The organism is Enterococcus sp. AZ120 (assembly GCF_050546165.1).
Classification (GTDB): domain Bacteria; phylum Bacillota; class Bacilli; order Lactobacillales; family Enterococcaceae; genus Enterococcus; species Enterococcus faecalis.
Genome location: NZ_CP172950.1, coordinates 947,843 through 1,005,513 on the forward strand (window position 1 = coordinate 947,843; position 57,671 = coordinate 1,005,513).

The 57,671-nt window shown below is 36.7% G+C and carries 58 protein-coding genes (1 of these 58 cut by a window edge); 50 read left to right on the forward strand and 8 right to left on the reverse strand.

What is annotated here, in order from left to right; all coding sequences use genetic code 11:
- Positions 1-97 precede the first annotated feature (97 nt).
- The 11 genes from IGJ46_RS04630 to IGJ46_RS04680 all read left to right on the forward strand — a co-directional run bounded on the left by IGJ46_RS04630 (position 98) and on the right by IGJ46_RS04680 (position 9,123).
- A complete protein-coding gene (locus tag IGJ46_RS04630) occupies positions 98-1,390 on the forward strand; it encodes a UDP-N-acetylglucosamine 1-carboxyvinyltransferase (protein ID WP_002357969.1) in 1,293 nt (430 codons plus the stop codon).
- The gene (gene rho, locus IGJ46_RS04635) at positions 1,387-2,679 is read left to right on the forward strand and encodes a transcription termination factor Rho (RefSeq protein WP_002357968.1); all 1,293 of its coding nucleotides are present in this window, start codon (positions 1,387-1,389) and stop codon (positions 2,677-2,679) included. Before IGJ46_RS04630 ends, rho begins: the two co-directional genes overlap by 4 nt.
- Before the next feature lie 99 nt (positions 2,680-2,778).
- The gene (locus IGJ46_RS04640; protein ID WP_002357967.1) at positions 2,779-3,048 is read left to right on the forward strand and encodes a type B 50S ribosomal protein L31; all 270 of its coding nucleotides are present in this window, start codon (positions 2,779-2,781) and stop codon (positions 3,046-3,048) included.
- Between the two features lie 316 nt (positions 3,049-3,364).
- Positions 3,365-4,477, forward strand: a complete 1,113-nt coding sequence (gene tagB / locus IGJ46_RS04645; RefSeq protein ID WP_023894544.1) for a teichoic acid biosynthesis protein TagB — start codon at positions 3,365-3,367, stop codon at positions 4,475-4,477.
- Entirely contained in the window at positions 4,467-5,213 is a 747-nt protein-coding gene (locus tag IGJ46_RS04650) for a WecB/TagA/CpsF family glycosyltransferase (RefSeq protein ID WP_002360559.1), read from the forward strand. The genes tagB and IGJ46_RS04650 overlap by 11 nt, the downstream gene beginning before the upstream one ends.
- Positions 5,214-5,807, forward strand: a complete 594-nt coding sequence (locus IGJ46_RS04655) for a hypothetical protein (protein ID WP_002363732.1) — start codon at positions 5,214-5,216, stop codon at positions 5,805-5,807.
- Positions 5,808-5,860: 53 nt separating this feature from the next.
- Positions 5,861-6,271, forward strand: a complete 411-nt coding sequence (tagD, locus tag IGJ46_RS04660; RefSeq protein WP_002384695.1) for a glycerol-3-phosphate cytidylyltransferase — start codon at positions 5,861-5,863, stop codon at positions 6,269-6,271.
- A gap of 138 nt (positions 6,272-6,409) precedes the next feature.
- Positions 6,410-7,474: a DUF916 and DUF3324 domain-containing protein gene (locus IGJ46_RS04665; RefSeq protein WP_218391499.1), complete on the forward strand. Its 1,065-nt coding sequence runs from the start codon at positions 6,410-6,412 to the stop codon at positions 7,472-7,474.
- Positions 7,467-7,679 (forward strand): hypothetical protein, encoded by a 213-nt coding sequence (locus tag IGJ46_RS04670; protein ID WP_002357965.1) that lies wholly within the window; start codon positions 7,467-7,469, stop codon positions 7,677-7,679. The genes IGJ46_RS04665 and IGJ46_RS04670 overlap by 8 nt, the downstream gene beginning before the upstream one ends.
- A gap of 226 nt (positions 7,680-7,905) precedes the next feature.
- Complete coding sequence (gene scrK, locus IGJ46_RS04675; RefSeq protein ID WP_002361643.1) at positions 7,906-8,784, forward strand: fructokinase ScrK; 879 nt, start codon at positions 7,906-7,908, stop codon at positions 8,782-8,784.
- A 90-nt stretch (positions 8,785-8,874) separates the two neighbouring features.
- Positions 8,875-9,123, forward strand: coding sequence for a YtxH domain-containing protein (locus IGJ46_RS04680; RefSeq protein ID WP_002357962.1), 249 nt, complete (start codon positions 8,875-8,877; stop codon positions 9,121-9,123).
- Positions 9,124-9,180: 57 nt separating this feature from the next.
- Here IGJ46_RS04680 and nfsA read toward each other — a convergent pair whose 3' ends face one another.
- Positions 9,181-9,915 carry an oxygen-insensitive NADPH nitroreductase gene (gene nfsA, locus IGJ46_RS04685; protein WP_002360554.1) on the reverse strand — a complete coding sequence of 245 codons (735 nt, stop codon included), beginning with the start codon at positions 9,913-9,915 and terminating at the stop codon, positions 9,181-9,183.
- An 83-nt stretch (positions 9,916-9,998) separates the two neighbouring features.
- Complete coding sequence (locus tag IGJ46_RS04690; RefSeq protein ID WP_002357960.1) at positions 9,999-10,457, reverse strand: S-ribosylhomocysteine lyase; 459 nt, start codon at positions 10,455-10,457, stop codon at positions 9,999-10,001.
- Positions 10,458-10,663: 206 nt separating this feature from the next.
- Between IGJ46_RS04690 and IGJ46_RS04695 the strand changes: the two genes are divergently transcribed.
- The 17 genes from IGJ46_RS04695 (at position 10,664) to IGJ46_RS04775 (ending at position 28,066) form a co-directional block, all read left to right on the forward strand.
- Entirely contained in the window at positions 10,664-11,731 is a 1,068-nt protein-coding gene (locus IGJ46_RS04695) for an aspartate-semialdehyde dehydrogenase (RefSeq protein ID WP_002381968.1), read from the forward strand.
- A 33-nt stretch (positions 11,732-11,764) separates the two neighbouring features.
- Positions 11,765-12,637, forward strand: coding sequence for a 4-hydroxy-tetrahydrodipicolinate synthase (gene dapA / locus IGJ46_RS04700; protein WP_002361644.1), 873 nt, complete (start codon positions 11,765-11,767; stop codon positions 12,635-12,637).
- Between the two features lie 30 nt (positions 12,638-12,667).
- On the forward strand, positions 12,668-14,356 hold the full coding sequence (locus tag IGJ46_RS04705; protein WP_002357956.1) for a ribonuclease J: 1,689 nt from the start codon (positions 12,668-12,670) through the stop codon (positions 14,354-14,356).
- Positions 14,357-14,480: 124 nt separating this feature from the next.
- Positions 14,481-15,863, forward strand: a complete 1,383-nt coding sequence (locus tag IGJ46_RS04710) for a bifunctional metallophosphatase/5'-nucleotidase (RefSeq protein WP_033918049.1) — start codon at positions 14,481-14,483, stop codon at positions 15,861-15,863.
- Between the two features lie 34 nt (positions 15,864-15,897).
- Positions 15,898-16,533: a YutD family protein gene (locus IGJ46_RS04715; RefSeq protein WP_002394356.1), complete on the forward strand. Its 636-nt coding sequence runs from the start codon at positions 15,898-15,900 to the stop codon at positions 16,531-16,533.
- 5 nt (positions 16,534-16,538) lie between these two features.
- Positions 16,539-17,309 carry a TIGR01457 family HAD-type hydrolase gene (locus IGJ46_RS04720; protein ID WP_002357953.1) on the forward strand — a complete coding sequence of 257 codons (771 nt, stop codon included), beginning with the start codon at positions 16,539-16,541 and terminating at the stop codon, positions 17,307-17,309.
- Positions 17,297-17,950 carry a TIGR01906 family membrane protein gene (locus IGJ46_RS04725; protein WP_002381967.1) on the forward strand — a complete coding sequence of 218 codons (654 nt, stop codon included), beginning with the start codon at positions 17,297-17,299 and terminating at the stop codon, positions 17,948-17,950. Before IGJ46_RS04720 ends, IGJ46_RS04725 begins: the two co-directional genes overlap by 13 nt.
- 126 nt (positions 17,951-18,076) lie before the next feature.
- Positions 18,077-18,646, forward strand: coding sequence for a DUF1836 domain-containing protein (locus tag IGJ46_RS04730; RefSeq protein WP_002357951.1), 570 nt, complete (start codon positions 18,077-18,079; stop codon positions 18,644-18,646).
- A complete protein-coding gene (locus IGJ46_RS04735; protein WP_002357950.1) occupies positions 18,639-19,499 on the forward strand; it encodes a DegV family protein in 861 nt (286 codons plus the stop codon). Before IGJ46_RS04730 ends, IGJ46_RS04735 begins: the two co-directional genes overlap by 8 nt.
- A 117-nt stretch (positions 19,500-19,616) precedes the next feature.
- Positions 19,617-20,318: an MIP/aquaporin family protein gene (locus IGJ46_RS04740; RefSeq protein ID WP_002409404.1), complete on the forward strand. Its 702-nt coding sequence runs from the start codon at positions 19,617-19,619 to the stop codon at positions 20,316-20,318.
- A gap of 173 nt (positions 20,319-20,491) precedes the next feature.
- Positions 20,492-21,196 carry a response regulator YycF gene (gene yycF, locus IGJ46_RS04745; protein ID WP_002357947.1) on the forward strand — a complete coding sequence of 235 codons (705 nt, stop codon included), beginning with the start codon at positions 20,492-20,494 and terminating at the stop codon, positions 21,194-21,196.
- A 6-nt stretch (positions 21,197-21,202) separates the two neighbouring features.
- Positions 21,203-23,032, forward strand: coding sequence for a cell wall metabolism sensor histidine kinase WalK (gene walK, locus IGJ46_RS04750; protein WP_002357946.1), 1,830 nt, complete (start codon positions 21,203-21,205; stop codon positions 23,030-23,032).
- Positions 23,029-24,339 carry a YycH family regulatory protein gene (locus IGJ46_RS04755; protein ID WP_002385989.1) on the forward strand — a complete coding sequence of 437 codons (1,311 nt, stop codon included), beginning with the start codon at positions 23,029-23,031 and terminating at the stop codon, positions 24,337-24,339. The genes walK and IGJ46_RS04755 overlap by 4 nt, the downstream gene beginning before the upstream one ends.
- Positions 24,339-25,193, forward strand: coding sequence for a two-component system regulatory protein YycI (locus IGJ46_RS04760; RefSeq protein WP_010819928.1), 855 nt, complete (start codon positions 24,339-24,341; stop codon positions 25,191-25,193). The genes IGJ46_RS04755 and IGJ46_RS04760 overlap by 1 nt, the downstream gene beginning before the upstream one ends.
- Positions 25,194-25,249: 56 nt before the next feature.
- The gene (locus IGJ46_RS04765) at positions 25,250-26,056 is read left to right on the forward strand and encodes an MBL fold metallo-hydrolase (protein ID WP_002357943.1); all 807 of its coding nucleotides are present in this window, start codon (positions 25,250-25,252) and stop codon (positions 26,054-26,056) included.
- A gap of 210 nt (positions 26,057-26,266) precedes the next feature.
- Complete coding sequence (locus IGJ46_RS04770) at positions 26,267-27,181, forward strand: permease (protein ID WP_002357942.1); 915 nt, start codon at positions 26,267-26,269, stop codon at positions 27,179-27,181.
- A gap of 18 nt (positions 27,182-27,199) precedes the next feature.
- Positions 27,200-28,066 carry a TIGR03943 family putative permease subunit gene (locus tag IGJ46_RS04775; RefSeq protein WP_002357940.1) on the forward strand — a complete coding sequence of 289 codons (867 nt, stop codon included), beginning with the start codon at positions 27,200-27,202 and terminating at the stop codon, positions 28,064-28,066.
- Positions 28,067-28,117: 51 nt separating this feature from the next.
- Here the strand turns inward: IGJ46_RS04775 and IGJ46_RS04780 are convergent, their stop codons facing one another.
- Together IGJ46_RS04780 and IGJ46_RS04785 are read right to left on the reverse strand one after the other, a co-directional pair.
- A complete protein-coding gene (locus tag IGJ46_RS04780; protein WP_218391500.1) occupies positions 28,118-28,618 on the reverse strand; it encodes a threonine/serine exporter family protein in 501 nt (166 codons plus the stop codon).
- A gap of 5 nt (positions 28,619-28,623) precedes the next feature.
- Positions 28,624-29,376, reverse strand: coding sequence for a threonine/serine exporter family protein (locus tag IGJ46_RS04785; protein ID WP_002357938.1), 753 nt, complete (start codon positions 29,374-29,376; stop codon positions 28,624-28,626).
- Between the two features lie 435 nt (positions 29,377-29,811).
- On the opposite strand from IGJ46_RS04785, the gene ireB reads away from it, so the two are divergent.
- From ireB to IGJ46_RS04805, 4 genes are all read left to right on the forward strand, one after another.
- Positions 29,812-30,081, forward strand: coding sequence for a regulatory phosphoprotein IreB (gene ireB, locus IGJ46_RS04790; protein WP_002357937.1), 270 nt, complete (start codon positions 29,812-29,814; stop codon positions 30,079-30,081).
- Entirely contained in the window at positions 30,078-30,500 is a 423-nt protein-coding gene (ruvX, locus tag IGJ46_RS04795; protein WP_002357936.1) for a Holliday junction resolvase RuvX, read from the forward strand. The genes ireB and ruvX overlap by 4 nt, the downstream gene beginning before the upstream one ends.
- 37 nt (positions 30,501-30,537) lie before the next feature.
- Complete coding sequence (locus IGJ46_RS04800; protein WP_002357933.1) at positions 30,538-30,843, forward strand: DUF1292 domain-containing protein; 306 nt, start codon at positions 30,538-30,540, stop codon at positions 30,841-30,843.
- A 499-nt stretch (positions 30,844-31,342) separates the two neighbouring features.
- Positions 31,343-32,191: a helix-turn-helix domain-containing protein gene (locus tag IGJ46_RS04805; protein ID WP_002385984.1), complete on the forward strand. Its 849-nt coding sequence runs from the start codon at positions 31,343-31,345 to the stop codon at positions 32,189-32,191.
- Between the two features lie 71 nt (positions 32,192-32,262).
- On the opposite strand, the gene IGJ46_RS04810 is transcribed toward IGJ46_RS04805, so the two are convergent.
- Both IGJ46_RS04810 and IGJ46_RS04815 read right to left on the reverse strand, forming a co-directional pair.
- Positions 32,263-33,432, reverse strand: coding sequence for an NAD(P)-dependent malic enzyme (locus IGJ46_RS04810; RefSeq protein WP_131729480.1), 1,170 nt, complete (start codon positions 33,430-33,432; stop codon positions 32,263-32,265).
- A 31-nt stretch (positions 33,433-33,463) separates the two neighbouring features.
- The gene (locus tag IGJ46_RS04815) at positions 33,464-34,789 is read right to left on the reverse strand and encodes a 2-hydroxycarboxylate transporter family protein (RefSeq protein ID WP_002357930.1); all 1,326 of its coding nucleotides are present in this window, start codon (positions 34,787-34,789) and stop codon (positions 33,464-33,466) included.
- Between the two features lie 147 nt (positions 34,790-34,936).
- On the opposite strand from IGJ46_RS04815, the gene IGJ46_RS04820 reads away from it, so the two are divergent.
- From IGJ46_RS04820 to IGJ46_RS04830, 3 genes are all read left to right on the forward strand, one after another.
- Complete coding sequence (locus IGJ46_RS04820; RefSeq protein ID WP_002379345.1) at positions 34,937-36,487, forward strand: Spo0B domain-containing protein; 1,551 nt, start codon at positions 34,937-34,939, stop codon at positions 36,485-36,487.
- A complete protein-coding gene (locus IGJ46_RS04825) occupies positions 36,468-37,160 on the forward strand; it encodes a response regulator (protein ID WP_218391502.1) in 693 nt (230 codons plus the stop codon). Before IGJ46_RS04820 ends, IGJ46_RS04825 begins: the two co-directional genes overlap by 20 nt.
- Positions 37,161-37,345: 185 nt before the next feature.
- The gene (locus IGJ46_RS04830; RefSeq protein ID WP_002357926.1) at positions 37,346-38,689 is read left to right on the forward strand and encodes an NADH peroxidase; all 1,344 of its coding nucleotides are present in this window, start codon (positions 37,346-37,348) and stop codon (positions 38,687-38,689) included.
- A 52-nt stretch (positions 38,690-38,741) separates the two neighbouring features.
- On the opposite strand, the gene IGJ46_RS04835 is transcribed toward IGJ46_RS04830, so the two are convergent.
- Positions 38,742-39,653 carry an LCP family protein gene (locus IGJ46_RS04835; RefSeq protein WP_002404487.1) on the reverse strand — a complete coding sequence of 304 codons (912 nt, stop codon included), beginning with the start codon at positions 39,651-39,653 and terminating at the stop codon, positions 38,742-38,744.
- Between the two features lie 277 nt (positions 39,654-39,930).
- Between IGJ46_RS04835 and alsS the strand changes: the two genes are divergently transcribed.
- The 3 genes from alsS to IGJ46_RS04850 all read left to right on the forward strand — a co-directional run bounded on the left by alsS (position 39,931) and on the right by IGJ46_RS04850 (position 43,539).
- Positions 39,931-41,583 carry an acetolactate synthase AlsS gene (gene alsS / locus IGJ46_RS04840; RefSeq protein ID WP_218391504.1) on the forward strand — a complete coding sequence of 551 codons (1,653 nt, stop codon included), beginning with the start codon at positions 39,931-39,933 and terminating at the stop codon, positions 41,581-41,583.
- 11 nt (positions 41,584-41,594) lie between these two features.
- Positions 41,595-42,299, forward strand: a complete 705-nt coding sequence (gene budA / locus IGJ46_RS04845) for an acetolactate decarboxylase (RefSeq protein WP_002357922.1) — start codon at positions 41,595-41,597, stop codon at positions 42,297-42,299.
- A gap of 157 nt (positions 42,300-42,456) precedes the next feature.
- Entirely contained in the window at positions 42,457-43,539 is a 1,083-nt protein-coding gene (locus IGJ46_RS04850) for a PA2928 family protein (RefSeq protein ID WP_002357921.1), read from the forward strand.
- Positions 43,540-43,652: 113 nt separating this feature from the next.
- Here the strand turns inward: IGJ46_RS04850 and IGJ46_RS04855 are convergent, their stop codons facing one another.
- Entirely contained in the window at positions 43,653-44,414 is a 762-nt protein-coding gene (locus tag IGJ46_RS04855) for a WxL domain-containing protein (RefSeq protein ID WP_016615732.1), read from the reverse strand.
- Positions 44,415-44,644: 230 nt separating this feature from the next.
- Between IGJ46_RS04855 and IGJ46_RS04860 the strand changes: the two genes are divergently transcribed.
- The 12 genes from IGJ46_RS04860 to IGJ46_RS04915 all read left to right on the forward strand — a co-directional run.
- On the forward strand, positions 44,645-45,025 hold the full coding sequence (locus tag IGJ46_RS04860; protein ID WP_002392180.1) for a hypothetical protein: 381 nt from the start codon (positions 44,645-44,647) through the stop codon (positions 45,023-45,025).
- Positions 45,026-45,232: 207 nt separating this feature from the next.
- A complete protein-coding gene (locus IGJ46_RS04865) occupies positions 45,233-46,069 on the forward strand; it encodes an ABC transporter permease (protein ID WP_002382189.1) in 837 nt (278 codons plus the stop codon).
- On the forward strand, positions 46,062-46,841 hold the full coding sequence (locus IGJ46_RS04870; RefSeq protein WP_002357916.1) for an ABC transporter permease: 780 nt from the start codon (positions 46,062-46,064) through the stop codon (positions 46,839-46,841). Before IGJ46_RS04865 ends, IGJ46_RS04870 begins: the two co-directional genes overlap by 8 nt.
- A gap of 38 nt (positions 46,842-46,879) precedes the next feature.
- Complete coding sequence (locus IGJ46_RS04875; protein ID WP_002384674.1) at positions 46,880-47,920, forward strand: ABC transporter ATP-binding protein; 1,041 nt, start codon at positions 46,880-46,882, stop codon at positions 47,918-47,920.
- Between the two features lie 26 nt (positions 47,921-47,946).
- Positions 47,947-49,011 carry an ABC transporter substrate-binding protein gene (locus tag IGJ46_RS04880; protein WP_002357914.1) on the forward strand — a complete coding sequence of 355 codons (1,065 nt, stop codon included), beginning with the start codon at positions 47,947-47,949 and terminating at the stop codon, positions 49,009-49,011.
- Positions 48,987-50,771, forward strand: a complete 1,785-nt coding sequence (locus tag IGJ46_RS04885) for an adenine deaminase (protein WP_218391505.1) — start codon at positions 48,987-48,989, stop codon at positions 50,769-50,771. Before IGJ46_RS04880 ends, IGJ46_RS04885 begins: the two co-directional genes overlap by 25 nt.
- Complete coding sequence (locus tag IGJ46_RS04890; RefSeq protein ID WP_002403222.1) at positions 50,755-52,083, forward strand: amidohydrolase; 1,329 nt, start codon at positions 50,755-50,757, stop codon at positions 52,081-52,083. Before IGJ46_RS04885 ends, IGJ46_RS04890 begins: the two co-directional genes overlap by 17 nt.
- 184 nt (positions 52,084-52,267) lie before the next feature.
- Entirely contained in the window at positions 52,268-53,158 is an 891-nt protein-coding gene (locus IGJ46_RS04895) for a helix-turn-helix domain-containing protein (RefSeq protein WP_002399965.1), read from the forward strand.
- 219 nt (positions 53,159-53,377) lie between these two features.
- Entirely contained in the window at positions 53,378-54,313 is a 936-nt protein-coding gene (locus IGJ46_RS04900; protein ID WP_305733588.1) for an FAD:protein FMN transferase, read from the forward strand.
- A 26-nt stretch (positions 54,314-54,339) separates the two neighbouring features.
- Positions 54,340-54,948, forward strand: coding sequence for an NADPH-dependent FMN reductase (locus IGJ46_RS04905; RefSeq protein ID WP_002357907.1), 609 nt, complete (start codon positions 54,340-54,342; stop codon positions 54,946-54,948).
- An 18-nt stretch (positions 54,949-54,966) separates the two neighbouring features.
- Positions 54,967-56,223: an NADPH-dependent oxidoreductase gene (locus IGJ46_RS04910; protein WP_002360528.1), complete on the forward strand. Its 1,257-nt coding sequence runs from the start codon at positions 54,967-54,969 to the stop codon at positions 56,221-56,223.
- 411 nt (positions 56,224-56,634) lie between these two features.
- Positions 56,635-57,671: the 5' portion of a helix-turn-helix domain-containing protein gene (locus IGJ46_RS04915; protein WP_010707664.1), read on the forward strand. Its footprint extends 454 nt past the window's final position; the window shows 1,037 of its 1,491 coding nt (coding positions 1-1,037); its start codon is at positions 56,635-56,637; its stop codon lies beyond the right edge, outside the window.

Sequence of the window (57,671 nt, forward strand, 5' to 3'; positions counted from 1 at the left end):
ATACCTGAGAAGTTTTCTTTTTTCTTAAGCTTGATTATGATAGAATGATTGGGTAGTTTATTTAGAAAACGTATATTATAGATAGGTGAGAATATAAATGAAAAAAATCGTAATCAATGGGAATCGTCCATTAAAGGGCGAAGTAACCATTAGCGGCGCCAAAAATAGTGTGGTCGCTTTAATTCCAGCTGCTATTTTAGCAGATTCGCCCGTGACTTTAGATGGCGTTCCTGACATTCAGGATGTTCACTCATTAATTGAAATTTTAGAAATTATGGGTGCTAAAATTACTTTTGAAAATAATACATTAATTATTGACCCAACAGAAGTTGTTTCTGTGCCTATGCCAAAAGGAAAAATCAATAGCTTACGTGCGTCCTATTATTTTATGGGCTCACTTCTTGGTCGATTTGGGGAAGGCGTTGTCGGCTTACCTGGCGGTTGTTACTTAGGACCTCGTCCAATTGATTTACATATCAAAGGATTTGAAGCATTAGGCGCTCATGTAACCAACGAACATGGGGCGATGTACTTGAGAACAGACGAAGCTGGCTTACAAGGAACACGAATTTTTATGGATATGGTATCTATTGGCGCTACAATCAATGTCATGTTAGCCGCAGTTAAAGCCAAAGGCAAAACGATTATTGAAAATGCTGCGCGTGAGCCAGAAATTATTGATATTGCTACATTATTAAATAACATGGGTGCAAAAGTCCGAGGAGCTGGAACGGACGTTATTCGGATTGAAGGTGTCGAAGAATTACATGGTTGTCGTCACTCGATTATTCCAGATCGAATTGAAGCTGGGACTTATTTAGCTATGGCAGCAGCTATGGGTGAAGGAATCAAAGTTCGAAATGTTATTTATGAGCATTTAGAAAGCTTCATTGCGAAATTGCAAGAAATGGGCGTTAAGATGACAATTGAAGAAGACATGATTGAAGTTCATCCGTCACATGATCTGAAAATGACGACGGTGAAAACCTATCCGTATCCTGGTTTTGCCACAGACTTGCAACAACCGTTAACGCCATTACTTTTAAAAGCGCAAGGAACTGGTGAAATTATTGATACGATTTATGCTCAACGAAATAAGCATATCCCTGAGTTGGTGCGGATGGGGGCTGATGCTTCGGTTGAAGGCAATATGATTATCTTAAATGGCCCAAATCAATTGCACGGTGCAGAAGTAGTCGCCTCTGATTTACGGGCAGGCGCTTGCCTAGTCACTGCCGGCTTGATGGCTGAAGGTACGACCACGATTTATAATGTAGAATATATTTTACGTGGGTACGACCACATTATCGAAAAGTTAACTGCTTTGGGTGCTGATATTCAAATGCTAGAAACCGAAGAACAAGAAGGTCCGTTTGAGGTGGATCAATGAGCGACTATTTAACAATGGCTGAATTGGAAAACAGTACGTTAAAAGATATTTATGCGTACGCGAAAGAGTTTAAAATTCCTTATTATAGCCAAATGAACAAAAAAGAATTGTCTTTAGCTGTGATTCGTGCACAAGCTGAGAAGCAAGGGTTTTTCTTCATGGAAGGAATTTTAGATATTGTTTCTCAGGATGGTTATGGTTTTTTGCGACCAATTAATTATGGACCAAGTGCAGAAGACATTTATATTTCTTCTTCTCAAATTCGTCGTTTCGGATTGAGAAATGGGGACAAAGTAGCTGGCAAGGCGCGTCCGCCAAAGGAATCAGAACGTTACTATGGACTCATGCATGTTGAAAGTGTCAATGGGAAAGATCCTGAAGAAGCGAAAGAGCGGCCACATTTTCCAGCGCTAACACCGTTGTATCCTGAAAAACAATTAACGTTAGAAACAACGGCTGGCAGATTATCAACACGAATGATTGATGTATTTGCCCCAATTGGTTTTGGGCAACGTGGTTTAATTGTAGCGCCGCCAAAAGCGGGGAAAACAAGTGTTTTAAAGGAAATTGCTAATGGGATTACAGAAAATCATCCTGATGTGGAATTGATTCTGTTGTTAATTGACGAGCGTCCTGAAGAAGTGACTGATTTAGAGCGAAGTGTTAAAGGCGATGTGGTTTCTTCAACTTTTGATCAACAACCACAAAATCATACGCGAGTTGCTGAATTGGTTCTGGATCGAGCAATGCGCTTAGTTGAAGACAAACGGGACGTAGTTATTTTAATGGACAGCATCACTCGTTTAGCAAGGGCCTATAATTTAGTGGTCCCGCCTAGTGGTCGAACCTTAAGTGGTGGAATAGATCCAGCTGCGTTTTTCAAACCTAAACGATTTTTTGGTGCTGCCAGAAATATCGAAGAAGGGGGCAGTCTGACTATTTTAGCCACGGCATTGGTGGATACAGGTAGCCGAATGGATGATGTCATCTATGAAGAATTCAAAGGCACAGGCAACATGGAGCTCCATTTATCTCGTGAATTAGCAGAGCGCCGTATTTTCCCAGCAATTGATATTAAAAAATCAAGTACGCGAAAAGAAGAGTTGCTAATGACACCAGAACAACTAGAAGAAACGTGGAAATTGAGAAATAATATGTCAGGAGACTCGCTGGAATATACGGATCAATTCATAAAAATGTTGAAACGGACCCAAAATAATCAACAATTATTTGAAGTTTTCCATGATGTTTCGTTTGGCAAACAAATTAAAAGAAATCCAAAAAGATAATTGCATACCAACTGAAAACATGGTAAGATAGCATTGTTGTATACCGACAAAATAACTCTGATACAGCAAATGGATCAGGGCAAAGGAGCGAAAAAACGTATGAAACAAGATATCCATCCAAATTACCAACCAGTAGTATTCATGGATTCAACAACAGGTTTCAAATTCCTTTCAGGTTCAACTAAAGGATCTTCAGAAACTGTTGAATGGGAAGATGGCAACACTTATCCATTATTACGTGTTGAGGTTACTTCAGACTCACACCCATTCTACACTGGTCGTCAAAAATTCACACAAGCCGACGGACGTGTGGACCGTTTCAACAAAAAATACGGTCTCAAAGACGAAAACGCAAATCCAGACGCATAGTCTTTCAAAACATTGTTATGACAAGGTTTATAGAGGTTTTCCACTGTGGTGGGAAACCTCTATTTTTGTTGGATAGGCAGTTTTAAATTCAGAGAAATTATTTAAATATTATTTTATTTAACTGAAAGTATAGCTAGTCCGTATACCGTATAATTTAAATTATTTGGATAGTATACATATTGTAAAGTGCAATTGTCTTTTTAGAATCTTTAAGGTATAATTTGTTTTAATGAGTTTATATGTAAGCTTTTTCTTTTTAAAGACTTTGATCATATCTTTTTTATAAGAAAACTATTGTTTGTGAAAGGATATAAAAGTGCTAAAACAATTGTACTTAACAGTATTAAGATGGAGACCGTACAAGCATAAAAAAGTAAAAATTGTGTACATAATGAGTTTCCCAAGAAATGATGGACATTTAATTGAACAATTAGAACAACAATATCACGGAATGATAATAGTACTTTATACAAAAAATTGTCAATCATACGCAGCATCCTTAAATCAAAAAGGCATAAAGACGATACTTTTTGATAAGAAAACTTTGTTGATTACAACGGCGATTTCATACTTGAAGTCAGCGCCGTTAATTTTTGTAGATAATTATTTTCCAGAATTGGCAATTTTAAAAAAAAAGCAAGTAGTTATCCAATTATGGCATGCTAATGGGGCTTTAAAACAGTTTGGCTGGGGTGCTTATCACACGAAACATAGAAGTAGCAAGGATCAAATCAGGTTTCAAAAAGTTTACGATAAAATGAATTATTTTATCGTTAATTCACTAAAAATGGAAGCAATTTTTAGAAACAGTTATCGTCTCGAGAATGCTCAATTTTGTCATTTTGGTTCGCCGCGTCTTGCTTATCTTGAAAAATTAGAGGTAGGAGAAACAAATCAGAATAATAAAGTTTTATATGCACCAACTTACCGAGAGGGAATGAATGAAATGATGCTTGTGATAAATCAAGCAATGAAGGCTTTTTCTGCTATGCCAAATTTTCATTTTTATATGAAATTACATCCATCAATCCAGTTAGATGCCATTGAACTACCGAGAAATGTTTCTATTTGGGAAAAGCATATTTTTGAAAGCTTTAGTGAAATAGGCTACTTGATTACTGATTATTCGAGTGTGGTCTTTGAATACATGCATGTTAAAGAGCAACCGAACATTTTATTTTTTTGTCCAGATTTAGAAAAATACGCATTAAATCCTGGAATTGAGCCTGATTTTTTTGAATATTTACCAGGACCGTTAGTTGAAAATGAAAAACAGTTGATTGTGGCATTGTCAAATTTTTCAATAAATAGTTATAAAGATAATATTACTAGAATTAACGAAGAATGGAATCAATATCAGTCAAAAGAGACCATTAATAAAATAGTAGAGTTGGTAGAGAGAATCTTGGGGGGATTTTGTGAAAAGTAAGGTACGCACTGAATATATTGGGGGATTACCAGTTGACGTATTAACACATCAAGAAATTATGGATGACTTAGAAAGTTATCTCAAAGCTAAAGAGAAAATGATTGTAACTAGCGTTAATCCGCAGATTTCATTGTTAGCATTTGAACATCCAGAAGTTAAGTTATATTTGAAAAGAGCAACTCATCGGATTGCAGATGGGATAGGTGTGGTCAAGGCATCGAAGCTAATGGGTGGGTCTATTCGTGAAAGAGTTACAGGAATTGATGTCATGGATAATTTTTTAGAGTATGCAAATCAACATAAGGAACGAATCTTCTTGTATGGTGCAAAGCAAGAAGTAGTTGAAGCAGCAGCTAAAAATATTCAACGACAATATCCAGGGATTGTTATTAGCGGTATTTTACATGGCTATACAAAGAAAAAACAGCAAGAAATTGTGGAACAAATTAACAAAGCTGAACCAAGGTTTGTCTTTGTAGCATTAGGTTCACCGAAACAAGAGATTTTTTTGGAACAAACAATTGATCACCTGACAGCTAATGTATTTTTAGACGTAGGCGGTACTTTTGACGTATTAGCTGGATCAGTAAAAAGAGCGCCAGAATTTTATATAAATCACAATTTGGAATGGTTATATCGTTGTTTGACAATGAAGAGATACGATCGGTTAATGCAAATTCCTAAATATATTTATTTGACTATTAAGTATCGGAACAACAAGTCTAGGGGGCAGTAAATGATTATTTTGTTTATTTGGGAAAATGACTTAGACACAACTTTTTATATCGTGAAAATAGAGAAAGATGAGAAGTTCATTTTACGAGTACCACCTATTCACAAACTAAGTAAATTTGTTCAAAATAATCAATGGAATAGTTTGATAGAAGAATTAAGAAAATTGTCTTCATATGAAGTAACTGAGTACATAATTATAAAAAAAGCAATGCTTTTTTCGTATCTTTTTGAAGACGATAAAGAAATTGTTATTTCAAATCAAAGTGAGCGGCATCTAATAGATCAAAATGGCAAAGAATGGTTTTTACCAAAAGGAAAAGTTGCTGTAAATCAAGAGGTGCTTTCAGAATATCTTCGTTTTAGTCATTCAGATGCTGAACGTTCATTTGAGCATCAGGAACACATTTTTCGTTTAACGAAAATTAAATTATTAAAAGATAAAAATCCGTTAAAATTGCAAAAGCAGTTAAAGCAATTAAAAAAAGCTACAACAACGTCTTTCTCTATAAAATCTCTGAGTAAGTTATTACTAATTTATACTGCTACAGAAAATAAAAAATTTGATCGAAAAACCATCAAAGTCAATCAAGAGTAGCCTTTTTTCTATTCATAAAAATTGATAATTAACGAAGAAATATCAAAGTACAAATGGAGGTTTTTATGAAAAAAATACTTACTTACGGCACATTTGACCTCCTACACTATGGTCATATTAATTTGTTGAAAAAAGCGAAACAACAAGGGGACTACCTGATTGTTGGACTTTCAACAGATGCTTTTAATTTAGAAAAAAAGAAACAAAGTTATTTTTCATATGAAAAACGTAAACAATTATTAGAGGCAATTCGTTATGTTGATTTAGTTATTCCTGAAACTAGTTGGAAACAAAAAGTTTCCGATATTGCTGAATTTAAAATTGATACTTTAGTCATGGGCGACGATTGGCAAGGGGCTTTTGATTTTCTAGAAGTTGAAACAACCGCAAAGGTTCTTTATTTGCCACGAACGCCAGAAGTATCAACCACACAGATAAAAAAAGAATTATATTATAGTGAATAATAAAAAGTCTCCTTGGTATTTTTCAAGGAGACTTTTTTCAAGATTATCCTTCCCAAAAGTCAAAGATTGATCAGCATTGTTTCGCTGATTTGTTAGACTAGTAGGTACATTCAGCTTTATAAAGGAGATCTTGAAGAAATGAGTAGAAAAAAAGTCGGTGTTTTCTGTCTATTTCTGTTTTTCACATTTTTTATTATTGTTCCAAAAGTAGAAGCTACAGAAGAAATGAAGACTAAATTTACAGTAACGCCTGTTTTATCAGAAAATCAAGTGTCAGGAACATCTAGTTATTATGATTTAATTCTGGCACCAAAGCAATCTTCCACTATTGTCTTAGATATAAAAAATAAGACAGACGAAAAATTGTCCATCGTATTGACTCTAGCAAATGCATCAACAAATGATAATGGGTTGATTGTGTACAATGATTTTGATAAACCACTTGATTCATCGTTAAAGGTTCCGCTGACAGACTTGGTTACTTTAGAAAATGAGGAAGTGAGTGTGCCGCCTCATCAAACAGTATCAGCAAAGATGAAGGTGAAGGGACTTGATCAGCCTATCAAAGGAGTTGTTTTAGGCGGGGTTTATGCGCATCTCAAAGATGAAAAAACAGAGGAAGAGAACCAAACAACGGGATTAACCAGTCGCTACGGGTTTAATGTTGCGATTGCCATGAGGAGTGCTGAGAATGCTCCTTTAACAGAGGTGAACCAACTGAAATTAGCGAAAGTAACACCTACAATTGCTTTAGGGGCCAAATCACTAAAGGCGGTCATTCAAAATCCATATGCTGCTATTTTTCCAGAAGTTCGTTTAGAAGGTCAAGTGATAAAAAAAGGATCCTCTAAAAAAATTGCACAACGGACACTAAAAAATGTTCGCTTTGCCCCAAATAGTTCCATGAATTTTCATCTTGATTTGGGTAAACAACCGCTAGATGCTGGGACTTATATATTTACAGGACGTGCTATTTTACAACAAGATGAACAACAGTCTTGGCCTTTTCAACAAGAATTTACGATTAACACTCGTGAAGCAAAAAAATTGAATCAAGAAGCTACGGTCAAATGGGTCCTACCCACATGGTGGTTACCGACTTTCTACACGTTGTTAGTAATCACAATTGGGGCAATTTATAGTGTCATTTGGCGCAATAATTATCAAAAAACAAGCGAAAAGGAGAGTGAGAATAATGGCTAGTTGGTTTTGGTTGTCTGGCGGTTTAGCGGTCATTTGTTTTATGTTTTTCCTCTTTTCTTTGCTGACTAGTATGAGTTTTATTCAGCATGCAAAAGAACCCAGAAGTATTCTAAAAGAAACGCTTTTAAGTTGGTTAATGCTTTTACTTAGTGGTGGGTGGATTACAATCGGACTATTGTTATATTTTTCGCTAAAGAATCAATAAACAAAAAACGAGCATTCATTGTTAGATAACCGTGAATGCTCGTTTTTTTGTTTTAGAAAAATGCTCTTTAGCAACTTGCCAGATTTCATTGGGCAACCTGACTGAAATTGTTAAATTGTTCTGTCGAAACGACAAAAAAGTGGTAAACTAAACGTGTATGTTAGTTATTTAATCAAAAGTAATGTATCCGCTTACTTATAAAATGGAAACGAAGGAGCATATTGCAATGACAGAAAAACTTTTAGGAAGTATCGAAGCCGGTGGCACAAAATTTGTATGTGGCGTTGGGACAGATGATTTGACCATCGTAGAACGTGTCAGTTTTCCCACAACAACCCCAGAAGAAACAATGAAAAAAGTAATAGAATTTTTCCAACAATATCCTTTAAAAGCGATTGGGATTGGTTCGTTTGGTCCGATTGATATTCACGTTGATTCTCCTACGTATGGTTATATCACTTCTACACCAAAATTAGCTTGGCGTAACTTTGACTTGTTAGGAACTATGAAACAACATTTTGATGTGCCAATGGCTTGGACAACGGATGTGAATGCTGCGGCATATGGTGAGTATGTTGCTGGAAATGGGCAACATACATCTAGTTGTGTATATTATACAATTGGAACTGGTGTTGGCGCTGGAGCGATTCAAAACGGTGAGTTTATTGAAGGCTTTAGCCACCCAGAAATGGGGCATGCGTTAGTTCGTCGTCATCCTGAAGATACGTATGCAGGAAATTGTCCTTATCATGGAGATTGTTTAGAAGGGATTGCAGCAGGACCAGCAGTTGAAGGTCGTTCTGGTAAAAAAGGTCATTTATTGGAAGAGGATCATAAAACTTGGGAACTAGAAGCTTATTATTTAGCGCAAGCAGCGTACAATACAACTTTATTATTAGCGCCAGAAGTGATCATCTTAGGTGGCGGCGTCATGAAACAACGTCATTTGATGCCGAAAGTTCGTGAAAAATTTGCTGAATTAGTCAATGGATATGTGGAAACACCGCCTTTAGAAAAATACTTGGTGACACCTCTTTTAGAAGATAATCCAGGAACAATTGGTTGCTTTGCCTTGGCAAAAAAAGCTTTAATGGCTCAAAAATAACCATTTATTCGTAGTTCATGCATTATATTTGAAGGAAATGGCTAAGAATGATACTCTTATTATGTAATTAATTATTTAGGAGGGATTAGCATGGCAGATTTAAAAGGACGTTTTGACGATGCAAAAGATAAAGTAGAAGGTACTGCAAAAGAAGCACAAGGCAAAGTTACGGATGATAAAGGCAAAGAACTTGAAGGAAAAGCTCAATCAACCTTTGCTGACGTAAAAGACAAAGCACGTGATGCCGGCGACGACCTTAAAGAAGGCGCTGAAAAATTAACTGATAAAGTTAAAGAAGGCTTTGAAGACTTAAAAGACAAATTTAGTAAAGATAAATAAAAATTAACAAAAGAGCGTGGGCTTACGTTATTTCAACGTAAGCCCACGCTCTTTTGTTTAGACATCAAATCCTTGTTTTTGCAAGAAAATTTTTACTTCTGGGCGACGATTATAAGAAAAATAGGACAAAGACTTCTGTGACCAATCCGCTGTTTGGGCGTTACTTGAGCGGCTGGCATAATAATCTTTTAATAATTCATCATATGTGTGCATATCTGTCAATTTGTCTGATTGGTAGTGATTTTCGCTTAAAATATTTTCAAAAGGCATCCGTGGTTTTACACCATTTAACGTTTCTGGTACACCGATTGTTAATCCGAAAAGTGGTACAGTTAATTCAGGCAAAGATAAGCGTTTGGCTACTGTGTCTAAGTCATTTCGAATGCCGCCAATATAACAAATCCCTAAATCCATAGATTCAGCCGCAATGGCCATGTTTTGCGCAGCAATCGTTGTATCAACGGCAGCTACTAATAATGATTCTGGTGTCTTTAAGGGTTCCAATGATTGCCCCTCTTTTGACAAAATCGTTGCATGACGATACAAATCAGCAACAAAAACATAGAACACACCAGTGTTAACGACATAGTCTTCACAATTCGCTAAACGTCCCAATTCTCTGCGTAGCTCAGGATCTTTGATTTCTATAATTGTATAAGCTTGTAAAAAATTGGAGCTTGATCCTGCTTGAGCTGCAGTAATTAACTGTTGTTTCTGCTTGTCCGTTAACGCTTGCTTTTTAAAATGACGAACGGAACGGTGACTTAGTAATTGTTCGATTGTTTGATTCATAAAAAACCTCCGTTTAAATTAAGAAAGAGAACAGAAAAACCCACAGCTTAATAGTGGGTTTCTCTGTCGTTAATTGCTAAAGATTACAGAATACGTTCAAATGGATCTAAACTAATTCCTTGGTCTAAGACGATTTTTGCGTATTCTTTCGCTGCAAATAAAGAATGATCTTTGTAGTTTCCGCACTCTTTTGCAGAGACTGCTGGAACAACTTCTGTATTGATTACTTTGTTTAAAACGTTGACTAATGCATCACGGATTTCTTGTGGTGAATGTTGATCCCACATAATCATATAAAAACCAGTGCGGCAACCCATTGGCGAAATGTCAATGATTCCTTTTAATTCATCACGCATGTTAACTGCTAATAAATGTTCCAACGTGTGTAATGCGCCTGTTGGTAGGGCATCTTTGTTTGGTTGTAAGAAACGTAAGTCATATTTTTCGACTAACGCATCACCATTTTGTTCTGTGCCAGCAAGGCGAACATATGGTGCTTTTACTGTGTTGTGATCTAATTCAAAACTTTCTACGCGTGCCATGAAATTTCGCTCCCTTTATAATTAAATTCGTTTTAACTATAACAAATTTAAGTCAAAAGTCAATGGATAGTCCTTTGATGGGTAATAGTTTTAAAATATCATGGGAAAATAAAAAAATCATTTTTTTGACTATGTAGGTTTTTTCAATACTATGGTAAAATAGGACAAGTAGCTTTTACAAGAAGGTAAGAGGGGAGTATGAAAATATGGGAAAAGAATATCATGTTGCCGTGGTAGGAGCAACAGGTGCTGTCGGGACAAGAATGATTGAATTGTTAGCAGAAACAAGTTTGCCAATTGCCAGTGTGAGGTTATTGGCGTCTAAGCGTTCTGCTGGACAAGAGATTCAGTTTAAAGGACAACCTCTTATCGTGGAAGAATTAGTCCCGGAATCATTTGAAGGAATCGATTTAGCATTATTTAGTGCTGGTGGGAGTATTTCCGAAAAGTTTGCGCCAGAAGCAGTTAAGCGCGGAGCTGTTGTTGTTGACAACACTAGCCATTTTAGAATGGCAAAAGATGTTCCTTTAGTTGTTCCAGAAGTGAACCCGGAAGCCTTGAAAAATCATCAGGGAATCATCGCAAATCCCAATTGTTCTACGATTCAAATGATGGTGGCCTTGGAACCAATTCGGCAAGCGTTTGGCTTAGAACGAATCATCGTTTCAACGTATCAAGCTGTGAGTGGCGCAGGTATCCGTGCAATTAATGAGCTAAAAGAACAAGCCGAAGATTTTTTAGAGGGAAAACCTGTCAGTGAATGGTCAGCTGAAATTTTACCAGCTGGCAGTGACGAAAAACATTATCCAATTGCTTTTAATGCGTTGCCTCAAATTGATGTTTTTTCAGAAGCAGGGTATACCTACGAAGAATGGAAAATGATGAATGAAACAAAAAAAATCATGGGAGACAACAAGCTAAAAGTTGTTGCCACCTGTGTCCGTATTCCGGTAATTTCAGGACATTCTGAATCTGTTTATATAGAAGTGAAACAAGCAGATGCATCGGTCTCAGCCATCCAAGAATTAATGGCGCAAGCTCCAGGTGTAATTTTGCAAGATGAGCCAAGTGAACAACTATATCCACAAGCGCTAAATAGCGTCAACCAGAAAGAAACATTTGTCGGCCGTATTCGTCAAGACGTTGACGTGAAGAACGGTTTCCATTTATGGATTGTATCAGACAACCTATTAAAAGGAGCTGCTTGGAACTCGGTCCAAATTGCTGAAACGCTACACGAAATGAATTTGCTTCGTGTACCTGAAAACGACTAGAAGGTTTGTATTGTATACTCGGGAGGGAATAGGATGGATTTAACGAATGCAACAATTATTACGGCAATGGTTACGCCGTTTCAAGAATCGGGAGAAATAGATTTTGATAAACTACCGCAATTGGTAGACTATTTATTGGCCAATCATACAGAAGGCGTTATTTTAGCAGGAACAACTGGTGAATCACCCACGTTAACTCATGAAGAAGAATTACAATTATTCCAGCGAATTATTGAACTGATCGATGGACGTATTCCGATTATTTGTGGTGTAGGTACGAATGATACACGTGACTCAGTCGCTTTTGTGAAAGAGTTAGCGACAATCGCTGGTATCGATGCTGTTTTGGCGGTTGTTCCTTATTATAATAAACCAAATCAAGAAGGTATGTATCAACATTTTAAAACCATCGCAGAAGCAAGTGAACTGCCAATTATTTTGTACAATGTTCCTGGTAGAACGGCTGCATGTCTAGAAGTGGAAACTACTTTGCGCTTAGCACAATTGGAAAAAATTGTGGCAATTAAAGAATGTGCAGGGTTAGATGCAATTACTGAGTTGATTGAAAGAGCGCCAAAAGACTTTCTAGTGTATACTGGAGAAGACGGGTTGGCTTTTGCCACCAAGGCACTTGGCGGACAAGGGGTTATTTCGGTAGCCAGTCATGTCTTCGGTTCGTCAATGTATGAGATGTATCAAGCGCTGGAGCAGGGGAACTTGCCGGAAGCGGCTAAAATTCAACGACAGTTATTACCAAAAATGAACGCATTGTTTTCAGTGCCTTCGCCGGCACCCGTGAAAGCGGCCTTAAATCATTTAGGTATTCCTGTTGGAAATTTACGTTTACCTCTAGTTGCTTGTACACCAGAAGAAGAGCAAAGAATTATTCGCACGTTAGAGATTTAAAGAACGTGTAATCATAGAGAGGTGAAAAGAGTGAGTACAATAAAAATCGTTCCATTAGGCGGCGTTCGTGAAAATGGAAAAAATATGTACGTTGCTGAAGTGGAAGATGAAATTTTTGTACTGGATTGTGGATTACAATATCCAGAGAACGAACTTTTAGGAATTGACGTCGTCATTCCGGATTTTACGTATTTAGAAGAAAATAGTGAACGAATTGCAGGGGTCTTTTTAACACATGGCCATGCAGATGCAATTGGGGCCTTACCGTATTTGCTTTCAAAAATTCAAGTGCCTGTTTTTGGGACAGAATTAACGATTGAACTAGCAAAACTAAGTGTCAACAGTCATGCGGAAACGAAGAAATTTAAAGATTTCCATGTGATTGACCCGCATACAGAAATTGATTTTGGTCAAGCAACGGTGAGCTTCTTTAAAACAACGCACACCATTCCAGATTCGATTGGTGTTAGCATCAAAACAAAAGAAGGTAACATTGTTTATACTGGTGATTTTAAATTTGATCAAAGTGCGATTGAGATGTATCAAACCGATTATGGCCGCTTGGCTGAAATTGGGAAAGAAGGCGTCTTGGCGCTACTTAGTGATTCATCAAATGCTGAAAACCCAGCCCAAGTTGCTTCCGAAGCCCAAATCGCTGATGAAGTGTTCGACACGATTCGCTATTGGGAAGGACGAATCATCGTGGCATGTGTGGCAAGTAATTTGCAACGGGTTCAACAAGTATTGAATGCAGCGGATCGTTCTGGTCGTAAAGTCGTTTTGACAGGCCAAGATTTTGAACGGATTATTCGGACGGCGATGAAATTGGAAAAATTACAATTGCCAAGCGAAGATCTATTAGTGAAACCAAAAGAAATGAAAAAATATGCACCCGAACAGTTATTAATTTTAGAAACAGGCCGGATGGGAGAACCTATTAAGTCACTTCAAAAAATGGCTAATAATACACATGGTGTCGTTCGAATTGAAGAAGGCGATTTAGTTTATATTACGACAACGCCGACAACGGCCATGGAAACAACGGTTGCCAAAACAGAGGATATTGTCTATCGGGCCGGTGCTACGGTGAAGCAAATTTCCGACAATTTACGTGTGTCTGGTCACGCTAATCCGAATGACTTGCAATTGATGCTGAACTTAATGAAACCAAAATATTTCATTCCTGTCCAAGGTGAATACCGCCAGTTAGCTGCGCATGCGGACTTAGCACACGAAATTGGCATGCCTTATAAAGATATCTTTATTACAGGTCGTGGGGACATTCTAGAGTATACAAAAGGTAGAATGTCGGTAGCTGGCAGCACAACGGCCGAAAATATTATGATTGACGGGATTGGTGTCGGCGATATTGGTAATATCGTTTTACGAGATCGTCGTATTCTTTCCGAAGATGGTATTTTTGTGGCTGTTGTGACAATTAATCGCCGAGAAAAACGAATTGTTTCACCAGCTAAAATTACTTCTAGAGGTTTTGTTTACGTTAAAACAAGTAAAGACCTAATGAAAGAAAGTAGCAATATTGTCACAGAAATTGTTGAAAAGCATTTAGAAAGTGACGATTTTGAATGGAGCAAACTGAAACAAGAAATCCGCGAAAACTTAAGCCGTTATTTATTTGAACAAACCAAACGTCGTCCTGTGATCTTACCAGTTATCATGGAAGCGACGCAACGCAAGCGTCCCAAAAATAACGCATAGTTCGTCCCGATAAAAGCAGGTGATTTTAGGAGAAATTCTTCTAAAGTCATCTGTTCTTTTTTGTAACTTTCTTCTATAAATATGGTACTATTAATCAGAGCGCTGAATAAAGGAGGCGATTTTAGTGGAAGAGATTGTGTTGTTCCATACCAATGATCTTCATTCTCACTTTGAAAATTGGCCCAAAATACGGCGTCTGGTTAAAGCCAAACGTTCGCTGTACCAAAAAGAGGGCAAAACAGTCGTAACCATTGATTTAGGTGACTTTTCAGATCGGTGTCATCCTTTGACCGAAGCAACAGATGGTCGAGCAAATGTAGCTATAATGAATACATTAGCGTATGATCTGGTTACAATTGGAAATAATGAAGGAATCGGCAATTCAAAGAAACAATTAGAGCATTTATATGATCAGGCAACATTTGAAGTGGTCTTAGCTAATTTAGAAGATCCAAAAACCCAAACGTTACCAGATTTTTGTCAAGCATATAAAATTGTGACAACTAAAGAAGGCACGAAGTTAGGGTTTATTGGCTTAACCGCACCATTTCCTTTAACGTATAATCCCAATGGCTGGACAATCAAACAAGTGGAAGCAGTCCTTCCTCAACTGATTACAGAAGTTGCGCCTCAATGTGATGTTCTCATTTTGCTTAGTCACTTGGGGATAGATACTGATTTTATGATTGCGGCGAATTATCCTGAAATTCAAGTGATTTTAGGTTCCCATACACATCATTTATTTAAAGATGGTGAAAAAATTAATCATGTGCAACTAGCAGCTGCTGGCAAATATGGACAGTATATTGGTGAAGTGCATCTGTTTGTGGATGCCGACACGAAGCAAGTCACAAGTTATGCGAAAACCATTGAAACAGCAAGTTTAGAAGAGCAAGCAACTGATGCCAAGGAAATTGCGGGTTACTTAACGGAAGGTCATCGACTATTGCAAGCGCAGCAAATTGCACAAATCCCTGAAACCTTGTCAACGGACTTACGGCAACCGCATGCCTTTATAACTGTTGCCTTGAAGGCGTTAAAAGAAGCGGGGCAGACCGAAGCGGCTGTGTTGAACAACGGGTTATTTTTAGCAGATTTACCAGAAGGAATAATCAATGCAGACCAATTACATGAGGCCTTGCCTCATCCAATGCATTTAATCAAGGTTACCTTGAAAGGGTCAGACATGAGCCGTTTGATTCGTGAAATGGAAAAAAGTCGTCAATTTCTGCGGAAATTTCCGATTCGCGGGATGGGCTTCCGCGGGAAAATTTTTGGCGAATTATGTTATGATGGGATTCGTTTTGAGCGAAATAGCCAGACCGTTTTTTGGCAAGGGAAACCTATTCAGCCAGAGCAGAAATATACGCTGACAACAGTGGATCACTTTCAATTTGTTCCGTTTTTCCCAACGATTGAGTTAGTTGGAGAAGTCGAATTTTTATTTCCAGACGTTTTAAGAACTGTCGTGGCGAACTATCTGCATGCCCACTATCCAATCAAATAAAAACAAGGTATAATAAAAACTAGGTGGTGAAAAAATGACAGACAAAAAGACAACCGAAAAAAAAGAAAAAGAAACAGAAACTGCTGCAACCTTTACAGAAGAACTAACAGCAGTTCTTGAAGAAATAAAAGAAGAACCTGTAAAAGAAAAGAAAAAAGGGGAAATTGTCACCATTGTGAATGAAACAGATATTCAAATTGGTGAAAGAGAGTACCGAATTGTTAAAAATCATCGTGATGCCTTTGATCCTGAACGCTTAGGTGAACGGTTTAGTGAAGTATTAGCGCGTTATGATTATATCGTAGGAGACTGGGGCTATGAACAGTTACGCTTGCGTGGCTTTTTTGATACTTCTAATCGTCGGGCAGCGCCGGATCAACGCATTGATACACTAGAAGACTATTTGTATGAATATTGTAATTTTGGCTGTGCCTATTTTGTAATTGAACGAACAGGGGAACGTAAAGAAAAAACAACGCATCGTCGTCGTCGCCATAAAAAGAATAATCGTTCTAACGCGTTTGTCGAGGAAAAGAGTGCGCCCGCTAATAAAAATAGCAAGCCAGTGATTCGTACGCGAAAAGAAGAAAATAAAAAAACGACTACACCCAAACAGCCTAGTCCCAAAAAATCTGGCAAAGGCTTTACGATTCGTCAACGTGAGGAGTAAACAGAGTGAAAAAAGACTATCAAGGATATTTAATTGATTTAGATGGAACGATTTATTTAGGAAAAGAACCAATTCCAGCCGGAAAACGTTTTGTCGAGCAGTTACAGGAAAAAGATTTGCCTTTTTTATTTGTAACGAATAATACCACTAAATCTCCTGAAACAGTGGCACAACGTTTAGCAAATGAATTTGATATTCATGTCCCAGCATCCCTTGTTTATACAGCGACTTTAGCGACGATTGATTACATGAAAGAAACCAATCGAGGCAAGAAAGTCTTTGTCATCGGCGAGGCTGGTTTAATTGACTTAATTTTAGAAGCAGGTTTTGAATGGGATGAAACAAACCCTGATTATGTTGTCGTGGGACTTGATACAGAATTATCTTATGAAAAAGTGGTTTTAGCTACCTTAGCCATTCAAAAAGGGGCGTTGTTTATTGGGACCAATCCAGATAAGAACATTCCGACAGAAAGAGGCTTATTACCTGGTGCAGGTTCAGTTGTGACGTTTGTGGAGACAGCTACTCAAACAAAACCAGTTTATATTGGCAAACCAAAAGCGATTATCATGGAACGAGCGATTGCGCATTTAGGCGTGGAAAAAGAGCAAGTAATTATGGTTGGAGATAATTATGAAACCGATATTCAATCAGGGATTCAAAATGGTATTGATAGCTTGTTAGTTACATCAGGTTTTACCCCTAAGTCAGCTGTTCCAACTTTGCCAACGCCACCAACCTATGTTGTTGATTCCTTAGATGAATGGACTTTTTGAGTATGATGAGGTCGAAATTGCGTTTAAGGGAAACACTTGGACTCATTTGTTTGTTTTTAACGATTGTGGCTTTAAGTATCACGATCACGATTAATTTTCGTCCATTGTATCTTTTTGATATCCAACACTTAAATATTTTAAAAGACGTAGAGGTTGATCGTGTGACCTTGATTAAAAATTACGATCATTTAATGATGTACTTAAACAATCCTTTTGAAAAAACATTAGTATTTCCTGATTTTCCAATGTCTGATAGCGCGGCTTTTCATTTTTATGAAGTGAAAAAATTATTTTTATTGTGCTATGGCGTATTACTAGTTACGTTGATGCCTAGTGTCCTTTATTTAAAATATTTGGTAAAAAATCAGCGTTTATGGACATTGATACGGCCATTTCAGTGGGGAATGTTTTTGCCTGTGCTTTTTGGCTTTTTCATGCTGATTGGCTTTGATCAATTTTTTATTGCGTTTCATGGATTATTTTTTAACAACGATGCTTGGTTATTTAATCCGCTGACTGATCCGATTATCAATGCCTTACCTGAAGCCTACTTTATGCATTGTTTTATCTTGTTTTTTGTTTTATTAGAAGGCCTGTTTTTGATAGGTGTTTTAATCGGAAAACGTTCTTTAAAAAAATAAAGAGAGAAAAGTGAACAATTCCAAAATTGCTCGCTTTTCTTTTTTATTCAATCTAGTTTTAAAAACTAGATTGAATAATTGTCAAAAGTATGATATTCTTTTTTAGAAATGGTTAGGAGGGTTTTTATGGACGAGATAGAAAAATCACTACAAAATTGGGGCCAACAATTGGAAAATGTTCATTTGCCAAGATGGCATGAGTTACCAGACATTGAATTATATATGGATCAAGTGATTACTCTGATAGAAAAATACTTATCCCCATTGATTACACTGGAAAAACATACTTTGTTAACGTCCTCAATGGTTAATAATTATGTCAAACACGGGTTAATCCCGGCCCCAGTGAAAAAGCGCTACAATCAAAAGCATTTAGCGTTTTTAATTGCGATTACGTTGTTGAAACAAGTGTTAACATTGCCAGAAATTAAGCAAGGCATTTTATTCCAAGGAGCCACGGTTGGTATTCGTGAAGCGTACAATTTATTTTGTCAAGAACAGGAACGAGCGATTTATGTGATTGCTGCTCAAGCGCAAGAAAAAGAAGTTCAGGCCAAATCACAAGAACCTATGGGGATTGAATATTTGGCTGTAAAAGCAGCGACAATGTCTTTTGCTACTAAAATGTTTAGTGAAAAAGTGATTGAATTGGAACAAGAATACTTAAAAGAAATGGATGAGATGACACATGAATAAAGAAAAGATCGCACTACTGGTTGATTCTGGGACAGATGTTCCAGAGGCATTAGTCAAACAATACGGCATGTATGTCTTGCCTTTACAGATTATTTATCCTGAAAAAACCTATACAGATAAGGTAGATATTACACCAGAAGAAGTGTATCAACGTTTAGAGAAAGAAATCCCTAGTACTTCATTACCTGATGGTGCAACAATCCAAGCTATTTTTGACAAAATTAAAGAAGCGGGTTACGAAAAAGTCTTAGCGGTGACCATTTCTAGTGGTTTAAGTGGAACGTATAATGTGGTTCGCTTGCTTGGAGAACAAACTGAAGGACTAGATGTATTTGTTTTAGATACAAAGAACATTGGTATCGGGGCTGGCATTCAGGCGATACGAGCAGCAGAATTAATTGAAACAGGATTAGGCTGGCAAGAATTACAACAAAAATTAACAGAAGAAGTAGCCAACGCAAAAGTATTTTTTAATGTAGCCACTTTAGAATATTTACAAAAAGGTGGACGAATTGGTTTAGTCACTTCTATTTTAGGGAATGCGCTAAAATTAAACCCCATTATTTCTTGTAATGAAGAAGGCATTTACTATACGGTGGCTAAGTCTCGCGGCCGTAAAAAAAGTCTTGATAAAACGTTTGAGTTGGTGACGAACTTTATAGGTGAGGCACCCCGTTTTCGTTTGGCAGTCGCTCACGGTGCGGCAGAGGAAGAAGCAAAAGCAATGATGGAACGCTTGAAAGCAGCTTTTCCACAAGCAGAAGAAATTTACTTTGGAACGATTAGTCCGGCATTAGTTGTTCATACAGGACCAGGACTTTTAGGTGTTGGTATACAGTTATTAAATGATTAATTAAATGAAAAATCCCCTCAAATTTTTTTGAGGGGATTTTTCATTTAAGATTTCTCTTTTTCATAGAAATATCATTTTGCTGAAAAAACAACGAAAATTATATTGAAAATTTCACGAATGTGTTACAATTCATCTACAAAGGGGGAATTTTTTGTGAAAAAAGCAATAGCAGAATGTTTAGGAACATTTATTCTTGTCTTTTTTGGGACAGGAACAGCCGTTCTAGGAAATGGTATGGAAGGGATTGGAACAACGGGGATTGCCTTAGCATTTGGCTTAACAATCGTTGCTGCTGCCTATAGTATTGGCACAATTTCAGGTGCACATCTAAATCCAGCTGTTTCTATAGGAATGTGGCTTAATAAACGAATAACAACAATGGAACTAATCTACTATGTAGTGGGACAAATTGTTGGCGGCTTGATTGCCTCATTTGCATTATTAAGCATTCTAAAAGGTGCTGGTAAAAGTATTGAGAACTTAGGTCAAAATGGCGTAGGGGAATTAAGTGTTGCTGGTGCATTGACAGTCGAAATTATTTTAACATTTATTTTTGTTTTAGTTGTCATGACAGTTACAAGTGCTAAGAAAGGCAATGCTTCATTAGCAGGAATCGTAATTGGGTTAACACTAACAATGATTCACTTAGTCGGCATTCCTTTGACAGGAACTTCTGTCAACCCAGCTCGTAGCATCGCGCCAGCCGTTTTTGCGGGTGGTTCAGCGTTATCTGAGTTGTGGATTTTTATCGTTGCGCCATTAATTGGTGGATTATTAGCCGCTCTTGTAGCAAAATTCGTCTTAGATACGGAAGAATAGATTAGCGAAAGAAGAATCTTTGATAACAAGCGTCAATTGTTGTCAGAGATTCTTTTTTTGTTATACTAGGAGAACCTAAAGGCGCATTTTTAACCAAAGATGAAAACATCATCAAAATAAGGTATAATAGGAAAGTATCAAATAAGATTAGAAGGAAAAAGAGGTGTCTCTTTGTGAAGAAAATTTTAGTAGTTGATGACGAGAAGCCAATTTCAGAGATCGTTAAATATAATTTGGTTAAAGAAGGATATGAAGTATTTACTGCTTACGATGGAGAAGAAGCACTTGAAAAAGTGGAAGAAGTGGAACCAGACTTAATTATTTTAGACTTAATGCTCCCTAAAATGGATGGCTTAGAAGTCGCGCGAGAAGTGCGCAAAACACATGATATGCCAATCATTATGGTGACTGCCAAAGATTCTGAAATTGATAAGGTTTTAGGATTGGAATTAGGAGCCGATGACTATGTAACGAAACCATTTTCAAATCGTGAATTAGTTGCTCGTGTAAAAGCCAATTTACGGCGAGGTGCAACCAATGCGAAAGAAGCCGAGGTGACAACGCAATCTGAATTAACGATTGGTGATTTAACCATTCATCCTGATGCATACATGGTCTCAAAACGGGGTGAAAAAATTGAATTAACCCACCGTGAATTTGAGTTACTTTATTACTTAGCAAAACATATCGGACAAGTGATGACTCGTGAACATTTATTACAAACCGTTTGGGGTTATGATTATTTTGGGGATGTGCGGACAGTGGACGTAACCGTACGTCGTTTAAGAGAAAAAATTGAAGATAGTCCAAGTCATCCAACGTATTTAGTTACTCGTCGTGGGGTTGGTTATTATCTAAGAAATCCTGAACAGGAGTAATCAGGTATGAAGAAAAAAGTTCACTTTTTTCAATCTGTTAATTTTAAGATTGCGTTATCATTTATTCTGCTGTTACTAATCGCGATTCAAATCATTGGTGGCTATTTCATTCGTGAATTGGAAGCCACTACAATTTCCGATTTTAAGAAAAATATGGATTCTCAGGTTGTCCAATTGTCAAATACGTTAAGTACGCAGATGAGCAACAAAGATCTCGAACGTAGTGACGTTGATGCAAATTTAAAAAAAGCGTTATCTGATTTTTCAAATGCAGACATTTCTGAAGCGAGAATTGTCGATGATAAAGGGATTATTCGGGCAACCAATGATTTAAATCAACAAAATATTATTGGGAAAAAGAATGATTATCGTGATTTAAATGACTTTACGAGTAAAAAATATCAAGCTTTAGATAATGATAAACGCGTGTATGTGAATGTTCAGCCGATTCAATCGCCTACTGGAGAAACAGTGATTGGTGTCCTTTATGTGAAAAGTAATTTAGAAAATAAATACCAAGAAATTACCAACACAGCAAGTATCTTTTTCACTGCTTCTATTATTGCCGCAGCAATCTCGATTATTGTGACCTTACTAATTGCACGATCAATCACGAAGCCGATTGGGGAAATGCGCGAGCAAGCCATTCGAATCGCTCGTGGTGATTACGCTGGAAAAGTAGAAGTCCATGGAAAAGATGAATTAGGCCAATTAGCAGAAACATTTAATCAATTATCAGAACGGATTGAAGAAGCACAAGAAACAATGGAAGCAGAAAGAAATCGTTTAGATAGTGTCTTAACGCATATGACAGATGGTGTCATTGCGACGGATCGCCGCGGAAAGGTGATTACGATTAATGAGATGGCCCTTTCATTATTAAATGTAAAAAATGAAAATGTGATTGGGACCTCGTTATTAGAGTTGTTAGATATTGAAGAAGATTACACATTGCGGAAGCTGTTAGAAGAGCCAGATGAACTGCTGATTGATCGCTCAACGTCTGATCGTGAAGAAGACCAAATGATTATCCGGGTAGACTTTACAATGATTCGTCGGGAATCAGGATTTATTACTGGCTTAGTTTGCGTACTTCATGACGTCACAGAACAGGAAAAAAACGAACGGGAAAGACGGGAATTTGTTTCCAATGTTTCTCATGAGTTGCGAACGCCTTTGACAAGTATGCGTAGTTATATAGAGGCTTTGAGTGAAGGAGCTTGGGAAAACCCTGAGATTGCGCCGAATTTCTTAAAAGTCACGTTAGAAGAAACCGACCGAATGATTCGTATGATTAATGATTTGTTGAATCTATCTCGGATGGACTCTGGGAATACACATCTTCAATTAGAGTATGTGAATTTTAACGAATTGATTAATTTTGTCTTGGATCGCTTTGATATGATGATTGAAAATGAGCAAAAAAATTACAAAATTCGCCGTGAATTTACTAAACGCGATTTATGGGTAGAGTTAGATACAGACAAAGTAATTCAGGTTTTAGACAACATTTTGAACAATGCGATTAAGTATTCGCCAGATGGCGGCGTCATTACCTGCCGACTAGTTGAAACACATAATAATGTCGTCTTTAGTATCTCGGACCAAGGTTTGGGCATCCCTAAAAAAGATCTCGGGAAAGTCTTCGAGCGTTTTTATCGTGTGGATAAAGCACGTGCGCGAGCACAAGGTGGGACTGGTTTAGGTTTAGCAATTTCTAAAGAAGTAATTCGGGCCCATAACGGGAGTATTTGGGTGGAAAGTACAGAAGGTGAAGGATCGACTTTCTATATTTCACTACCATATGAACCTTATGAAGAGGATTGGTGGGAATGATGAAATTATCAGAATGGATTACAAGAATTGGCTTGATTTTGATGGTCATTTTAAGTATATATTTTTCAGTCAATATCTGGCTGAATTCTGCCAAAAAAATACCAGAAATGAAGTCGGGAAGCCAAGTCACAACAGCTGTCAATGAAAAAGCCATTGGCGATGTCTATTTACCTTTGCAATTGATTCGAATAACTGATGGAAAAGCGATGCAAAGTAATCGTGAAACATTAATTAGTAATGTTCAAAATGATATTAAAATGGCTACGTTTGGTAAATTGACACAAGTTGTGACAAAAAATGCAGAGCAACTTAAGCGCTACAACCAAATGGAACAAGGCATTGAACTTCTTTATCAAGGTCCCTTTTTAATCTCGGACTATGCTTCGATTTATAATCTATCCATTAATTTTACTAACTTTAATGAGTTGACGGACCAGTATTTTACGAAAATTCAATTGGATTTTAACGAAAATAAGATACGTTTTTTAGATTATGATCAAGCCAACGTCTATGAAGCGCCCATGACTGTCAATAAGGCGCGCTTAATGGGAATTATCAATAAAGAGGGATTACAATATCAAGACGTTTCCGAAAATACGCTAACCAAACAAGGGCAATGTTATTTAACCAATGATATGAAGTTGAAAAAGTACAGTTATATCTTAGCTTCGCAACCAGTTACTCGTTTTAGGAATGCTTTTTTCAATGAAACGGAAGATATCCAAACTAATGAAGACAGTCAAGACTTAACCTACACGAGTAAAGAAGAACGATTGTTTGCAGAAGAAAAACTGGGAAAAATTGATTTTAAAGGGACCTTGCCAGAAGAGAATAAACGGGATTCAATCTATAATCAAAGCTTTTCTTATGTAAAACGTTTAGGAACCAATATGGGGAATTTACGTTACTTTGATCGAACGAAAGATAGTGTCAATTATCGGACTTTTGTGGAAGGTTTCCCAGTGTTCAGTAATGATTTAAAAGGCCAAGTGGATATTCGCATCACGAACAACGATGGTGCTGCGCCAAGCGTAACCATTAACACAAGTGTGAATACGATCCAAGTGCCGATTCCTTCAGAAGAAGAAGTGACGCTGGAAAGCACGGAAAAATTGATTAAGCGTTTAGAAACGGCTGGTGCTAAAAAGGAAAAAATCCAATCGGCTGTTATTGGTTATACGTGGCAGACAATTGAAGAAGTCAAACAAGTCGTTGATTTAAGTCCGGAATGGTATGTCCTTTATAACAACAATTGGTACACTGCAACGGACTTGGTAAAACAATTACCAAGCTTGGAGGTGGGCTAATGGATTTTAAACGAATTGAGTGGATTTTCTTCTTAGCATTTTTAGGATTAAATATCTTTTTATTTGGAATTTATCGGGAAGGTCAACAAGAGGAGAGCAACGTCTCTTCTTCCAGCCAAACAGAATCGATTGAAAGTCGGTTGGAAAAAGATAACATCTCGTATAAAGGGACACTTTCTTCAGAACGATTGGAAGGCTATTATTTAAGTGGCGAACAAACCAATTTTTCTGCTGCTTTAAAAATCCAACGTGAAAAGAATAAAAACTTTTTGAGAAATGGGCTGCAAATTGCGGATAATACTTTAACGAGTGTGCCTAGTAAAAACTATTTTATTGATCCTAAGAAAATTGATAAAGATTTAAGTACCTTTTTAAATGAAAAAAATGCTTTATTATTCGGAGACGAATATCAATACTTACCAGAATTTTCTCATTTAAAAGAGCCGACGGCAGAAATTGTGGCTGCACAATTGTATAAAGGAATTCCCTTTAGAGATGACACGGCAAAATTAAGTATTTTAGCAGATACGTCAGGTGAATTATGGAAAATTAGTAAATATTCGCAAACGCACATTGAAAATATTGAAGAGTTACGAGACAAAACGGATTTATATTCCAATCGTGATGCGATAGACACGCTCTATATGAATAACCGGATTCCTAGTAATTCCAAAATAACATTCATTAAATTGGCCTATTCAAGAATTTATAAAATTCGTGAGAAAAATGTATACGTTCCAGTCTGGTTTGTAGGAATTTCTACTGGTGAAGATTCAGTTGAAATTGAACAGGTGAATGCCGTAAGTAATACCATCATCACAAATAATACTGTGCCAAAGGTGGAAAAACATTAAGGTCCGTTGTATAATGAAACACGTTAATGTTGTAATGTAGAAGGGAAGAGTTTTAAATGGATTCAGAGTTTGCTTTTAATATCAGTGTTCTTGCCAGTGGCAGTACAGGCAATTCCCTTTTTATTGAAACCAACCAAAAGAAAGTATTAGTAGATGCGGGTTTAAGTGGCAAAAAAATCACTTCACTGTTAGCAGAAGTCAATCGCAAACCAGAAGATTTAGATGCGATTTTAGTTACACATGAACATCGGGATCACATTCACGGCGTTGGCGTGTTAGCGCGAAAATATAAGTTAGATGTCTATGCCAATGAAAAAACGTGGCAAGCGATGGATCCCATGATTGGCAAAGTCGATGTCGCTCAAAAACATATTTTTGAAATGGGCAAAGTTTTGACCTTGGGAGATATGGACATTGAAAGTTTTGGTGTCTCACATGATGCGATTGCGCCTCAATTTTATCGTTTTCATCGCAATAATCGTTCCTTTGTTGTTCTAACGGATACAGGTTATTGTAGCGATCATATTCGTGGTACGATTGAAAATGCAGATGCTTATTTAGTCGAAAGCAATCATGAAATTGAAATTTTGCGAGCAGGACCTTATCCATGGAGTCTTAAACAACGGATTTTAGGAGATAAAGGCCATTTATCCAATGATGATGGTGCTCTTGTGATGGCGGATGTGTTAGGTGATAAAACAAAACGCATTTATTTAGGTCATCTTAGCAAAGAAAATAATACGAAACTTCATGCGCGAATGGCAATGGAGTCTACTTTGAAGCAAAAGGATTTAGGCGTCGGTGAAGCATTTAAGGTATATGATACAGACCCCGATTCAGCCTCAGAGTTATTTCAAATTTAGAATAATGGTGGTTTATCAGTTTTTGAGCGTGGAGCAAAAATCCAAAGTGATTTTTGTCCCATGCTCATTTTTTGTTCTTTTATCCAGCTGGTTTGACAGAGACATCGGTGATAATACTTTTAAACTCTTAGTTAATTTTTTGACAAATACTTGTGTTTGTCTGGTGTTAGGAGTATAGTTAACTAGATTTTTACTAGTGGGAGGTCTATGATGTTTCAATTTTTACCAAACTCTGTTTTACAGATGAGCACTATTTTTCTTTCGATTATTATCGAAGCATTGCCTTTTGTCATGTTAGGTTGCTTGATTTCAGGCGCTTTACATGTTTTTTTAACACCAGAACGAGTAAAAAAAGTGTTACCTAAAAATAAATTTTTATCAATTTGTGTAGGGAGTTTCCTAGGGTTTTTCTTCCCTTCTTGTGAATGCGGGATCGTCCCAATTGTGCATCAATTTGTTAAAAAAGATGTACCAACACATACCGCTTTTGCTTTTATGTTAACGGCACCAATCATTAATCCAATTGTGCTATTCTCAACATACGTAGCCTTTAGTGGCGCAACAAAATTTGTGATTTGGCGAGTTTTAGGCAGTATGATTGTCGCGTGGGTTATCGGCATTTGGTTAGCTTATTTTCGAAAAGAATCAATTTTAACAGAAAAAGAGTTGGCGCAGATTAAAGAAGAGCAGGTTGCTCATACGCATGAACACGTTGATGAAGCTCGTTCATTTTGGAAAAACGGCTGGTCAGCGTTAACCCATAGTATTGATGAATTTTTTGATACGGGTCGTTATTTAATTTTTGGTTCCTTGTTGGCAGCAATCATGCAAACCTATATTCCAACTGGTGCACTTATGCAACTGGGCCATTCAAAGATTTTAGCGATTCTAGTCATGCTAGTCATCGCTGCTACTTTATCACTTTGTTCAGAAGCAGATGCATTTATTGGTTCTTCTCTTTTGAGTTTGTTTGGCACAGGACCAATTGTCGCCTTCTTAGTTTTTGGTCCAATGGTAGATATTAAAAATTTATTGATGATGAAACGTTATTTTAAGATGTCATTCATTGTACAATTTGTTTTGATAGTGGCGCTTGTCGTAACTATTTATGCGGCAGTAGTTTAGAAAGGAGGCCTACAATCGATGATACGATTTATTATTTTAATTGGATATATGGGGTTGATGATGTATCTTCAAATTTCAGGTGAACTGAACCAATATATCAATATTCATTATAATTACTTAGCTGTTTTATCAATGGTTTTAGCTTTTATTATGGCGATTGTCCAATTGATTTTGTGGAACCAAGCAGATCCATCAATGCAAAAAAAACATGAAGACATGCACCAACATGGGGGACATGAACATCATGGCCATCAGCATAATTTGGAAAAACCCAGCCAAAGAGGGCTTGCCTATTTACTACTTTCTTTACCGTTGATTGTTGGCTTATTATTTCCGACAGTTAGTTTAGACACAACAATTGTTGAAGCAAAAGGATTTAACTTTCCAGTAAGTAAAGAATCAGTAGGGGATCCTGATATGCAAACGCAATATTTGAAACCTGATACAAGTATGTATTTCAATAAGACGGATTATGACAAGCAGATGGCAAAAGCCATGAAACAATATGATGGCCAATCTGTGATTTCAATTACGGATGAAAACTATTTGGAAATTATGGAACTAATCTATAATTATCCAAGTCAATTTGCAGGGAAAAGGATTTCTTATAAAGGCTTTGTCTATAATTCAAAACGAGAAGAAAGTGTTGACCAGTTTGTCTTCCGTTTTGGGATTATTCATTGTGTCGCTGATTCTGGCGTTTTTGGCTTGTTGGTTCATTTTCCTGAACATACTCAATTTCAAAACAATGATTGGGTAACGATTACCGGCACGGTTGAGTTATCCTATTATCCACCGTTTAAACGGCAAATACCAACTGTGCAAGTGGAGAAAGTCAAAGCAGATCAAGCACCAAAAAATCAATATGTCTATCGTTCCTTTTAAAAAAAGTTGGTTGCTTCCTTATCAAATGGCAGCAACCAACTTTTTTGCTATCTATTTTTTAATTTTGTTGCGCTTACGACGAATAAAACCCAAAGATTCTCTTTTTTCTCGAAAGCTGCGGATATTCTGATTGAAAACCTCAGAAGCGACTAAGCCTAACGCAATTGCCCCAGCAATCATTACAGCTTGCACGGTAAAATAGGCGCCTTTTTCATAATTGCCAATTACGATATTCCGAACAGCTTGATAAGCTAAGCCACCAGGTACCAATGGAACAATACCAGGAATATTAAAAATCGTGACAGGCATTTTCAATATTTTTGAGAATAGGTAGCTTACTGCCGCAACACCGACAGCACCGATAAGGGAACCTAATGCTGCATTTCCATTAAAAACTTCAACGATTACCCAATAAAGCATCCAGCTCACACTACCAGTTAGACCACAAGCCACCAGTGATCGTCGAGGAACATTAATAATAATCGCAAACGCCGCAGAAGCTAAAAAACTAAAGATAAATTGTACCAAAACGATTCCTAGCAAGTAAGTCACTCCTTTTAATAGAAAAGTTGAAAGACAAAAGCAATGCCAAAACCAATCATTCCTGAAGTCATTAATGCTTCAGTCCCACGAGAAACACCCGATAAGTAGTGTCCAGCTAGCAAATCGCGAAGAGCATTGGTAATTTGCACACCAGGCACTAAAGGCATGACACAACCAATGATGATTAAATCTTGTGATTGTCCGAGTCCCAATTTGACTGAAAGAATAGCGGCTGCACCAATGAACAGCGAAGCTAAAAATTCAGATAAAAATTTAATCTTGAGAAACTTTAAACTAAAATAATAAAGACTATAGCCGCAACCACCAATCAGAAAAGTCAAGAATAAATCGGACCAGACACCACCAAAAAGAATCATAATTGTAGCGCTGACAACGGCCGCACTAACAATGCGTGCGCTAATTGGAAAATGTCGGTGTTCACTATCTATCACTTTTAGTTTATTCAGTAATTCCTCTAAAGAAAAATCACCAGCCACATAAGCACGAGACAGCTGATTCACACGAGAGATTTTTTCTAAATCAATACCACGTTTCATTACTTGAACCATACGAATCGTGGAGGTTCCATCTATGCCAACAAATAACCCGGTTTGTGTCACATAGCTAACCATTCGATAGTTGCCAGAAGCAAGCGCAATTCGGCTCATTGTATCTTCAACACGGTACATTTCTGCATCGCTTTCTATCATAATTTTACCAGCTAACAAACAGGTTTCTAAAAGTAAATCCAAATGAGCAGGAGTCATTGAGCAAGCCTCACTTTATGTATTTTCTTCTAGTGTACTACAAACGAACCAAAAAGAGGAAATAAATAACAGCTGCAATCGAAAATTTACATCGTAAACAGATTGTTAGCGAATTGTAACATTAAAAGGCTGATATTATTTAATCATAGATATTTAAAAGTTTTTAAAAGAAAAACGTCGATTTTTTCGCAAAATGAATTGGAGGGAAAGGTGATATTCTGGCGATTTAGCAGAGTTTTATTCTTGTTTTATAAAGTTGTGTATTTGTTTTTATAATTTTAAAATTATCGATGGCTGTCATTTTTTTACGAAGCCTTTATTAATAAAAGACTAAGAAATAACAAAAAAGAGAGAAGGAGAAGAAATTTTGTTTGTAGTTTCGGTTCTTTTCTAGTAAAATGAAATTGTATAAAAGTAGAAGTGAGGTGTAGTAAAATGGGTTTTACAGACGAAACAGTACGCTTTGATTTTGATGATAATCGAAAAAAAGCAATCAGTGAAACGTTAGAAACCGTATATCGGGCATTAGAAGAAAAGGGATACAATCCTATTAACCAAATAGTAGGGTATTTACTTTCTGGGGACCCGGCTTACATTCCTCGTTATCAAGATGCTCGAAACTTAATTCGTCGTCATGAACGTGATGAAATCATGGAAGAATTAACCAAATATTACTTAGCGAACCACGGAATCGATATCAAATGAGGATTATGGGGCTAGATGTAGGTTCACGGACAGTCGGTGTGGCTGTTAGTGATTTATTAGGTTGGACAGCACAAGGCATCGAAATTATTCGCATCAATGAAGAGGAAGAGAACTTCGGTTTTGAGCGATTAGGTGAATTGGTGAAAGAATACGAAGTCACGAAATTTGTCGTAGGTTTACCGAAAAACATGAATAATTCCATCGGTCCTAGAGCTGAAGCCTCCATGGCATATGGTGATAAGATTCAAGAATTATTTCAATTACCTGTTGACTATCAAGATGAACGATTAACAACTGTCCAAGCAGAGCGTTTCTTGGTGGAGCAAGCAGATGCTTCAAGAGCCAAAAGAAAAAAAGTGATTGATAAACTAGCGGCAGTAATGATTCTACAAAATTATTTAGATGCACATAGCCGATAATTATCGAGCTTTGAATACATCAAGGGAGAGAAGAAGAATGACAGAACATAACCACGATCATGATCACGAAGGACATGAACACATTACTTTAGTAGACGAACAAGGAAATGAAACATTATACGAGATCTTACTAACTGTTGACGGTCAAGAAGAATTCGGTAAAAATTATGTTTTATTATATCCAGCAGGAATTCCTGAGGATGAAGATGTTGAATTGCAAGCTTACTCATATGTGGAAAACGCAGAAGGTACAGAAGGCGATTTACAGCAAATCGAAACAGACGCTGAATGGGATATGATTGAAGAAGTTTTCAATACATTCATGGCTGAAGAAGAAGAGTAAAACTGTAACGAGAGAAGCGCTACTTCTCCTATTGAGAAGTAGCTTTCTTAATAATAATTGTTATAATGTACATGTTGTTTCTATCATAAGATACTATCACTATCATTGAGTGTGATGGATAAAGAAGGACAGCATTGTCTAGTTTTACAAGATGTTGTAAAAACGTAACATCCTTGTAATGACGTTAATTTAGTAACTATCTAGCATAATTTATAATTTGTGTTATACTAAGTGTGAGGTTTTAGAAATACTGTTAATTTTATAATATTAAATAAAAAAATGGCTCCACCTACTGGCATAGGTAGAGCCGTCAGAAATTCAGTTAAACAAACACGTAATTATTGGTGTGGTGCATTGCCACGAACTGAAATTCCAGTTAATAAAGCAAGTAAATCAAACATATATTTCACCTCCTTTATTATGATAGCTTCATTATAACATTATCTGTAAAATGATGGTATGTTTAATACAAAAAAATAGAAAGATTGGAGTTTTGACTGTGAGAGTAGCGGGAGAAAAAATCAAAACAGCGCGTAAAAAGAAAAAATTATCGCAAGCTGAATTGGCAAAAGGAATTTGTACACAAGCAACAATTAGTAACATTGAAAACAAAAATGTGTGTGACAGTTTAGACATTTTCTCATCTGTATGTCTACGTTTAGACTTACAAGTAGAAGAATGTATCGAAGGTTCTAGTGAGAAAAAACTCGAAAGCTTATTAAATAAAGTAGAAGAATTATGCTTTTACTTTAAGCACGATGAAGCCTATGATTTGTTGAAAGACTATCCAGATGATATCGAAAGTTCAAACAGAATTTTAGAAACAAAATTTTTCTATTATAAAGGAATTACGAGTTTATTAGGTAAGAAAAATAATAGCGAAGCATTGTTCTATTTACATCGTGGTTCTGAAATTAGTCGTGATATTAATATTTATAATATTTTGAGTATGAATGCGATCGGTATTTTATATGAATTAGAAGATGATATTGAAAAAGCAAAAGTTTATTACGATAAATCTTTACAATTGCTAAGCGAATTCAAATTAGATTATCCATTAGAGCAATGCCGTATTTATTATAATACCGCAAAATTCTATTCATTAATTAAAGACTATGCAAAGAGTATTGAATTAAGTGATAAAGGAATCGAAATTAATCGGACGCACAGTTCTATTTACTCTTTAGATTGCTTATTATACGAAAAAGCGTTTAATAAACAAATGCTAGGACTAGATGCTGTTGAAGATTATCGTATTGCGTACTACTTTACACGTTTCTTTGAAAATAAAAAATTACTTACTTATATTGAAAAAGATATGCAAGAGTTTAATATCAGTTTTAAATAATAAATTATTGTTTCAGATTTTAAAAAGAACAACCTAACTCAAGAGGAGTTAGGTTGTTCTTTTTTCTCTTTTTAATTTGTTTCTTTGACAGCGTTACGGACGCTTTCGGCGACGACTTTTGCGACTCCTTCTTGGAATGGATCGGGAATAATATTGGTCGGCGTGAGTTCATTATCGGGAATCAATTTTGCAATACCTTTGGCAGCGGCAATTTGCATTTCAATCGTAATCTTTTTCGCCCGAGCATCTAAGGCACCGCGGAAGATACCAGGGAAGGCCAACACATTATTAATTTGATTCGGAAAGTCACTACGACCAGTTCCGACAATATAAGCGCCTGCCGCTAAAGCTTCATCAGGAAAAATTTCAGGAACTGGGTTAGCCATTGCAAAAATAACTGGCTGCTCATTCATCTGTTGAATCCACTCAGGTTTTAAAACACCTGGTGCCGAAACACCAACAAAGACATCAGCGCCTTCAAGAGCAGTAGCTAAATCACCGGTACGGTGTTCCCGATTGGTTAGCTTCGCAATTTCTGCGTGGTGTGGTGGCAGAGCTGTATCTGTTTCGCTCAGAATCCCTGTACGGTCAACAATGATAATATGTTTTACACCAGCAGCTAAAAATTTTCTTGTGATCGAAAGACCAGCGGAGCCACCGCCGTTGATTACCACATGAATGTCCTCTATTTTCTTGTTGATTAATTTTAAGCTGTTGTACAAAGCCGCTAGAACAACAATCGCTGTCCCGTGTTGATCATCATGGAAAACGGGAATATCTAGTTCATCGATTAAACGCTCTTCAATTTCAAAACAACGAGGAGCGCTGATATCTTCCAAGTTAATTCCCCCAAAGGTTGGAGCCAAAAATTTCACCGTTTGAATAATTTCTTCGGTATCTTGTGTATCTAAAACAAGGGGAATCGAATCCACACCAGCAAAGCGTTTAAACAATGCAGCTTTTCCTTCCATGACAGGCATCGCTGCTTCAGGACCAATGTTACCTAAACCTAAAACTGCTGAACCATCACTAATAACGGCGACGGTGTTTTTCTTTGTCGTTAATTCGTAAGCGCGTTCTTTTTTTTCATGTATGGCAGAAGAAACAGCCGCAACACCTGGTGTGTAGGCAATTCCTAAATCTGCTTTTGTTTCAATCGGAACTTTAGGGCAGACTTCTAATTTCCCCCCAAATTTTTTTGCTTGCTCAATCGCTAATTCTTTTACATCTTTTGTTGACATATCATTTTCCTCCTAAATAATTCACTTATAGTTAAAAAAGCATTCTAAAAATAGCAGTCATTGTTATTACTGTAATGGCACCGCCTAAACGTGTCGCAACTTGTGCAAACGGCATTAAGTTCATTCGATTGGCTGTACTTAAAATAGCCACATCGCCAGTCCCACCCATACCACTCTGGCAAGCGGAGACAATGGCAGCCTCAACGGGATTCATATTCATGAAGCGTGAAACGAAAAATCCTGTAGCAATAACAGTGAAAACGACACTAATTACCACAACAAAATATTGCCAGCTAAGCATTCCTACGACATCTTTTAAAGGAATATATAACATACCTAAGCCGACCATTAACGGGAACGTAAAATTGCCAGAGATAAATTTATAAAGCTGTTTTGATCCGCGTTGGGTTTCTTTCGGTACTACGTTTAAGTATTTTAAAAAGGCTGCGACAACAATCATCAAAACAGGACCAGGAAAGCCTGTTAAGTGTTGTAATAAACCGCCTGTAATAAATAAGGTACACGCAATTAAAACACCAGCGCCCATTAATTTTACATCAATTGGTGCTTTGTCTTCTTCTAAAGCATCACTTAAATCATCTGAATTGGTAATTTTAATCAACTGACCTTGTCCAGAAAGTTCAGGGCGTTTTTCTCCTAAACGACTAAGTAAACCAGAACACATAATAGCAAAAAAATTACCAATAATGGTTGCGGGAATTAATTGCCCCACTAATTGTTCACTTGGCAATCCAGTAATGGCACTATAACCAAGGGATAAAGGAAGAATGCCTTCACCGATTCCACCAGCTAAAACAGGAGTGACGATATAGAAAAGGCTATGTTTCCAACCGAGACCTAACAGTGTTCCAACAAGGGTCCCAACGCCCATTGCTAAAATCATTCCTAATGCCATCGGGACAATCATGCGCATTAAACCTTGGACTAAAATTTTGCGGTTCATTCCAAGGATACTTCCACAGACCAAACATGCAATATAGAAATAGAGAAAGTTTGCTTGTTTCATTAAAATATCTGTTGAGTCTAAGACATTTTGGTTGAGTAAATTGAAAAAGACCATAATTGATGGTACTAATAAAGATAAAATTGCGGGACCGCCAAAATGTTTCAAAATAGGAATATTTCCACCAATTGTTCCAAGTAACCAACCCATTGTTAAAATTACGGCAAAACCACCTAACATATTGACTGGTAGTTGTTCTAATAGAGCCGTAACAAGAATAATGCTAGCTGTTACAAGATAAACAGGTAACGTAACCGAACCAATCCTCGTTTTGGTTAATTTGTTGCGCCAATCTGTTTCATTAGCAGCTGTTGCGTGCAATTTCTTTTCCATGCTATTTCCTCCTATAACTTTAATCTATATTCATCATAATGTAAACGTTTTCTCTGGAGTAGATTATTTAATTAATTTAACTAAAGAAAAGTTTTTTAACCAAATCTTCCTATGCTATACTTTATTTGAAGAGAAAAGAGGGATGGAATGAAGCGTGGCGGGAAATTATGGTGCTTCTTATCAGTGATTTTTATTGCAACATTAATTATTATGATTACTTTCTTTTACGGAGTAACGACGGTTCAAACAATTAAAGAAGTTCGTAAAAACCAAGAGCAAGCACTTTTAGCCGTCGGGGAACAGTTGGCTATTGAACCGAATGTTATTGAAGCCTTAAAGAATGATCACTATTCAGATGAATTGGAAGCGTATACGGTTCGTTTAGGTGAAATCCATCAGTTGGATTTTATCGTGATTATGAATATGCAAGGGATTCGTTTAACACATCCTGATCGCCAAAAAATAGGTAAGCATTTTGAAGGTGGCGATGAAGTGCGAGCATTAAAAGGGGAGGAACATTTGTCTGTTAGTCAAGGGAGTTTAGGAGAATCATTACGAGGTTTTGTCCCAGTCTATGATCAAGGAAAACAAATTGGGGTTGTGGCAATGGGCATTAAAATGACCTCGCTTTCACAATTGATTGAACGAACAAAAAATGATTACACAGTGAGTGTCCTTTTAAGTGTTGGTTTTGGCTTTATATTAGCCATCGTGGTTTCTTATTATTTAAAAAAACAACTTCACGATTTAGAGCCAAGAGAAATTGCTCGTCTATTAGAAGAGCGAAACGCCATGCTTGAGGAAACGAAAGACGCAATCCTTGTGATTGATACCGATCAAAATATTTTATTAGCAAATATTGAGGCGACTAAAATGTATCATAATATAACAAATAGTGAAGAAAATTTACTAGGAAAGAAACTTTCAGCATTGGTTTTATCTCCTGAAAAATTAGTCGTACATTCAAAAACAGAGCAATTCTATCGTCAAAATGGCCAGGATTATTTCGTCTCAATCGCCCCGATTAATGTCCGTAAAAAAACAATTGGGCATGTTATCTTTCTGAAAAATGCGACGGAAACGTTTATTGTCGCAGAACAGCTTGTCAGCACAACAACATATGCTTCGGCATTACAAAGTCAATCACACGAATTTATGAATAAGATGCATGTCATTTATGGCTTAGTCGATTTAGAAGATTATGAGGCGCTAAAACATTATCTAGCCGATTTATTGAAACCAGAAAAGGAATTTGCACAGCGCTTAGCTATTTTGGTCAGAAATCCTATTCTAGCAGGTTTTTTAAGTGGGGAAAGAATCAAGTTTGCAGAAATTAAAACACAATTAGCTATTGAAATTTATCCAGAAATTCCACCAAATAAACGAGATGAAGATACGCAAAATTTGATTGCTATCTACCGTTATATTCATCGTTTCCTGATGGAGCAAACGTTGCCAGAAGAGATCATTGAAACCATTGATTATCAGCCAGGAAGTTTGACGACGACTTATTCGTTTGCTTATCCAAAAGAACAACTGGAACGCTTTGAGCAAGAGTTTTTCACTTCTTATTTGGCAAGATTATTAGAGAATGCGGAAGCGACATTGACTTGGGAAAACCAACAAAACAATTGGCTTGTCCTTCGCATAAATGTTCATTACGAAGGAGCAGAGGAAAATGAACCTATTGATTATTGAAGACGATCCTATGGTTGCATATATACATCAAAAATATCTTGAAAAATTAATTCACCAACCGACTATTTTTACGGCGGCAACAATTGCTGAAGGTCTACAACTAACGAAAGAAAAACAACCAGCACTTGTTTTATTAGATGTTCATTTAAAAGATGGCAATGGCTTGACCTATCTGGCAACAATTAGAGATGAAAAAATTGATACAGAAGTTATCCTGATTACGGCTGCCAATGAGTTGGAAAATGTTAAACGAAGCTTACATTTAGGCGTTTTAGACTATTTAGTTAAACCCTTTTCTTTTGAGCGATTTCAACAAAGTATCGAAAACTATCAGAAAAAAACTGCTCAATTCACGCTGGAAACGAAGGAGCTTTCGCAAACAAAAGTGGACCAATTATTTCATTATTCACAGACAAACGCACGTAAAAATGAACAAGATCTTCAAAACATGTCCTTAGAAAAAGGACTAACACAAGCAACATTACAATTATTGTTAAAAAAAATAGACGAATTTACCGACTATTTTACGATTCAAGAATTATCAGAAGCGAGTCAGCTTTCACATGTTTCTGTTCGTAAATATGTGTTGTTTCTAGAAAAAAATAACCTTTTAGAAAGTAAAAATAGCTATTTAAAAGTGGGGCGTCCCTATCAATCGTATCGGAGAATTTAGTATTTTTTATTTTTTAGTAAATAAAAAAAGTAATTGAAAAGTGGCGAAATACAGAGGATACTCCTTTTTATTCTCATTTAAAGAACTTAATTGAGAATGGAAAAGAGGATATTATTTGTTATTTTTTGAGAATATATGATATTCTTTATTATGTAAGAAATAATATTATATGGGAGGAACGAGCGATGAAAGTTATTGTTTTAGGATCATCACATGGAGGTTATGAAGCGGTAGAGGAATTACTAAATCTTCATCCTGATGCAGAAATTCAATGGTATGAGAAAGGTGATTTTATCTCATTCTTGTCTTGTGGCATGCAGTTGTACCTAGAAGGAAAAGTGAAAGATGTTAATTCTGTTCGCTATATGACTGGCGAAAAAATGGAGAGTCGTGGTGTGAATGTCTTTTCTAATACTGAAATTACAGCGATTCAACCAAAAGAACATCAAGTGACAGTGAAAGATTTAGTGTCAGGTGAAGAACGTGTTGAAAATTATGATAAATTAATCATCAGTCCCGGAGCTGTCCCATTTGAATTAGATATTCCAGGTAAAGATTTGGATAATATTTACTTGATGCGTGGTCGTCAATGGGCCATTAAATTAAAACAAAAAACAGTAGATCCAGAAGTCAATAATGTGGTTGTGATTGGTAGTGGTTATATTGGGATTGAAGCTGCCGAAGCATTTGCAAAAGCCGGCAAAAAGGTTACTGTTATTGACATTTTAGATCGTCCATTAGGGGTATATCTAGATAAAGAATTTACAGATGTTTTAACAGAAGAGATGGAAGCTAATAATATTACCATTGCAACTGGTGAAACAGTTGAACGTTACGAAGGCGACGGTCGTGTGCAAAAAGTCGTTACAGATAAAAATGCGTACGATGCTGATTTGGTCGTTGTAGCGGTTGGTGTCCGTCCAAACACTGCTTGGTTAAAAGGTACCTTGGAATTACATCCGAATGGCCTAATCAAGACGGATGAATACATGCGGACAAGTGAGCCGGATGTATTTGCAGTAGGAGATGCTACGTTAATTAAATACAATCCTGCAGACACAGAAGTAAATATTGCCTTAGCAACGAATGCTCGTAAACAAGGTCGCTTTGCTGTGAAAAACCTAGAGGAACCAGTTAAACCTTTCCCTGGTGTTCAAGGATCTTCTGGCTTGGCCGTCTTTGATTATAAATTTGCTTCAACAGGGATTAACGAAGTCATGGCTCAAAAATTAGGAAAAGAAACAAAAGCGGTGACAGTAGTAGAAGACTACTTGATGGACTTCAATCCAGACAAACAAAAAGCTTGGTTTAAATTAGTGTATGATCCTGAAACAACACAAATTTTAGGCGCTCAATTAATGTCGAAAGCAGATTTAACTGCAAACATTAATGCTATTTCATTAGCGATTCAAGCCAAAATGACAATTGAAGACTTAGCCTATGCGGATTTCTTCTTCCAACCAGCGTTTGACAAACCTTGGAATATTATTAATACAGCGGCTTTAGAAGCGGTGAAACAAGAACGTTAATAGAAGAGAAAATAAAACCCATGAGTATTTATAGTACTCGTGGGTTTTATTTTTATTTTGTATTCAATTGATTTTTCAACTCTTGTTGGACACGATTTAATTCTTGTTCATCCACACGTTGGTAGGAAACACCATCTTGCATAAAACCAGTACCTTGAAGTTGGTCTTGTTTCACTTTACCAAAGGCACTGCGATAGTCTAAGGCAATTTTTTTCATGTCATCAAAACTTAAATCTGTCTTCATATTATCAGAAACAGCTGTTAAAATTTCTTGATAGTTGCTTACGCTGTTAAGACTTAAGACTTTTTGGACGATGCCTTCAATCACTTTTCTTTGACGTTCTTGGCGGCCGTAGTCACCATTAGGATCTTCGTAACGCATTCTTGAATAGGAGAGTGCTTGTTCACCATCCAATGAAATTTTACCAATCGTAAAATCATACCCGTCTTGAGAAAAAGTCAGATTATTGTTCACTTCGATTCCGCCAACCGCGTTGACTAATTCTTTTAAACCAGCCATATTAATTGAAACATAATGATTAATAGGTATGTTTAAATAGTTTTCAACTGTGTCCATTGCTAAAGATGCGCCACCAAAAGCATAGGCGTGATTCAATTTATCTTGTTTTCCTTGACCTGGAATATCAACATAGGTATCGCGAGCAAGACTGACTAAGGTTGTTTGCTTGTCACGAGGATTAACTGTTGCAACAATTGTTGTATCCGAACGACCTTGCTCGACACGCCCATCATCGCCTGTATCAATCCCTAATAATAAAACAGAAAAAGGCTCCTTATTGTTTAAATTGACCTGACTTTTTTTAGATCGTTCTACTGTTTCATAGGTTTTATCCATTGATTTAGAAACATCCCAATAAAGTTTTGCTCCCATTCCAACAACTGCAAGAAATAGAACCAAGATAATTCCAAAGATAATGGCAAAAATTTTCTTCCCTTTTGACATATTTTTCCTCCAATAATTTATCACAGGTTGTGATTTTTTTCTTATAGGTTAATCTTACTAATTTTTAGTGAAGAAGTATATAATAATTGTTGAAAGACTATAAAACTTTAAGGTATTTTGCATTATTTTTGCTTAATCTTTTGAAATATCTCAATTCTATTAAAATATGCGAATTAGTATATTACACGTTTTCAAGGTGTTTCATTGTTGATTAATTAGAATTTTAGTGGTATTTTTGTATTTGTAATTAGTACAGATTTTAATTGGAGGTATAACAGTGAGTAAAAAAGGATCAGATATCATAGTAGAAAGTTTAATCAATCACGAAGTGCCCTATATTTTTGGGATTCCCGGTGCAAAAATTGATGGGGTTTTTGATGCATTAGTTGACAAAGGTCCAGAATTAATTTTAGCTCGACATGAACAAAACGCTGCCTTTATGGCACAAGGGATTGGTCGTTTGACGGGAGAGCCTGGCTTAGTTATTGCAACTAGTGGACCTGGTGCCAGCAATTTAGCAACTGGGTTAGTAACTGCGACTGCAGAAGGGGACCCTGTTTTAGCATTGGCTGGACAGGTGAAACGGTCCGATTTGTCAAAATTAACTCACCAAAGCATGAATAATGCTGCATTATTTAGTCCAATAACAAAATTCAGTACAGAAATTCAAGATCCAGAAACATTATCTGAAAATATTGCCAATGCTTACCGTATCGCCAAAACAGCGAAAAAAGGCGCAACATTCTTATCGATCCCACAAGATGTCACAGATAGTCCGGTGACAGGCGAAGCAATTAAGCCTTTGTCGGCTCCGAAACTGGGCCATGCATCAGCAGAAACAATCGCAGCTTTAGCTGAACGAATCAAGCAAGCGAAATTACCTGTTTTACTTTTAGGAATGCGGGCCTCTGCACGAAAAGTTACCGCAGCCATTCGTGAATTGGTTGCTATAACTGGTTTGCCAGTCGTGGAAACGTTCCAAGGAGCAGGAATTATTTCAAAAGAATTAGAAGAACATTTCTTTGGGCGTGTTGGTTTATTTCGAAACCAACCTGGGGATCGTTTGTTAAAAAGAAGTGATTTAGTGATTGCGATTGGTTATGACCCCATTGAATATGAAGCACGTAATTGGAACGCAGAAAAAGATGCGCGCGTTATTGTTATTGATGAAGTTCAAATGGAAATTGATCAATATATGCAACCGGAAGAAGAGCTAATTGGTGATATGTCTAAAAATATTTTGAAATTATCAGAAGCATTTAGTGAACCAATATTAACAGAAGATGCGCAAGATTATTTAGAAACGCTTCAAGAAAAATTAACGATTAAAGAAGTAAAAACAAGTACAATTGAAAATCGATTACATCCATTAGAAATTGTTCAAACGCTTCAAGAAAAAATCACGAATGAAATGACAGTTACTGTTGATGTAGGGAGCCACTACATTTGGATGGCTCGCCACTTTAGAAGTTATGAACCGCGTCATTTATTATTTAGTAACGGTATGCAAACATTAGGTGTCGCTTTGCCTTGGGCAATCTCAGCTGCACTAGTTCGTCCAAATACACAAATTATCTCTGTTTCTGGGGACGGCGGTTTCCTATTTTCAGCGCAAGAATTAGAAACAGCGGTTCGGTTAAAGCAAAATATCGTGCATATTATTTGGAATGATGGTAGTTATGATATGGTTAAATTCCAAGAAGAAATGAAATATAATCGATCCTCTGGCGTAGATTTTGGTCCAGTTGATTTTGTGAAATATGCTGAAGCTTTTGGAGCCAAAGGGGTTCGAGTACATTCACAAGCAGAATTTGCCGCAGCTTTAGAAGAAGGAATGCAAACAGAAGGCCCAGTGATTATTGATGTTCCTGTGGATTATTCAGATAATCAAGAATTAGGTAAAACATTGTTACCAGATCAACTTTATTAGGAGATGGAAAAATGAGCGAACAATATGTTTATCAACATGGTACGCTAGGCGGTTTAATGGAAAGTTTGATGGCAGGAACGGCAGAAATTGGTACGTTACTCACGCAAGGTGATTTTGGAATTGGGACATTAGAAGGCTCAAATGGCGAAATTATTTTATTGGACGGTACATTGTATCATGCAAATCAAACTGGCGAAATTACTATTTTAGAAGGCGAAGAATTAACGCCATATGCCGCAGTTACTCGTTTTCAAGAAGATGGCGCATTCCCTGTATCAACAGAAACCGATGAAAATATTAAAGCACAAATTTTAGAAAAAATTAGTCCTAATTTTTTTGCGGCAATTAAAATTAGCGGTCTTTTTGCGAAGATGCATGTCCGTGTGGCACCTAAACAAGAAAAACCGTATCCACCATTTGTAGAAGCCGCACGCAATCAACCTGAATTTACAGCGGAGAATATTCAGGGAACAGTTGTAGGGTTCTTTACACCTAAATTATTTCATGGTGCTTCTGCCGCAGGGTTTCATTTGCACTTTATCAGTGAGGATCACCAATTTGGTGGGCACATTCTTGATTTTGGCATTAAACAAGGGACTGTTTCGTGGATGGAAACAGCAGAATTGCGGCAGCATTTTCCAGTTCATGATGCTGATTATCGGAATAAAGAAATTGATATTGCAAAAGCTTTGTCTGCAATTGAAGAAGCGGAATAACTGAATAACAAGGCACATTTCTCCACGCCCATTCAAGTTGACCTAGTTAGTCAACTTGAATGGGCTTATTGATGTTCGTCGCTTTTTGTTGTTATTTTTCAAAAAAAAATAGTATCCTTTTTATAATAAGCAAATAACAATTGGAAAGGATGGCGTAATGGACACACTTTATAGAAGTTGGCAATTATCTGGTTGGCTCTATCATGATATTTTTGTTATCATTGTAGCAATTATTTTTATAGTAATTAGTGGTATTTTGGTTATTTCCTTAATAAGAAGGCGGAGTACAAGGAGACTGGTTCCCTATGCGTTAATTTTATTGGTTTATCTTGCAGTGGTACATTTTGCTGGTTTGATATTTTTCGGAATGTTTCGTTCAGTAACGATTGAAGAGAAAAGTGCGACGTTTTATTCTGAAAAAACGAAAGGCTTAACTTCAATCGAGCGAATGATTATTCCAAATGGACGAACGAATGGCATTAGCACCAGTAACTCATTGTTCCAAGTGATTTCTGTTAATAGTCAGACGGGCGAACGAATGTGGAGTAAACGTTTAGGTTGGCGTGATTATTTAATTGGTCAAACAGATCAATATGTGGTTTTGAATAATGCTGATAACGAGGCCATTTACTTACTCGATACAAAAACAGGGAAAAAACAGTTTTCTGAAGCGGATTTAGTGAAGAAATTCCCTGAATTAAAAGACTATTTAAGCTCTGATTTCGTTGATTATCGTTTTATGGATAATCGCTATCTCTATATTTATGGATTAAACAATCGATATTATCAATTAGATTTGAAAAATTGGCAGTTAAAACAAGACCCAACTTTCAAAGAAGTCTTTCAAACACAAGAAGCGCCTAAATGGACGGTAGATTCAAATGAGAGTCAAATTGGTCAAGAGCTGTCATCGGAAGAGCGTACAACAGTGCAAGGAAAACTAGAAGAGCAACTAATAGCACCAGTTTTATTAGGCAAGAAAGATGAAGCAAATTATTATGTTCTGTCATACAAGAAAAGACAAAGTAATCAAGCGATAGTTGGCTTATACAATTGGCAGAAAAAAACATACGAGTGGCAAACACCGTTGCTTTTAACTAAAGAAAATGTACCTATTGAAGCTTTTCAAGTAGAGGATGCGTTATTCATTAAAGTCCCGCGTTATTTATACAAAATTAACCTGAATAATGGTAATCAAGAGTATCAGTTTGATTACCGTTGGGGCCAAGTGATTCGTTAAACGAAAAGTGGTAAAGCATGCTTAGACAAATAGAAGGAGCAAATAGTCCTTATGATATAAAAAAACGCTTAGAAGAGTAGTGATTCCGCTAGTTTTCTAAGCGTTTTTTTATTTTATGCAGGTCCAGAGATTAAATTCCAGATAATCGAACCTGTATATGCGCCAGGAAATAATTGTGAAACAGGGGTTTGGATTGCAAGAGAAATATCGGTCATGCGGCCGCTCCACATTCCTTGTCCTTTTCTATCACCAGCGTTACTCATTAAAGTCGCACCGTTACCGATAATAATTGGGTTGGTCGGGAAGTCGGGTGCAGCAGGATCTTCTGAAAAATCCAGTCCATACATTGTATTTGTCATAAAGAAACGCCTTAACGTTTTGTCATAGCGAGCATAGCCGCCTGTTAATTGAAACGTAATGATGCCTAGTAAAGAATGAGCTTCGTTTCGCATGTGTGGGATTTCAGCAGTGACATGCCAACCAGTTAAGGCTCCGCGAACATCCCCCATCCCGAAGTGTCTCATTGTATGAGTATTGCCTTCAGAAGGTCGTATAGGAACTGCCGTTAAATCACCAGAAATCGCTTGGGTTTCAAAAGTAAATTCTTTCGGAATAAAGAGCAAGTCAAAACTAGTGTTAGGATTTTCTAAATCAGGATAAATGGCATCGTCAACCGATTCATCACCAGGCAGCCCTCCAATTTCTAGTTCAACTGAAACGGGCGTTTTTCCAGAACGGGTGGCAAAAGAAACCGATGGGTCAAAACTAAAGAGACTGAATACTAGCAACAAGGCTGCAAGTGATTGATAAGTGAGTAGATTTTTTTGTTTCAAGAAAGTTCCTCCTTTAGGTGCTGATAATATAAGTATACGCAAAAGGAGCTGTTTTTATTTATCAGTAATTTACAGGGAATTCGAAAATATTGAGACAGATAGTGTTTAATATTAGTAGAGAAAGATGAGTCGACAATTTTTACTTGTTGATTCTGTCTTTTTTGAGCACAATTCGTTATATCAAGCATGCTAAAATATAAAAGAAATCATCAAGTATCACTAATCAAAATGGAGAGGAGGAGAAAACTTTGAGTAAGTGTTTCGGGTTGTTGATGATTTTATTTGTATTATCTGGCTGTTCAGGAAGTAGGAATTCGCAACAGGAAGTCGTTATAGAAAAGTCTGCTAATAATGACAAAGCAAGACAATTTGTTGATCAAAAAAATCCGCATTTAGGAACGCAATTAGAAGCAGAATCTTATACTAAACAGGAAGCGATTGAATTTTTACAAAATGGTTTAGGGATACCAACGAATGACTCGGCGTTTCATTATACGTTTAAGCAGTCAAATAAAGGAAGTTATGTTGTTCAAATTATATCTGAAAAGAATAGTGTCTCAAAAGAGAATGAATTGTTCGGATATTATCAGGTGTATCAAGATGGTATTATAGTGAAAATGATGGAAAAGGATCAAACGTTCCAAGAAAATTAAGTGATAAATAAAAAAGTTGACAAAAAACACAAACAGTCTTGTTTGTGTTTTTTTGTTTAATGTTCGTGTTTTATTTTTTAATAACCTTTTTCGAAAAAATATACGAACGTTCGGGTTTAAAAACGAACAAAAAGATGAAAATGTGTTGAAATATACGTTTTCCTTGCGTATACTGATGAAGTGAAAAAACGAACGAGGAGTGTACGAATGAACAAGAAAGTTCCTTATTTAATTGTGGCACCGGGGCTAGTACTATTATTATTTTTCTTAATGATTCCATTAATTACTAGCATTTTGCCAACCATTTTTACTGATCATGGCTTGACACTAAATCAGTATGTTACTTTTTTTAAAGATGACTATAATGTTTCAATTTTCTGGCGAACGATAAGAGTTTCGTTAATTGTGACGGGTATTTCAATCGTGTTGGGCATTCCAACGGCATACTTTATTGCTGGAGTTTCCAAAAAATGGCGTGGCTTTTTAATGGCTATGACCTTGTTTCCACTATTAACCAATTCAGTTATTCGAAGTTTTGCTTGGATTAACATTTTAGGAAAAAACGGTGTAGTGAATACGTTGTTATTAAAAACAGGCTTAATTGAGCAACCGCTGAATTTATTGTATACAGAATTTGCAATTATTATCGGTTCAGTGTATTTATTTTTACCAACAATGATTATGACATTAGTTGGGGTTATGGAAAACATTGAAGGAGAAATGCTAGAAGCGGCTGAGACGCTAGGCGCCAATCCAATGACGGCTTTTCGGAAAATTGTTTTACCTTTATCAATTCCAGGCACCATTGTAGGAAGTATATTAGTGTTTACAGGAACTTTAACGGCTTATACGACGCCACAGCTGTTAGGTGGTAACCAAAAAATGATGATGTCGACCTTCTTATATCAAAAGGCTAATACTTTAGGTGATTGGCAATCGGCGAGTGTTCTTGCATTTATTATGATTTTAACAACATTAATTGTGATGAAAGGCCTAGACATGGTCGCTAAGAAAGTAGATCGGAGAGAAGCAAATCATGCGTAAGCAAAAAGGACTATCTGTTATTGCAATTCTAGTTTTTCTGTTTTTATTTTTACCATTATGTTTGATTGTGGTGACTTCTTTTGGAACAGCCGCAGCGATTCAATTTCCGATTAAAGGATTTACTTTAGATTGGTACGCCAAAGCCTTACAATCGGAAACGTTTATGGACAGTTTTAAGTTAAGCTTGTTGATTGGGGTATTAGCGACTGTTTTAGCATTAATAGTAGGGATTCCGGCTTCCTATGCGCTGGCACGTTATTCCGTTCGCGGGCGCAACTTTATTAAAAGCTTTTTCTTATCCCCAACTGTGATTCCAGGAATTGTGGTCGGGTATACGTTATTTCAATATATTGTTATTAAATTAGGTTTGCCTGTCTTTCAAGGATTATTAATGGGGCATTTTTTAATTAGTTTGCCTTATATTATTCGAGTGGTTGGGTCAAGTATGGAACAACTAGATTATTCAATGGAAGAAGTAGCTTGGACATTAGGTTGTACAAGATTGCGAGCTTTTATTCAAATTGTTTTACCCAATGTGTCTTCAGGAATTTTTGCAGCCTTTATGTTAGCATTTGTCAATTCGTTTAACAATGTTCCTGTATCGATGTTTTTATCAGGTCCCGGTGTGACGATGCTGCCTACTTCTTTATTAAGTTATATGGAATACAATTATGATCCAACTGTTTCAGCAATTTCTGTATTGTTGATGCTACTAACAATGGGCTTAATGTTTTTAATTGAAAAAACGTTGGGACTAGCTTCCATTGCCTAAAACATGGAAGAAGCACGAGATAGAAAGAGGAGAAAATTTTGACTTTTGTGGATTTAAAAGATATTCGCGTCAGCTATGACGGAAAACAAGATATTTTAAAAGATTTAAATATTTCAATGGAAAAAGGAGAGTTAGTTTCTTTATTAGGACCGAGTGGTTGTGGTAAAACGACTACGTTAAGAGTGATTGCTGGATTAATTAAGCCAAACGACGGACAGTTTTTCGTTGACCAAGAAGAACTAACAAAGGTTCCTGTCCATAAAAGAAACTTCGGGATGGTTTTTCAAAGCTATGCGTTATTTCCCCATTTAACGATTGCAGAAAATGTCGCTTTTGGGTTGAAATTACGCAAAGAAAGCAAACAAACCATGGACCAAAAAGTCACGGAAATGCTAAAAGTATGTGGTTTAGAAAGCTTGGGCGACCGTTATCCAAAACAATTATCTGGTGGTCAAAGACAGCGGGTTGCGCTAGCACGTGCTCTGATTATTGAACCTAAACTATTACTACTAGATGAACCGTTGAGTAATTTAGATGCAAAATTGCGAGTGGCAATGCGGATTGAAATCAAACGGATTCAACAACAATTAGGCATTACGACAGTTTTTGTCACACATGACCAAGAAGAATGTTTTTCTATTTCAGATAAAGTGGCCATTATGAATAATGGCGTGATTGAACAATATGATTCACCAGAAACGATTTATCGTTTGCCTCGTACTAAGTTTGTCGCTGAATTTATCGGTTTTGAAAACTTTTTCTCTGTCGAAAAAATGGAAGCTGGTCATTATCGGACACAAACAAATCAAATAGTGAAAACGACTAATCCTGAACCAAATGTTACAACGACGGTGGCAACGATTCGTCCAGAGGACATTGAGATTGTTTCAGAAGCTGCTACTAATACTGTCGCAGGTACTGTCGCTGTCCGAACATTTTTAGGGAAAAGCTATCAATATGAAGTGGAAACAGCGTTAGGTACATTGCTGGTTAATGGAACAAGTGAACAGTTATATGAAACAAACGAAACCATTCACTTGGCTTTTCCAGCTGAGAAATTAGTTATTTTAGAAAAATAAAAACCATTTTGGAGGAAGATTTAAAAATGAAAAAACGCGTAATTTTAGGGACATTAGTCGCTGCAACGTTATTAATGACTGCTTGTGGAAACAGCGAAGCAACTACGAAAAGCGAGAGCAAAGGTGGAAGTAATGCTTTAGTCGTTTCAACTTTCGGATTAAGTGAAGATATTGTCAAAAAAGACATTATCGCTCCGTTTGAAAAAGAGAATGAAGCGAAAGTTACCTTAGAAGTAGGCAATAGCGCAGACCGCTTTACGAAATTAAAAAATAATCCCAATGCGGGAATTGATGTCATTGAATTAGCACAAGCAAATGCAGCACAAGGTGGAAAAGAAGGGTTATTTGAAAAAATTACAGAAAAAGAAGTACCTAATTTAAGTCAGTTAACGCCGGGAGCAAAAGAGGTTTTTGAAAGTGGTGCTGGCGTACCAATCGCTGTAAACAGTATCGGGATTGTTTACAACAAAGAAAAATTAGGCAAAGAAATTAAGAACTGGGATGACTTATGGTCAGCTGATTTGAAAGGTAAAATTTCTGTTCCAGACGTTGCCACGACGGCAGGTCCTTTAATGTTATACGTTGCCAGTGAACATGCTGGTCAAGATATTACAAAAGATAACGGGAAGGCCGCTTTTGAAGCGATGAAAGAATTAAAACCAAACGTTGTTAAAACGTATTCAAAATCGTCAGACTTAGCTAATATGTTCCAATCTGGTGAAATTGAAGCAGCTGTGGTTGCTGATTTTGCGGTTGATATTATTCAAGGCGCAGCAGAAAACGTGACGTATGTCGTCCCAGAAAGCGGCACGTATGCCAACTATAATACAGTCAATATTCCTAAAAAAGCACAAAACAAAGAAACCGCCTTTAAATTTGTTAACGCACGGATTAGTGAAGAATCACAAAAGGCCAAAGCGATTTCATTAAATGAAGGACCTACAAATCAACAAGTAACGTTAAGCGAAAAAGAAGCGAAAAATAAAACATATGGTGCCATTGCCGAACGTGCCAAAACAGTCGATTTTAATTTTATTAATAGTCAACTAGCGGATTGGATTGATCAATGGAATCGGACGATGAATCAATAGTTTTAGAAAAGAGGGACAAAATGAACGTCGATGTATTACTAAAAAATGTGTGGCTGTATCAAACAGTCACTCAAACATTCGTTCAACGAAATGTTGCGATTAAAAATGATAAATTTTATTACATTTATGAAGAAGAGAACGTCAATTTGCAGCCCAAAAAAACAATTAATGCCGAGAATCAATGGATGATTCCCGGCTTAATTGATGCACACATGCATATTGAAAGTTCCATGACGACACCTACTATTTTTTCCAAAGCAGTAGTGCGTTACGGTGTGACAACGGTGATTGCCGATGCCCATGAAATGGCTAACGTATTTGGCTTAGAAGGCTTAAAAGCTTTTATGGCCGCTGAAACAGAACTAGATATCTTTCACGCAATTCCTTCCTCGGTTCCTTCGACCACTCCCGAATTAGAAACAACTGGTGGGATTATCGGCTTAGCAGAAGTAGCAGAATTACTCAAAGAGCCAAAAGTGATTTGTTTAGGGGAAGCCATGAATTTTAAAGGGATTTCCTATGAGCCAGATTCTTTAATTCGTCAAATTATCGATTTGTGTCAAAAACAACGACCAACCATGCCTTTAGAAGGCCACTGTCCTAAAATCGAAGATCAAGAGTTAGCAGATTTTCTATATAGTGGTATCACTTCAGATCATACCCATCAATTTCCTAAAACGTTAAAAGAAAAAATTGAAGCGGGCGTCTTTATTCAATTTCAAAATAAATCAATCACTCCTGAAAACATTCAGGTGATAGTAGACAATGACTTCTACAATTATGCAAGTATTATCACGGATGACGTGATGGCTGATGATTTGCTAAAAGGTCATCTAAATGAAAATGTCAAAAAAGCCGTTCAAGCAGGGTTGCCTATCGAAAAAGCCATTTATATGGCAACTTATACGCCGGCCAAACGAATGGGTCTCCATGATCGTGGCGAAATTGCACCTGGTAAAAAAGCTGACTTTTTGTTATTAAATGACTTAGAAAGTTTTGATATTACTACGGTTTATAAATCTGGAAAGGTTGTTTTTGAAAAAGGCGAGCCCTTCCATTACCCAGAAAAAATCGAAGAGTTTCCAGCCACTTATCAACAAACCATCCAATGTAAAAAGTTAACAGAAGAAGATTTACTTTTAAAGGTGGCTACAACAAAAGAAACAGTTCGTTGTAATGTGATTCAAAAACAAGAAATTGGCACATTTACAGAGCGAATTACAAAAGAAATTCCTGTTGAAAATGGATTGTTGCAATGGCAAAAAGCCAACTGTGCCTTATTAATTGTGATGGAACGTTACGGAAAAAATGGTAATATTTCTTTTTCTTTAATGGATCAACCCCTTTCCGAGAAAGGAGCCATTGCGACAACCTGGGCCCATGATCATCATAATTTAATGGTGATGGGTAATACGATTGAGGATATTCTGTTAGCGCAGAATGAATTATTAGCGATGCAAGGCGGCTATTTGGTTGCTTCGGATCAGCAAGTGATGGCAACTTGTCCTTTACCAATTGGTGGGATTTTATCGCAAGCACCGATTGAACAATTAGGCGCTTCTTTACAAAAAGTTCGACAAGCTATGCAAGCGTTAGGCTATCAAAATATGAATGAAATCATGTCCTTTTCCACACTATCATTGCCTGTCTCGCCAGCCATTAAAGTGACAGATTTTGGGATGATGGATACGAAGTCACAACGTTTCTATCCATTAGTTTTTCCAGAGGATGGAGTTCTTTTGCATGAAAACACTCATTAAAAATGTGCATATACTAACAATGGATGAGCAATTTTCAGAAATCAAAGCCGGCTATTTAGTGATTGAAGAAGACACAATTGTGGAATTAGCACCAATGACCACACTTGATGAAAAGCGAATGGCTGCAAATCAAGTAATCGATGGTCAAAATGGAATTTTAATGCCTGGGATGATTAACACCCATACCCATGTAGGCATGATTCCGTTTCGTTCGTTAGGAGACGATGTGCCAGATCGACTCCGGCGTTTTCTTTTTCCATTAGAACAATTCATGACAAAAGAATTAGTAGGATGCAGTAGTGATTATGCAATTGCCGAAATGTTACTGAGTGGTATTACGAGCTTTTGTGATATGTATTATTTTGAAGATGAAATTGCTAAAAGTTGTGAAAAAATGAGTGTTCGTGCTTTGCTCGGAGAGACGATCATTGATATGCCCACTTGTGATAGTCCGGAGCCTTCAGGCGGTCTTTTTTACGCGGAAACCTTTATTCGCAAGTGGCAAGGCCATCCGTTGATTACGCCTATACTTGCGCCACATGCACCGAATACCAACTCACCAGAAGTGTTGGCAAAAATTATTGAACTTAGTCGGCGATACCAAGTTCCTGTGACCATGCACGTTGCTGAAATGACTTATGAAATGGCTGAGTTTGAAAAAGCCTATCAAAAAACACCAATTGCTTTCTTAGAAGAACTGGGTTATTTGAGCGAGCCGTTTATTTTAGCGCATTGTATTTTGGCAACAGATGAAGATCTTGCGAGTTTAGCTGCGACTAATGGAAAAGCGCGTGTCGCTCATTGTATCGGTGCGAATACTAAATCAGCCAAAGGCGTAGCGCCGATTAAGCAAATGCTTGATCAAGGGATTATTGTCGGTTTAGGCACGGATGGACCTAGTAGTGGGAATACATTAGATTTATTCACCCAAATGCGTATGGTTGCGAATTTTCATAAGACAGCACACCAAGATCGCTCTTTGTTTCCTGCTAAAGAAATTGTTTATCTGGCAACGATGGGGGGCGCTAAAACGTTAGGCTTGGCGGAGCAAGTCGGCTCATTGGAAGTGGGCAAAAAAGCGGATATAACATTAATTGAAACGCAATCAGTTAATATGTTTCCGATTTTTGATGCCTATTCAGCGTTGGTTTATTCAGCAAATGCTAGCAATGTTGAAGCTGTTTGGGTGAACGGTCAACAGTTAGTTGCCAATAAAGAATTACAACAAGCTAATCTCAAAGAAATCAAGGAAAAATTATATCAGGCCATGAATACGTTTGTGAAAGAAGCTAAAAAAAGAGCTGCTCTCTAAACAGAACAAGTAGGACGTATCGGATTGATTAAATAACGCTGGATTGACGTTTAGTGATTCAGGTTCTAATAGAGCGCAGACAAACTTTTAATGAAAGAGTTGTCTGTGTTCTTTTTTGTTATAAACATTTTTCTTTTTCTATATATATTTTTAAGGTAAGTTGTATTATAGTAAGTTTGAGAAGATGAGAATGAGAGGAAAAGCAATGAATATACAACGGTTTATAGAAAAACGCAAAGCACGTGGTTTGTCGCAAAGTGAATTGGCTAAAGGGATTTGTACGCAAGTTACGGTTAGTCGCTTTGAAAAGAATGGTCAAGTCCCAACTTTAAAAATATTGATCCAACTATGTAATCGTTTAGAGCTACCTTTGGGGGAACTCTTCCCGCGCGTAGGGATTAAACAACCTGAAATTCTTGAAAAAATGGAAGAAGCAGAATTCTTCTTGATTACCAGCGAACATGACCAATTGCAAACAATTTTAAAAAATATTCCTTTTGATGAAATCAAAGATTCCCAACTGTTATTAGAATATTATTATTTACAAGGCTTTGTCATGATTTTTCAAAATGCTTCGTTGATGGATTGCTTATTTACCTTTGAAAAACTTCTGTTTGAAGAGCAAAAATACACGAGCGATATTTACCGTTTGTTAGCTTTTACTGGAATTGGCATGGCCTATGCCAAAGAAGGCGAAATTGAGAAAGCCGAATTTTATTTCAATAAGGTCTTCAAGGAAATTTATCTCTATACTATTCAATCAATGGAAGATACTTGGCGAGTATTAAATGTTGTCTTTCACTGTGGTGTTTTTTATGCAGAAAAAGGCGATTTAGAAACAAGTGATGCTTTGTTAGAGTATGCGATTTCCATCTGTTCTGATAATCACGTCACGTATTACTTGGCAAGAGCAGCTTTCCAACTTGCGAAAAATGCCTTAGCTGAAGAAAAGCCGCAAGAGCAAATTTTAGAACTACTACAAGATGCCCGCGCGTATGCAAAAATCAATAAAAATCGCATCTTGTTGGAAGCAATTCAAACATTGAAAGAAACAATTTTATCTAAGGGAAATTAGTTTATATAGAAAATTATATATTTATTTTCAAAATATAATAAAAAAAGCGTTTTTTAAAAGAGTTCAAGACAAGTTACGACCTTAAATGAAAATTTTAAGGTCGTTATTTTATATAAAAAAATATATAAACGACTTGACTGGCATCAAATAAAGGCGTATGATTCATTTGTGAATAAATGTGAAATAAAACACAATCTTTCGTGGAGAGGAAGTCTTGAGGTGCAACAAAGTCAAACTATTTATTTGATGGGCACAGTAATAGATGTATTTGTAGACCATGAAGAATCTGAAAAAATTCTAGAAGAAGTGCATCAACGATTGATCACTTATGAACAACGCTTTAGTGCAAATGATTCAACTTCGGAACTGATGGCTGTCAATCAACAAGCTGGGCAAAAACCAGTCAGCGTTCATCCAGAGTTGTATCAATTAATTGCATTAGGGAAAAAACATAGTTGTGATCCAGCTAGTCATTTGAATGTTACCATTGGCCCGTTAGTTCAAACGTGGCGAATCGGTTTTAAAGATGCCCGTGTCCCGTCAGAAAAGGAGATTAAAGCCTGTTTGAAAAAAATTAATCCAGAAAAGATTCACTTAAATCCATTAAAACAAACGGTTTTTTTGGAAGAAGAAGGAATGAAATTAGATCTGGGGGCTTTAGCAAAAGGCTATATCGCTGATTTACTAATTGCCTATTTGAAAGAAGTCCATGTGACGTCTGCTTTGATTAATCTGGGCGGCAATATTGTGACGTTGGGGCCCTCTACGCATCAAAACAAAAAATGGCGAATTGGTATTCGCAATCCGCAAAAATCCAGAGAAACAATCAGCTTACTTGTCGAAGTGGCTAATCAATCGGTTGTGACGTCGGGCATTTATGAAAGAAGTTTAACCGAAGCTGGGCGAGTCTATCACCATTTGTTGGATCCGACAACCGGATACCCATTGGAAACTGAAATGGCCAGCATCACAATTATCTCGAATGCTTCAGTGGATGGTGAGATTTGGACAACGCGTTTATTTGGTTATCCAATTCCAGAAGCGCTTGAAATCCTCAATCAACTAGATGGGATTGAAGGAGTCATCATTACACAAGACCAGCAAATTTTATATAGCAGCGGGTTAGCAGATACTCTTCACATTATCCATTCATAGAACCGAAAAAGAAAGGACAGCTCATTATGAAAAAAATTATCGGCTTAGTAGGAACGAACTCAGAGCAATCAACCAATCGTCAACTTTTGCAATTTATGCAACACTATTTTGCGCAGGAGGCTGACATTGAACTAGTTGAAATTGTTGACTTTCCTATGTTTAACAAGCCAGAAGACAAAGTTTTGCCAGAAATAGTTAAAACGGTTGCTGAAAAAATTGAAGCAGCAGATGGCGTCATTATCAGTACGCCTGAATATGACCATGCGGTGCCGGCTTCTTTGATGAATGCCCTAAGTTGGTTATCTTACGGGATTTTTCCGTTTGTTGATAAACCAGTTATGATTACTGGTGCATCCTATGGCACGTTAGGTTCCTCTAGAGCACAAGCGCATCTGCGTCAAATTTTAGATGCTCCTGAATTGAAAGCACGAATTATGCCAAGCTCTGAATTTCTATTAGCGCATTCCTTACAAGCTTTTGATGAAAACAATGCGTTAAAAGATTCAGAACAAATAGATAAACTAGCTGGTCTGTTTGCAGATTTTTGTGTATTTATTGAAATTACAGAACAGCTGAAACATGCGCATGCGCAAAATAAAAAAGAAGCAGAAAATTTCTCATGGGAAACGATTTAACGAAATGGAGTGAATAAAATGAAATTAATTGGGATCGTCGGATCAAACGCTGATTCTTCTTATAATCGGTTACTACTGCAATATATTGGCAAAGAGTTTTATAAAATGTTCGACTTGGAAATTTTAGAAATTAAAGATATTCCAATGTTTAATCAAAGTAAGGATCAAACGAACAGTGTCTTGATTCAGAATATGAATCGCAAAATTTTACAAGCAGACGGCGTAATTATTGCGACACCCGAACATAACCATACCATTCCTGCCGGTTTGAAAAGTGTGTTAGAATGGTTATCTTTCAAAATTCATCCGCTGGAAAATAAACCAGTAATGATTGTTGGATGCTCTTATTATGATCAAGGAACCTCGCGTGCGCAATTACATCTCCGTCAAATTCTTGATGCACCTGGTGTCAATGCGATCGTGATGCCTGGAAACGAGTTTTTATTAGGGAAAGCGAAAGAAGCATTTGATGAAAACGGCAACTTAATTGCGGAGGGAACACGTCAATTTTTAGAAAGTACATTACAAAAATTCGTGGAATTCATTGATGTGATTTCAAAATTAGAAGGGGCTAAGCCAAAAGACTTACCTGAAGATTTACATGCAAAAGGAACCATTGAAACAACGATCGAAGGGGTTGATATGGCAGCAGATGATTGGGTAGAACAAGCAGCAGAAGCGGTTCAGGCTGTGGAAGGCGACACATACGTAAAATTAGATCGAGGCATTTTAACCGTAGATCAGCTAAATTATTTCTTAAAATCAATGCCAATGGAATTGACTTATGCAGACAGTAACAATCAATTTTTATATTACAATAAAAAAATGGCTGCTGAAGAAATGTTTGCTAAACGGCAACCAGGACAAGTTGGTAATCCATTAGCGAATTGCCATCCGCCAAAAGCATTGAAAAATGTAGAATGGGTGATTCAACAATTACGGTCAGGAAAAACAGATGCTATTCGCGTTCATGTTCCAATGCACGGACCAGATACCTATGTAGTGCATAACTATCAAGCGATGTATGATGATAATGGAAATTACGCGGGAATTAATGAGTATATTTTAGACTTTAAACCAATTGTTGATTGGTATTTAAAACAAACTGGGCAAGAATTAGTCGGTGGAAAAAACGTCGATGCAGTCAGTGGTGCCTCCAAAAAAGAAGCGCCAGAAACGGCAGATAGTGTCTCAAGTGCATCAGTCCATGAAGAAGAGTCAGCGACCGAAAAGCCAACAGTTGACAGCGTTTCTAGCGCTTCAATTAAAGAGTAAAATAACAGCAAAAAATAGCGGCAACAAGTAGTCATACTGTATTCAGATTAGCAATGCCAAATGAGGACTTTTATTGACAGAAGCTGATACTTAAAAGAGTAAGAACTTTATAGGAAGATAGTATAGAAGACGAACCAAAAGTTTCAATCATTTTTGACGAATAGGCTAGAAAAGAAACAGAAAATTAGTCAAACAAATCAGCTTTTCTTTAAATTTAAAGTAAAAAAATAACAAAAAAAGCCTCCTTGGTGACGCAAGGGGGCTTTTTTTGGTTAAAATAATACTTTTCTATGAAGATTCCTAAATATTGAAAGAATCATTTTTAAATTTGTGGAAAAAATAAGCAAGATTGACACTCACGTCTTGTTAAAAAAATAGATACTTAAGGCGTGATAGTTTGGAGTTGAAAATGTGACTACTTTGTTAGATGAATTATTAGACCAAGAATTCCGAGATAAATTACTTATTTATCAAACTTTTATGAATAGTGAAGGTCCATTATTAAAAGAAGAATTTTATGGATATTTTGATTTATCCACTCAAAAGTTAGAATCGTTGTGCCGTCAAATAAATTATGAATGTACACAGATTTCTTCAAGGAGTCAAATTCTTTTTCCAGCTAAAGGACTGATTAGTGCGCAAAAATTATCGCAAATTGATTATCAAGCCTTAAGAAAATATTATTTTGATCAATCACTAATGGCCAAGTTGCTTCTTGATGTGGGCCTCTATCAAAAGCACACGATTCAAGAATTTTCTCAAATTCATTTTATGAGCAAAAGCAAAATTTATGCCTTCTCGTATAAGCTAAATCTGATTTTAGCTAATTGGCGTATTAAATTAAAGTCAACAGGCTTGGTTGGAGAAGAGAAAAATATCCGAAGTTTTTGTTTTCAATGCTTGTATTATTTTTATGGAAGTAATCAAGAAAGGCTGCCTAACATTTTGCTGGAAAATAGTCCTGGCATTAAGCGATTTATAAACGATTTACAACTGATGTATCAAAGAACGTTTAGTCTTAATCAAAGCGCACAACTATTTATTCTTTTAACGATCCAACGTTTTCGTGTATTTTCTGATCATGTAGTGGACTCTTTTACGGAAGTTCATGTGCCTAGCTGTTTACAGCATGCGTTTGAAAAAATTTATACAAGCGAAACGCCTCTTTTTAAAGAGGATTTTGGCAAAGAGACTTCATATATTTTTCTTTTTTTAAGTTTAAATGAATACATTGATAGTCCGATTGTTTTTCCAGATAAGTTAACCATGTTAGACGAATTTATTGATCATATGAATAGTGTTATTCCTTTCTTTGAAAAGCGAATTACGGTGGAAACAAAAGAAAAATTAAAGTTGATTTGTTATCGCTGGGACCGCCTATACTTTTCGGTGGCTGCATTTATTCCCGCCAAGCAGAGCAGTTTCTTTGAAGAGCGGTTTCCTCAAAT

Coding starts and splice junctions, on each gene's coding strand:
- IGJ46_RS04770 (WP_002357942.1), top strand. CDS start 26,267: ATGTTTCAATTTTTACCAAACTCTGTTTTACAGATGAGCACTATTTTT.
- IGJ46_RS04655 (WP_002363732.1), top strand. CDS start 5,214: ATGATTATTTTGTTTATTTGGGAAAATGACTTAGACACAACTTTTTAT.
- nfsA (WP_002360554.1), bottom strand. CDS start 9,915: ATGAATCAAACAATCGAACAATTACTAAGTCACCGTTCCGTTCGTCAT.
- IGJ46_RS04820 (WP_002379345.1), top strand. CDS start 34,937: ATGAAGCGTGGCGGGAAATTATGGTGCTTCTTATCAGTGATTTTTATT.
- IGJ46_RS04755 (WP_002385989.1), top strand. CDS start 23,029: ATGATGAAATTATCAGAATGGATTACAAGAATTGGCTTGATTTTGATG.
- dapA (WP_002361644.1), top strand. CDS start 11,765: ATGGATTTAACGAATGCAACAATTATTACGGCAATGGTTACGCCGTTT.
- IGJ46_RS04910 (WP_002360528.1), top strand. CDS start 54,967: ATGAAATTAATTGGGATCGTCGGATCAAACGCTGATTCTTCTTATAAT.
- IGJ46_RS04740 (WP_002409404.1), top strand. CDS start 19,617: ATGTGTTACAATTCATCTACAAAGGGGGAATTTTTTGTGAAAAAAGCA.
- IGJ46_RS04890 (WP_002403222.1), top strand. CDS start 50,755: ATGAAAACACTCATTAAAAATGTGCATATACTAACAATGGATGAGCAA.
- IGJ46_RS04680 (WP_002357962.1), top strand. CDS start 8,875: ATGGCAGATTTAAAAGGACGTTTTGACGATGCAAAAGATAAAGTAGAA.
- IGJ46_RS04880 (WP_002357914.1), top strand. CDS start 47,947: ATGAAAAAACGCGTAATTTTAGGGACATTAGTCGCTGCAACGTTATTA.
- IGJ46_RS04865 (WP_002382189.1), top strand. CDS start 45,233: ATGAACAAGAAAGTTCCTTATTTAATTGTGGCACCGGGGCTAGTACTA.
- IGJ46_RS04760 (WP_010819928.1), top strand. CDS start 24,339: ATGGATTTTAAACGAATTGAGTGGATTTTCTTCTTAGCATTTTTAGGA.
- scrK (WP_002361643.1), top strand. CDS start 7,906: ATGACAGAAAAACTTTTAGGAAGTATCGAAGCCGGTGGCACAAAATTT.
- IGJ46_RS04815 (WP_002357930.1), bottom strand. CDS start 34,789: ATGGAAAAGAAATTGCACGCAACAGCTGCTAATGAAACAGATTGGCGC.
- IGJ46_RS04640 (WP_002357967.1), top strand. CDS start 2,779: ATGAAACAAGATATCCATCCAAATTACCAACCAGTAGTATTCATGGAT.
- tagD (WP_002384695.1), top strand. CDS start 5,861: ATGGAGGTTTTTATGAAAAAAATACTTACTTACGGCACATTTGACCTC.
- IGJ46_RS04860 (WP_002392180.1), top strand. CDS start 44,645: ATGATTTTATTTGTATTATCTGGCTGTTCAGGAAGTAGGAATTCGCAA.
- IGJ46_RS04695 (WP_002381968.1), top strand. CDS start 10,664: ATGGGAAAAGAATATCATGTTGCCGTGGTAGGAGCAACAGGTGCTGTC.
- IGJ46_RS04885 (WP_218391505.1), top strand. CDS start 48,987: ATGGAATCGGACGATGAATCAATAGTTTTAGAAAAGAGGGACAAAATG.
- IGJ46_RS04730 (WP_002357951.1), top strand. CDS start 18,077: ATGGACGAGATAGAAAAATCACTACAAAATTGGGGCCAACAATTGGAA.
- IGJ46_RS04665 (WP_218391499.1), top strand. CDS start 6,410: ATGAGTAGAAAAAAAGTCGGTGTTTTCTGTCTATTTCTGTTTTTCACA.
- IGJ46_RS04670 (WP_002357965.1), top strand. CDS start 7,467: ATGGCTAGTTGGTTTTGGTTGTCTGGCGGTTTAGCGGTCATTTGTTTT.
- ireB (WP_002357937.1), top strand. CDS start 29,812: ATGGGTTTTACAGACGAAACAGTACGCTTTGATTTTGATGATAATCGA.
- ruvX (WP_002357936.1), top strand. CDS start 30,078: ATGAGGATTATGGGGCTAGATGTAGGTTCACGGACAGTCGGTGTGGCT.
- IGJ46_RS04715 (WP_002394356.1), top strand. CDS start 15,898: ATGACAGACAAAAAGACAACCGAAAAAAAAGAAAAAGAAACAGAAACT.
- IGJ46_RS04830 (WP_002357926.1), top strand. CDS start 37,346: ATGAAAGTTATTGTTTTAGGATCATCACATGGAGGTTATGAAGCGGTA.
- IGJ46_RS04765 (WP_002357943.1), top strand. CDS start 25,250: ATGGATTCAGAGTTTGCTTTTAATATCAGTGTTCTTGCCAGTGGCAGT.
- IGJ46_RS04905 (WP_002357907.1), top strand. CDS start 54,340: ATGAAAAAAATTATCGGCTTAGTAGGAACGAACTCAGAGCAATCAACC.
- budA (WP_002357922.1), top strand. CDS start 41,595: ATGAGCGAACAATATGTTTATCAACATGGTACGCTAGGCGGTTTAATG.
- IGJ46_RS04735 (WP_002357950.1), top strand. CDS start 18,639: ATGAATAAAGAAAAGATCGCACTACTGGTTGATTCTGGGACAGATGTT.
- walK (WP_002357946.1), top strand. CDS start 21,203: ATGAAGAAAAAAGTTCACTTTTTTCAATCTGTTAATTTTAAGATTGCG.
- IGJ46_RS04870 (WP_002357916.1), top strand. CDS start 46,062: ATGCGTAAGCAAAAAGGACTATCTGTTATTGCAATTCTAGTTTTTCTG.
- rho (WP_002357968.1), top strand. CDS start 1,387: ATGAGCGACTATTTAACAATGGCTGAATTGGAAAACAGTACGTTAAAA.
- IGJ46_RS04775 (WP_002357940.1), top strand. CDS start 27,200: ATGATACGATTTATTATTTTAATTGGATATATGGGGTTGATGATGTAT.
- IGJ46_RS04630 (WP_002357969.1), top strand. CDS start 98: ATGAAAAAAATCGTAATCAATGGGAATCGTCCATTAAAGGGCGAAGTA.
- IGJ46_RS04810 (WP_131729480.1), bottom strand. CDS start 33,432: ATGTCAACAAAAGATGTAAAAGAATTAGCGATTGAGCAAGCAAAAAAA.
- IGJ46_RS04825 (WP_218391502.1), top strand. CDS start 36,468: ATGAACCTATTGATTATTGAAGACGATCCTATGGTTGCATATATACAT.
- IGJ46_RS04785 (WP_002357938.1), bottom strand. CDS start 29,376: ATGACTCCTGCTCATTTGGATTTACTTTTAGAAACCTGTTTGTTAGCT.
- IGJ46_RS04850 (WP_002357921.1), top strand. CDS start 42,457: ATGGACACACTTTATAGAAGTTGGCAATTATCTGGTTGGCTCTATCAT.
- IGJ46_RS04835 (WP_002404487.1), bottom strand. CDS start 39,653: ATGTCAAAAGGGAAGAAAATTTTTGCCATTATCTTTGGAATTATCTTG.
- IGJ46_RS04895 (WP_002399965.1), top strand. CDS start 52,268: ATGAGAATGAGAGGAAAAGCAATGAATATACAACGGTTTATAGAAAAA.
- IGJ46_RS04800 (WP_002357933.1), top strand. CDS start 30,538: ATGACAGAACATAACCACGATCATGATCACGAAGGACATGAACACATT.
- IGJ46_RS04725 (WP_002381967.1), top strand. CDS start 17,297: ATGGACTTTTTGAGTATGATGAGGTCGAAATTGCGTTTAAGGGAAACA.
- IGJ46_RS04690 (WP_002357960.1), bottom strand. CDS start 10,457: ATGGCACGCGTAGAAAGTTTTGAATTAGATCACAACACAGTAAAAGCA.